Source organism: Citrobacter sp. RHBSTW-00671, assembly GCF_014103415.1.
Taxonomy (GTDB): Bacteria; Pseudomonadota; Gammaproteobacteria; order Enterobacterales; family Enterobacteriaceae; genus Citrobacter.
Genome location: NZ_JABXPR010000001.1, coordinates 4,719,823 through 4,777,493 on the forward strand (window position 1 = coordinate 4,719,823; position 57,671 = coordinate 4,777,493).

The window sequence follows — 57,671 nt, forward strand, 5'->3', positions numbered from 1 at the left end:
TCCTGAGTGCCGGAAGCGCGCCATACGCCGAATAATTTGTCACACGCATTCGGCTGGCTTTTGCCGGTTAACCACAGCTCTTTTGCACCCTGCCAGGCCTCATCGGTTTGTCCGGTGCTCCATTTCGCATAGTAGTAGTTACATTGCGCCTCGGTAGTGCCAGGCTTATCCGGGCTGAACGCCAGCAGCCCACGCCAGTCTTCGCGGCGCGCCAGTTCATTCACGAAACGCGATTGCAGCGTACGCGCTGGAGGCAGCGTCGGGTTGGCGCGCACAAAATTGGTGACGGTAATCGTCGGCTGATTCATCAGATCGTCAGTGATCTGGCGATATTCCAGATAGGGATACAGAGGATAGTTCTTCAGACCGGGCATCATCTGCTCTACGACGTCCATTTGTCGGTTATCCCAGGCCTGCTTAATTTGCGCATAGCGATTGCGCTGCTCATCCAGGGAATCGGCTCGCGCCACTTGACTGACCGTCAGCAGACATACGCTGGCCGCCAGCAGGCGCCAGGTAAATTGTTTGGCTTTGTCCACAAGCTCTTCCTCTTGTCATTTACGTCTGTGCAGCATCGTGCCGCTTAATTCATTCATGCTAACCAGACATTGCAGAATGCGCCACGTTACGGACACTTTTTTACTTTTGTTGCGAGTGAGATCTGCTGGCTGGGATTGGGCAATGAAAAAGGCTACACTTCGCCTTTGAAAACTCTATTCATCACTATAAAAGAGGCGAAGTCCACGTGGCTCAATTCGTTTATACCATGCATCGTGTCGGCAAAGTCGTACCGCCGAAACGTCATATTCTTAAAAACATCTCTCTGAGCTTCTTCCCTGGCGCCAAAATTGGGGTGCTCGGTCTGAACGGTGCGGGTAAATCTACCCTGCTGCGCATCATGGCCGGCATTGATACCGATATCGAGGGTGAAGCACGTCCGCAGCCGGGTATCAAGATCGGTTACCTGCCACAGGAACCGAAGCTGAACCCGGAACACACTGTTCGTGAATCCGTTGAAGAAGCGGTTGCCGAAGTGGTTAACGCACTGAAAGGCCTGGATGAAGTGTACGCCAAGTACGCCGAGCCGGATGCCGACTTCGATAAACTTGCTGCACAACAGGGTAAGTTCGAAGAAATCATTCAGGCACATGACGGTCATAATCTGAATGTACAGCTCGAACGTGCCGCCGATGCCCTGCGTCTGCCGGACTGGGATGCCAAAATTGAGAAGCTCTCCGGTGGTGAACGTCGCCGCGTCGCACTGTGCCGCCTGCTGCTGGAAAAACCAGACATGCTGCTGCTCGACGAACCGACGAACCACCTGGACGCCGAATCCGTCGCGTGGCTGGAACGCTTCCTGCACGACTTTGAAGGCACCGTGGTGGCGATTACCCACGACCGTTACTTCCTCGATAACGTAGCCGGTTGGATTCTGGAGCTTGACCGTGGTGAAGGTATTCCGTGGGAAGGTAACTACTCCTCATGGCTGGAACAGAAAGATCAGCGTCTGGCTCAGGAAGCCTCTCAGGAAGCCGCTCGTCGTAAATCCATTGAGAAAGAGCTGGAGTGGGTACGTCAGGGGGCGAAAGGCCGTCAGTCTAAGGGCAAAGCCCGTCTGGCACGCTTTGAAGAACTCAACAATACCGAATACCAGAAACGTAACGAAACCAACGAACTGTTTATTCCACCAGGACCGCGTCTGGGCGATAAAGTCGTTGAAGTGACCAATCTGCGTAAATCCTACGGCGATCGCGTACTGATTGACGATTTGAGCTTCTCAGTACCGAAAGGGGCCATTGTCGGTATCATCGGCCCGAACGGTGCAGGTAAATCCACTCTGTTCCGCATGATGTCCGGTCAGGAACAGCCTGACAGCGGCACCATTGAACTGGGTGAAACCGTGAAGCTGGCATCTGTTGACCAGTTCCGTGATGCCATGGACAACAGCAAAACCGTGTGGGAAGAAGTCTCCGGCGGGCTGGATATTATGCGTATCGGCAACACCGAAATGCCAAGCCGTGCCTACGTAGGCCGCTTCAACTTTAAAGGTGTTGATCAGGGTAAACGCGTAGGCGAACTGTCCGGCGGTGAGCGTGGTCGTCTGCACCTGGCAAAACTGTTGCAGGTTGGCGGTAATATGCTGCTGCTCGATGAACCGACCAACGACCTGGATATCGAAACCCTGCGCGCGCTGGAAAACGCCTTGCTGGAGTTCCCTGGCTGTGCAATGGTTATCTCGCACGACCGTTGGTTCCTTGACCGTATCGCCACCCACATTCTGGATTACCAGGATGAAGGTAAAGTCGAATTCTTTGAAGGTAACTTTACCGAATACGAAGAGTACAAGAAACGCACGCTGGGCGCTGATGCGCTGGAGCCGAAGCGTATTAAGTACAAGCGTATTGCTAAGTAATTACCGTTAAGCGCCGGATGGCGGCGTTACGCCTTATCCGGCCAACGAGGTTAGTGCGACTTGTAGGCCGGATAAGCGCAGCGCCATCCGGCATTAAAACCTACCTCTGCTCACCCATCAGTTCTTTCACCAACTCCACACAGCGCAGGAACCGGCCATCATAGTCAGGCTCTTCCACGTGGACAAAATCGATGTTGTTTTCCTGTAGCATCTCCACCAGCAGGGACTGAAATGCCTTACGGTCAACCGAACTCCCAAGGCTGCGTAATCCATCCGCCACCCACGGGGTGTTGTTTTCCAGCAGGATCACCAGGTCAAAGCGGTATTCGTCAATCAATGCCTGCACAAACGGATGCTCACGCCCTTCGTACTTTTTACAGAATGCCTGAGTGGTCACAAAGTCAGTGTCGATAAATGCCACCTTATTGGCATATTTCACCGCAAAATCAATGTACTGCGCCTGTCCCAACGCAATCTTATCGTAGTCCGAGTACTGCAACGCCATCTCATCGCCCCCCAAATGGGAAAAGACGTAATCACGGCCATATTCCCACGCACTGGTGGTGTTAAAGATGTTGGCGAGCTTATTCACCAGCGTCGATTTGCCGCTCGACTCTCCACCGAGGATCGCCACGGTGCGCACGAAAAACGGTTTCACTTCAGTCGGGATATATTCCCAGTAGCGGAATGGGTTTTCTCGAATTTGTCCGCCGCTGATGCTCATAAATGTCCGTTTGGGATCAACCAGTACCGTTTCAATACCCAGATGTTCAAGATACTGCGGGGCATCTGACTCTTCAGAGGTGTAGATCCAGTTAGGCTGAATCCCCTTCTCCTGCATAAACGTTTTGATCCCGTTGCTCCACACGTCCCAGCCGTGCGGGTACGGCTCCATGCCCTCTTCATTGAAGGCATGAATACGGATATTTTTCTGATATTTGAAGGTCTGCAACAGCCAGCGCAGACGATCGGAGACCGTTGGCTGTTGTGACATGGCGCTGTCTTCAAACAGACTGCGGTCGCGCGTGTCGTCATAGCCCATGATGATATGCAGTTCATCTACCTGGCTACAGGCGCGCTGAATAAGATAGATATGACCGGTATGCAGCGGATAAAACTTACCGAATACCACACCGATATTCTTCTGCTGGCGAGGAAATTCGAGTCCGAGAAAACGGTGCAGCGCCTCCAGTTTTTGCGCGCTGGGGCTTTTGATTTTGGCATTCAACAACTGGCTGAGATAGCCCTTGGTCATGCCACTGGCATCCGCCACTTGTTGCAGGGTACAGCCCTTTTGCTTAATGGCGGTTTTCAGATAATCAAATGACACAAGAGCCTCCTGCTGGAAAAATCGCGTAACACTACCTGATGGCGCTTCGCTTATCAGGCCTACAACATCAATCCGTAGGCCGGATAAGACGCATTGCGTCGCCATCCGGCAAATTATACAACATCAGTGCATACAGAGAATTATAAGTCGTCAAACACGTTTAACGCATCTGCAAGCTTTTTAACGCCAAAAACCTGCATCCCTTCCGGCACTTTTTTCGGTACGTTGGCGGCAGGCACAATCGCCCGACGGAAGCCGTGCTTCGCGGCTTCCGAAATACGCTCCTGACCGCTGGGAACCGGGCGAATTTCACCTGCCAGCCCCACTTCGCCAAAGACCACGAGATCGTGTGGTAACGGCCTGTCGCGCAGGCTGGAAACCATTGCCAACAGCAGCGCCAGGTCGGCACTGGTTTCGGTGACTTTGACGCCGCCAACCACGTTGACGAACACGTCCTGGTCAGACATTTGCAGGCCGCCATGGCGGTGCAGCACCGCCAGTAAAATCGCCAGGCGGTTTTGTTCCAGCCCGACCGCTACGCGCCGAGGATTCGCCATCATCGAGTGATCGACCAGTGCCTGGATCTCCACCAGTAACGGGCGTGTCCCTTCCCAGACCACCATCACCGAACTGCCGGAGGTGACTTCATCACCGCGGCTTAAAAAGATAGCTGAAGGGTTGCTGACTTCGCGCAGTCCCTGTTCGGTCATCGCGAAGACGCCCAGCTCATTCACCGCGCCAAAGCGGTTTTTATGGCTACGCAGGGTACGGAAACGAGAATCTGCGTCACCGTCGAGCAGCACCGAGCAGTCAATACAGTGCTCCAACACCTTTGGCCCGGCCAGCGACCCGTCTTTGGTGACATGGCCGACCATCACAATCGCTACACCACGCGTTTTAGCAAAGCGCGTCAGGTAAGCGGCGGTTTCCCGCACCTGCGCCACGCTGCCTGGCGAAGACTGAATATCCGCCATATGCATCACCTGAATGGAGTCGATAACCATCAGCTTCGGTTGTTCTTCTTCCGCAATCAGGCAAATTTGCTCAATGCTGGTTTCCGACAGCATATTCAGATTCGCCGTCGGCAGACCCAGTCGGTGTGCACGCATCGCGACCTGCTGCAAAGATTCTTCCCCGGTGACGTACAAGGTTTTCATCTGCTCGGCAAGCTTACACAACGTTTGTAGCAGCAGCGTCGACTTCCCCGCGCCGGGGTTGCCGCCAATCAGAATGGCGCTACCCGGCACCACACCGCCGCCCAGTACGCGATCGAACTCTTTAAAACCGGTCGAAAAACGCGGCAGCTCCTCAAGGCTGATATCAGACAGCTTCTGCACCTTTGCGACACCCGCATTCCCGGCGTAGCCGCTGAGCCGCTCGTTACGCGCCACTGTCGGCGATGCCGCAAGGCGTACCTCGGTAATGGTGTTCCAGGCCTGGCAGGCGCTACATTGCCCCTGCCAGCGTGGGTAATCGGCCCCACATTCATTACAAACAAAGGCGCGTTTTGGAGCTTTTGCCACGTTTAACCTCTTTTGTTAACACTTTTGCCGGATGGCGCTGGCGCTTATCCGGCCTACAGTCATATTTCCGTAGGTCGGATAAGGCGTAGCCGCCATCCGACATCAAAACTATTTCTGGTTCATGCTGCCGGAGAGAATGCAGAACACGCCCATCAGATCAGCGTGACGGATAGTGATCTCCGTCTTTTCATTCACTTTGGGTTTTGCATGGTAGGCGATCCCCAGTCCTGCCGTTTTGATCATCGGCAGATCGTTGGCACCGTCGCCGATCGCTACCGTCTGCGCCATCGGGATTTCATACTCTTGCGCCAGACGGGTCAGGGTATTGGCTTTGTACTGCGCATCAACGATATCGCCAATCACATTGCCGGTAAATTTACCGTCCATGATTTCCAGCTCATTCGCCACCACGGCAGTCAGCCGCAGTTTTTCACGCAGGTATTCCGCAAAGAAGGTAAAACCACCGGAGGCAATAGCCACTTTCCAGCCGAGCGTTTCCAGCTTCAACACCAGTTGCGTCAGGCCAGGCATCAGCGGTAAGTTTTCGCGCACCTGTTGCAGAATGTTGGCATCGGCGCCTTTCAGGGTGGCAACGCGGCTGCGCAGGCTGGCGGTAAAATCCAGTTCGCCGCGCATCGCGCGTTCGGTCACTTCCGCAACCATTTCGCCCGTTCCGGCCAGTTTGGCGATTTCGTCGATACATTCGATCTGGATAGCCGTAGAGTCCATATCCATCACCAGTAGCCCTGGCGTACGCAGATGGGGGATTTTACCTAATGGCGCAACATCCAGTTTGGCGTCATGCGCCAGTTTTGTCGCGCGCGGTGTTAACGACCCCGCGAGGCGAATCACCTGATAATCCTCGACGCACCAGGCCGCAACGATCACCATCGCCGCACCCAGTTTGCTCTGGTATTGCGTTAAACGCTGTTTATCCAGCCCACGACCATACAGCAGCCAGCCACTGCGGCCCGCGTGGTAGTCCAGCGGCATGACTTCATCACCGCTTAATGAAAGGGGCAGACCTGGCCACAGAGAGACATCTTCGGGTAGATCGCACCAGGTAATGTTAGGCATTAAAGCTCCTGTAAAATCGTTCGGGTCGGAATCATCCAGCGGAAAATAACGCATGAGGCTACCCTGTAACCAGCGCTTCTGGCAACATTAAGCCTCAAATTTTCAGCAGGTGGAATATGGCTCGCGCAAAACTGAAATTCCGACTTCATCGTGCAGTGATTGTATTGTCCTGTCTCGCGTTGCTTGTCGCCCTGATGCAGGGTGCATCCTGGTTTAGTCAAAGCCACCAGCAGCAACGTAATCCGCAGCTGGAAGAACTGGCGCGTACACTGGCCCGCCAGGTCACCTTAAACGTCGCGCCGCTGATGCGTACCGAAACACCGGATGAAAAACGCATCAAAGCCGTACTCACGCAGTTAACGGAGAGTAGCCGCATTCTGGATGCCGGGGTGTACGATGAACAGGGCGATCTGATTACCCGCACCGGTGAGAGCGTCAACGTCCGTGACCGACTGGCGCTCGATGGCAAAAAAGCCGGGGGCTATTTTAATCAGCAAATCGTTGAGCCCATTCAGGGGAGAAACGGCCCACTGGGTTATCTGCGCCTGACACTCGACACCCACACGCTTGCCACCGAAGCGAAGCAGGTAGACAACACCACCAACATCTTACGCCTGATGCTGCTCCTGTCACTGGCTATTGGCGTAGTCCTCACACGTACATTATTGCAAGGCAAGCGTACCCGCTGGCAGCAATCCCCTTTCCTGCTGACCGCGAACAAACCGGTACAGGAAGAAGACAACGAGAAAAAAGAGTAATTCAAAGAAAGGAAATCGACCATGACCACACTACGCCTGCTTATCTCTGACTCTCACGATCCTTGGTTTAACCTGGCCGTTGAAGAGTGCATTTTCCGCCAGATGCCCGCCACGCAGCGCGTCCTGTTTTTATGGCGTAACGCCGATACGGTGGTTATTGGCCGTGCGCAAAACCCATGGAAAGAGTGTAACACCCGCCGAATGGAAGAGGACAACGTGCGGTTGGCACGTCGCAGCAGCGGCGGCGGCGCGGTATTTCACGATCTCGGGAATACCTGCTTTACCTTTATGGCCGGCAAACCGGAGTATGACAAAACCATCTCCACGGCTATCGTACTGAATGCGTTGAATTCGCTGGGTGTAAACGCCGATGCCTCCGGGCGTAACGATCTGGTGGTTAAAACCGCCGAGGGCGATCGCAAAGTCTCTGGTTCCGCATATCGGGAAACCAAGGATCGCGGATTTCACCACGGCACGCTGCTGTTGAATGCCGATCTCAGTCGACTGGCCAACTACCTGAACCCCGATAAAAAGAAACTTGCCGCAAAAGGGATTACCTCTGTGCGCTCGCGAGTTGCCAATTTGACTGAGCTGTTACCGGGCATTACCCACGAACAGGTGTGTAAGGCTGTTACAGAAGCCTTTTTTGAACACTACGGCGAACGCGTAGATGCCGAAATTATCTCTCCCGATAAAATGCCGGATCTGCCGAATTTTGCCGAAACCTTTGCCCGCCAGAGCAGTTGGGAGTGGAACTTTGGCCAAGCTCCAGCGTTTTCACATCTGCTGGACGAACGCTTCACCTGGGGCGGCGTAGAGCTGCATTTTGACGTTGAGAAGGGGCACATTACCCGTGCACAGGTGTTTACCGACAGCCTCAACCCCACACCGTTAGAAGCGCTGGCGGGTCGTCTGCAAGGGTGTTTGTATCGGGCGGATAGGCTGCAACAGGAGTGCGAGGCGCTGCTGGTTGATTTCCCACAGCAGGAGAAAGAGTTACGCGAGCTGTCGGCATGGATTGCCGGGGCGGTGCGTTAAGCACTGGCCAGAAAAATGCCGGATGGCGGCGATGCCTTATCCGGCCTACGAGAAGAATGGCAGGCCCGGTAAGCAAAGCGCCACCGGGCATCACAACGCTTACTCTTTATCGCCCAGCAGAACGGATTCCAGTGCGATTTTGATCATGTCGTTGAAGGTCGTCTGACGTTCAGCGGCAGTGGTCTGCTCGTGAGTACGGATATGGTCGGACACGGTACAGATGGTCAGCGCTTTCGCACCAAACTCAGCCGCAACACCATAGATACCCGCCGCTTCCATTTCCACGCCCAGTACGCCGTACTTTTCCATCACGTCGAACATTTCACCGTCCGGTGAGTAGAACAGGTCAGCGGAGAACAGGTTGCCCACGCGCGCGTCAACGCCCAGCGCTTTTGCCGCATCAACTGCGTTGCGCACCATGTCGAAATCAGCGATAGCGGCAAAGTCATGATCTTTAAAGCGGATACGGTTAACTTTGGAGTCAGTGCAAGCACCCATACCGATAACCACATCACGCAGTTTGACGTCCATACGCACAGCGCCACAGGAGCCTACGCGAATGATTTTCTTCACGCCGAAATCAGTGATCAGCTCTTTGGTGTAGATGGAGCAGGACGGGATACCCATACCGTGACCCATCACGGAGATCTTACGGCCTTTGTAAGTCCCGGTGAAACCTAACATGCCGCGAACGTTGTTCACTTCACGGACATCTTCGAGGAAAGTTTCAGCAATGTGCTTAGCACGCAGCGGGTCGCCCGGCATCAAAACTACGTCAGCGAAATCGCCCATTTCTGCATTAATATGTGGGGTAGCCATCTTTTATCCTTATCTTGTTGTTATTGCCTGATGGCGGCTACGCCTTATCAGGCCTACAAAACGTATTCAAATACCCTAAGGATTTCGCGATGTAGAAAGGCGACGAATTCGTGAATCCCCGGGAGCATAGATTCACTATGTGACCGGGGTGAGCGAATGAAGTCAACGCATCGACAGCGCGAAAGACAACGGGTATCACAGCATGTTTTTACCGTAGTCCATCGGCGACGTACCAAAGTAGCTCGCCAGCGTCTGACCGATATCCGCGAAGGTTTCACGGTGGCCTAAAGAACCCGGTTTCACTTTCGGGCCGTAAATCAGCACCGGAATGTGTTCACGGGTATGGTCGGTACCGGTCCAGCTCGGGTCACAGCCGTGGTCAGCGGTCAGGATCAGAATGTCATCTTCACCTACCAGCTCCATCAGCTCTGGCAGACGGCGGTCGAACAACTCCAGACCGGCAGCATAGCCAGCGATATCGCGACGGTGGCCCCAGGAAGAGTCAAAATCAACAAAGTTAGTGAAGACGATTGTCTCATCACCCGCTTCTTTCATCTCTTTGATGGTGGCGTCGAACAGCGCGTCCAGACCGGTCGCTTTCACTTTTTTAGTGATACCGCAGTTCGCGTAGATGTCCGCAATCTTACCCACGGACACGACATGACCTTTTTTCTCATCGACCAGTTTCTGCAGTACCGTCGGCGCTGGCGGCTCAACGGCCAGGTCGTGACGGTTACCGGTACGCTGGAAGTTACCGGCCTTGTCACCGATAAACGGACGCGCGATAACACGGCCAATGTTGTAGCCGCCTTCGGTCAGTTCTTCACGAGCGATTTCACACAGCTCGTAGAGTTTATCCAGGCCAAAGGTTTCTTCGTGGCAGGCAATCTGGAATACGGAGTCAGCGGAGGTATAGAAAATCGGCTTGCCGGTTTTCATATGTTCTTCGCCCAGTTGATCCAGAATCACGGTACCGGAAGAGTGGCAGTTGCCGAGGTAGCCCGGCAGGTTGGCACGTTTTACCAGTTTATCCAGCAGTTCCTGCGGGAAACTGTTTTCATGATCGGAGAAATAACCCCAGTCAAACAGAACCGGAACACCTGCGATTTCCCAGTGGCCAGACGGCGTGTCTTTGCCGGAAGAAAGTTCATGCGCCCATGCGTAGGCACCAATCACTTCCGCGTTGCCGTCCATACCCGCAGCAATTTTACCGGTAGAACCTTCGTGAGCTTTCACCAGGCCCAGACGGGTCAGGTTAGGCAGATTCAGTGGGCCTTTGCGACCATTGTCAGCTTCGCCTTTCGCACAGGCTTCTGCAATATGTCCCATAGTGTCTGAGCCTACGTCGCCAAAGCGATCCGCATCTTCAGTCGCACCAATACCAAAGGAGTCCAGCACCATAATAAATGCACGTTTCATCTTGTTCTCCATACATCTGCGCCGCAAAAAAGCGATCAGATCAGTATACAGTTAATCGGTTATACGACGATAGACTGTCGGTGTAATTTCTGGCGCTTTGTCGTCAAGGCTGATTGCCGCTTTGACCGCTTTCGCCGCTTCCTGCCAGCTGGCTTCGTCTTTGGCGTGAATTACCGCCAGCGGACGCTGACCATCAACACTGTCGCCCAGACGCGCCATGTCGGTGAAACCGACGCTGTAATCAATGGTGTCCGAAGCCTGACGACGACCGCCGCCCATGGAAACGACCGCCATCCCCAGCGCCCGGGTATCCATTGCGCTGACAAAACCTTCGGTATCAGCATATACCGCTTTGCTGAGCATTGCCGTCGGCAGGTACTTCGCATAGTTTTCGACGAAGTCGGTTGGGCCTTTCTGCGCCGCAACCATGCGGCCAAAAATTTCTGCCGCTTTACCGTTATCCAGTACGGCCTGCAATTTCGCACGGGCTTCGGCGTCATCTTTCGCCAGTTTACCGGAAATCAGCATTTCCACGCACAGCGCCATCGTGACGTCGAACAAGCGTGGATTACGGTATTCACCGGTCAGGAACTGCACCGCTTCACGGACTTCAACCGCGTTACCCGCACTGGAGGCCAGTACCTGATTCATATCGGTTAACAACGCGGTGGTACGAACCCCCGCACCGTTTGCCACGCCAACAATCGCTTCGGCAAGGGCTTCAGAGAGCTCGTAGGTCGGCATAAAGGCGCCACTACCTACTTTGACGTCCATCACCAGCGCATCCAGTCCTTCCGCCAGCTTTTTAGCCAGAATGGAACCCGTGATGAGTGGAATGGAATCCACCGTCGCGGTGATATCGCGGGTGGCATAAAAACGTTTGTCCGCCGGTGCGAGCGAGCTGGTTTGCCCAATAATCGCCACACCCACGTCTTTAATAATTTCACGGAAACGCGTATCGTCCGGGAAGATATCAAATCCCGGGATCGCTTCCAGTTTATCGAGCGTACCGCCGGTATGCCCCAGACCGCGCCCGGAGATCATCGGGATAAAGCCGCCGCAGGCTGCAACCATCGGGCCTAACATCAGTGACGTCACGTCACCCACGCCGCCGGTAGAGTGTTTATCCACAATCGGGCCGTTCAGCTGCAAACTTTTCCAGTCCAGCACGGTTCCTGAATCACGCATTGCCATGGTCAGCGAAACACGCTCAGGCATTGTCATATCGTGGAAGAAAATGGTCATCGCCAGGGCGGCGATTTGCCCTTCAGAGATGGTGTTGTCGCGAATACCGTTAATAAAGAAACGAATTTCTTCATCACTCAGCGCATGACCATCACGTTTTTTACGAATAATTTCTTGTGCGAGAAACAAGGGAACCTCCCGATTATGGGCCGGGTAAGCAATGCGCCACCCGGCAAGTCGTATTCATGCCGGATGGCGGCTTGCGCCTTATCCGGCCTACGATGGGCAATAAAACTTAGTAGCTACTTGCGCTCTTACCGTCACCATGTCCCAGTGCTTTCAGCAGGCTCGCCAGCAGGCTGGATGCACCAAAACGGTAATGGCGGGAATCGGCCCAGTCAGCGCCAAACAGTTCGTCGGCAATGGCCAGGAACTGCTGCGCATCTTCAGCGGTACGCACGCCACCAGCCGGTTTGAAACCAACCGTTTTAGAAACACCCATATCGCGGATCACTTCCATCATGATGCGTGCGCTTTCCGGCGTCGCATTTACCGGAACTTTACCGGTAGAGGTTTTGATGAAATCAGCACCGGCTTTGATGGAGATTTCAGACGCTTTGCGAATCAGCGCTTCTTCTTTCAGTTCACCGGTTTCAATGATCACTTTCAGCAGCACATTGGCCGCTGCGCACGCGTCTTTACAGGCTTTAACCAGATCAAAACCAATCTGCTCATTACCAGCGATCAGTGCACGATACGGGAACACCACATCAACTTCGTCGGCGCCGTAGGCAATCGCCGCGCGGGTTTCCGCCAGCGCGATCTCGATATCGTCGTTGCCATGCGGGAAGTTAGTCACGGTGGCAATACGGATGTCCGGTGTGCCCTGCTCTTTCAGAGTTTTACGCGCAATAGGGATGAAACGCGGATAGATGCAGATTGCGGCAGTGTTGCCAACCGGGGTCTTCGCCTGATGACACAGCGCGATCACTTTCTCATTCGTGTCGTCGTCATTCAGGGTGGTCAGGTCCATCAGTTTCAGTGCACGCAGGCTGCTTGCTGTTAAATCGGTCATAACATTCTCCAACGGCATCGCCGTATAAAATTTCACCTTGCGAGTTTGTTAGTATTCTAACATCCGCTCGCTATTACACTTCGATATACATCACAGTTAATGAAAACCACATACAGATTTGCATTACTCTAATGAGATCTACTTCAAATAAATGACCTTTGCTGGCGACATGCGGTGACATCAGGCGCATCCGGATCAAAGGTTGGCGCTGCGTTGCTTCCTACAATGACGCTTAACCTTCAGTACATAAAGGAATCAACGATGCCCACGTCAAGCGAACTCGCGCTGCAACAACGCTGCCAACAAATCGTGACCAGTCCAGTGCTCAGCCCTGAGCAGAAACGCCATTTTCTGGCGCTGGAGGCTGAAAACGCGCTGCCGTATCCGCAACTGCCTGCACAAGCACGCCAGGCGCTGGATGACGGGGTTATCTGCGATATGTACGAAGGTCATGCTCCGTTCAAACCGCGCTACGTATTACCCGATTACGCGCGTTTTCTGGCCAACGGTTCATCATGGCTGGAACTGGAAGGCGCAAAGGATCTCGATGACGCATTATCCTTACTCACCATTCTTTACCACCACGTTCCGTCAGTGACGTCGATGCCGGTGTACCTCGGTCAACTCGATGCGTTGCTGCAACCGTATGTTAGAATTCTAACACAAGACGAGATCGATATTCGAATAAAACGTTTCTGGCGTTATCTCGACAGAACGCTGCCTGATGCGTTTATGCACGCCAATATCGGCCCTGCCGACACGCCTGTAACGCGGGCAATTTTACGCGCAGATGCAGAGCTAAAGCAGGTTTCTCCCAATCTGACATTTATTTATGATCCGCAAATTACCCCTGACGATCTGCTGCTCAACGTCGCGCAAAATATTTGCGAATGCAGTAAACCGCACATTTCTAACGGCCCTGAAAATGATAAAATTTTCACAAAAGGCCACTATGGCGTCGTCAGTTGTTACAACTCACTGCCACTTGCGGGCGGCGGAAGTACGCTGGTCAGACTCAATCTGAAAGCCATTGCAGAGCGCAGTACCTCTGTCGATGACTTCTTTACGCGCACCCTACCGCATTACTGCCAACAGCAAATCGCCATCATTGATTCACGATGTGAATTCCTCTACGAGAAATCACATTTCTTTGAGAATAGCTTCCTGGTGCAGGAAGGGTTGATCGATCCCGAACGTTTTGTGCCTATGTTTGGCATGTACGGCCTGGCAGAAGCCGTAAACCTGCTGTGCGATAAGGCGGGGGAGAACGCTCGCTACGGCAAAGATGAGTACGCTAATCAACTTGGTTATCGTATTAGCGCCCAGCTCGCTGACTTTGTGGCCAACACACCGGTGAAATATGGCTGGAAGCAGCGCGCGATGCTGCATGCGCAGTCGGGTATCAGTTCTGATATCGGCACCACGCCGGGCGCTCGCCTGCCTTATGGTGATGAACCCGATCCCATCACCCATCTGCAAACCGTCGCGCCGCATCATGCGTATTATCACGCCGGGATCAGCGATATTCTCACGCTGGACGAAACCATCAAACGTAACCCGCAGGCGCTGGTACAGCTTTGCCTCGGCGCGTTTAAAGCCGGTATGCGCGAGTTTACCGCCAACGTCAGCGGCAACGATCTGGTCCGTGTGACCGGCTACATGGTGCGCCTGTCGGATCTGGAAAAATATCGCACCGAAGGATCTCGCACCAACACCACCTGGCTGGGTGAAGAAGCCGCGCGCAATACGCGTATTCTGCAACGACAACCCCGAGTGATCAGCCATGAACAGCAGATGCGCTTTAGTCAGTAAGCTGATTCCCTTCTCCTGCGTCGACGGGCCGGGGAGTCGCCTGGCCCTGTTCCTGCAGGGGTGCAATTTGCGCTGTAAGAATTGCCACAACCCGTGGACGATGGGACGTTGCAACGATTGCGGGGAATGTGTGCTGCATTGCCCGCATGAAGCGTTGAGTCTGAGCGCGGGAAAAGTATGGTGGCAATCTGATATTTGCCAGCAATGCGATACCTGCCTGCATATGTGTCCTCAGCAGGCCACGCCGATGACGCTGACCATGAGCGTGGATGAGGTGCTGCAGCATGTTCGTAAAGCCTCGCCGTTTATTGAAGGAATGACGGTCAGCGGCGGCGAAGCAACCACCCAGTTGCCGTTTATCGTGGCGCTGTTTAGCGCGATCAAAAGCGATCCGCATCTGCGGCATCTCACCTGCCTGGTGGACAGCAACGGCATGCTGAGCGAAACCGGCTGGCAAAAGCTGCTACCGGTTTGCGACGGTGCAATGCTCGATCTAAAAGCCTGGGATAGCGCCTGTCATCTGCAACTGACAGGGCGTGATAATGCTCTGATTAAAAACAGTATTATTTTTCTGGCAGACCAGGGAAAACTCGCGGAATTACGCCTGCTGGTGATCCCCGGTCAGGTAGACTATCTGCAACACATCGACCCGCTGTCTGCGTTTATTCATCGCTTAGGTAACGTGCCTGTGCGGCTTAATGCCTTTCATGCGCATGGGGTGTATGGCGAAGCGCAATCCTGGTCGAGTGCCACGCCGGGAGATGTGGAACAACTGGCAAATGCGTTACGCAAGCGCGGCGTGGATAATGTGATCTTCCCGGCGCTGTACCTGTGAAATGCTGGATGGCGGCTATGCCTTATCCGGCCTACACAGAGGTCAATCCGTAGGCCGGATAAGACGCTTTTGCGTCGCATCCGGCACTCAACAATCACACATCAAACAACGCCGTCGTATTGCGATACAGCGCCTCAGCAATCACATCCGTGGGTTCAGCGCGCAGTTCGCATAATGCGGTAAAAACTCTGACCACCTGCTCAGGACGATTAGGCTGGCCCTGAAAACCGTTAAGCGGCATATCCGGCGCATCGGTTTCCAACAGCAGCGATTCCAGCGGCAACGTCGCCATCACCTCACGCGTTTTGCTGGCGCGTGGATAGGTGATGGTCCCACCGACACCGATCTTGTACCCCAGTTGTACAAAACGCGTTGCCTGTTGCAGGCTTCCGGAAAAGCCATGCACCACACCGGTTCGCGGGAGATCATGGCGTTTAAGATGCATAGCCAGCTTGTCATGGGTACGGCGCGAATGGAGGATCACCGGAAGATCGTAACGCTTCGCCAGCTTAAGCTGTGCTTCCAGCACCCTTTCCTGCTTATCAAACTGCGGATCGTCACGCCAGAGATCCAGCCCGATCTCACCAACCGCCACCAGCTTCTGCGGTCGTTGCTCCAATGCCTGTTGCAACCTGTCCAGACTGTCATCATCGTGATCTTCAATAACAATGGGGTGCAGGCCCAGCGCGGCATACAACGAAGGATAATTTTCCGCTAACGCCAGTACGCGTGAAAAGTTCATCGCCTGCGTTGCCGGAACAATAATATGGTGCACACCGACGTCAGCCGCACGCTGAATACTGGCTGGCTCATCGCCGGTAAATGGGGGAAAGTCAAAATGACAATGCGTATCGATAAACCGGGGACTCACGCCAGATCCTCATTATTAAACGTCGTATCATTGGCCTGGGGCGCACTGCTCGCAACGGATGCATGGGCATCGTTGGCAACGGGAGCAGGTGGAACCACCACCGGGCTGGGCACCACAATCTTCGGCGTCTGACGAGGCAACGGCGCGTTTTTCGCCAACAGTTTACCAATCGTTGCCAAAAAATAGCGCCCGCACAGGCGTCCGGTTTTGTAGTCTTCACGCAATGCCGGAATGCGGCTCCCCAGCGCCATACTATGGAGTGGCTTTGGTGGGTAGATCTCAAAGATACGCAGCTTGCCCGGCGGTTTTTCGATAAAGCGCTGAATAGCGCGGTAGCTGGCTTCATGATGTTGAACCAGATTCACCAGCGGCTGCAGACTGCTCTCCCCCAGCCAGCGCTCCATACGTTTGAACCATTGTGGGGTGTAGTACATTTGCGAAGGCACGGTGCGGATAACCACCAGCGTTTTCGCCCCTTGCTTTGCCGCCTCCTGAACGGGTATGGCATCACTGACTCCACCATCCAGATAGTTCACGCCATCCAACACAACCCCTGAACGATAAAATCCCGGAATCGCACTGGATGCGCGAATGAGATCCAGCCAATTGTGCCGGTTCGGCGAAAAATAGCCCGGCGTGTAGTCATCTCCCCGACAGGCGCACATATAAAACGCTTTACCTGCCTCAAACAGGCGCTCTGCGTTATCCAGCGCCAGCGGCATCTGCGCAGCGGTGGAGTCCACCAGCCAGTCGAGATCGATGAGATTTCCCCCGCGTACGAATCGTACCGGGTCAAAAAACTCACGTCGGGTGGTATAGCGCATGATCACTTTGCGCCCGTAGCCGGGTTGGTTACAGAGATAGGCCGACAGATTTTGCGCGCCAGCAGATGTCCCGTAGAAGAGATCGAAAGGATTAAATTGCGCACGCATGAACTCATCCAGTACGCCAGCGGTAAAGATCCCTCGTTGTCCCCCGCCTTCGCACACCAGCGCCATACTGCCTGGTTGAAATGGACGTAACGATAACGGCGCTATATTACCGAGCGTGACGGGTATTCTCTGCCCCACCTCTGCCTTCCTGTTTTTTGTAATAGAGCAACAAGGTAACGCAAATTGCCCGGCGCTAAAACCGTAAAAGCCAGTCCAATGGACTGGCTTAGTAGCAATTTTTCTTTACAGCTAATCCCCAACATAATTCGAGTTACAGGAAGGCGGCAAGGGCGTGAGTCCCGATGAGCTTACTCTGGTAAGTGATTCGGGTAAGCGCGCGTAGCCAACGCACCTGCAACTTGAAGAATAAAGGGGATACGCTAGGGCCGTTTACGCCCGGTAAACAAGCTGACCAGAAACAGGATGATCCCCACCACAAAAACAATTTTTGCAGCGCCTGCTGCAGTACCCGCCAGTCCACCAAATCCCAGAGCGGCGGCAATTAACGCGATAACCAGAAATATGATGCCCCATCGAAACATATGCTTCTCCTTTACCATAGTTAATGTCGACCGCTTGATATGAGCGCTCAGGCAGCTCATCGGCGATATTTTTAGTGTGGTGCACAATACGCCTCCCGACAAACGTCAGGAGGATGAATTAAGTCGAATTACTGAGTTTTGAGGTCGTTTTTGACGCTTTTCACGCCATCAATTGCTTTAGCAATACTCTCAGCACGCTCACTTTGCGCCTGTGAATCGACGGTTCCTGAAAGCTGGACCACACCGTCGGTCGTCTCTACTTTCACTTTACGAGAAGGGACAATGTCATCGGCCAGCAGCTTGGCTTTCACTTCGCTGGTGATGGCCGTATCACCGGCATAGCCTTTTACGGAGGTGCTTTTGCTGTCACGCACGTGCAGTTTGTCGCTAACGGAGGTCACTCCCTCAACGCCTTTCGCGACTTTAACGGCCTCTTCGGCCTGAGCCTGGCTTTCAACGAAGCCACTTAACGTCACCACTTTCTGGTCCGTTTTGACGGAGATATCGGTGCTCTTAATGCTTTCGTGGTCCACCAGCGCGGCTTTTACTTTGGCGGTGAGGGTGCTGTCATCCATGAAATTACCGACTTTGTTCATAGAGCTATCGACTTTCTGCCCCGCACTTTCGAGCCCGGATTGCGCTTTATCCATTGTAGCGTTTTCTGCATAAGCAGAACCCGTTGCGACAGCGGAAGTCAGCATCACGGCTAGTAGCGTTTTAGAAATCTTAAGTCCTGTCATTGTCATCGATGTATTCCTGTTTGTTGTGCTTATAGCGATGTTCTGCCGCTTAGCGGTCAGAACCAGCAACGAATCTCGTGACTGAAATAAATATCAGCTAAAGGGACTGAAAAATGCCTAATGAAGAGCATTAAAAGCCGATATTTATGTCATCACATTGTAAATATAGTCCACGATTTCGCGGTTGATGCCTGAATTGATTAAAAAACAAACAAGAACAGAGGATTTAAGAACATTCCGCAAGGGATTTAAAAGACAGGGAAAGTTGCAGGGCACGGTGAATACCGCGCCCTGGAAGGCCGATTAGTGTTCGCGCGTTTTGCGGAACTGAACGTCAGGGTAACGTTCCTGGGTGAGATTCAGGTTAACCATGGTCGGCGCGATATAGGTGAGGTTATCGCCGCCATCCAGCGCCAGCTGAATTTCGTTTTTACGCTTAAATTCTTCGAATTTTTTCACGTCAGAACACTCTACCCAGCGCGCAGTCGCCACGTTGACCGACTCATAAATTGCTTCAACGTTGTATTCGCTCTTCAAACGAGAAACTACCACGTCGAACTGCAGCACACCGACGGCGCCAACGATCAGATCGTTGTTGGCAATCGGACGGAAAACCTGTACTGCGCCCTCTTCTGACAACTGAACCAGCCCTTTCAGTAACTGCTTCTGCTTCAACGGATCTTTCAGACGGATACGGCGGAACAGTTCCGGTGCGAAGTTCGGAATACCGGTGAACTTCATCATCTCGCCCTGAGTAAAGGTATCGCCGATCTGGATCGTGCCGTGGTTATGCAGACCAAGAATATCGCCAGGATACGCCTCTTCCACATGAGAACGGTCACCGGCCATAAAGGTCAGCGCATCGGAGATCACCACGTCTTTACCAATACGTACCTGGCGCATTTTCATGCCTTTCTCGTACTTGCCGGAAACCACACGCATGAAAGCGACACGGTCGCGGTGTTTCGGGTCCATGTTGGCCTGAATTTTAAAGACGAAACCGGTGAACTTCTCTTCTGAAGCTTCCACAACGCGGGTGTCGGTTTTACGCGGCATCGGCGCAGGCGCCCACTCCACTAAGCCATCCAGCATATGGTCAACGCCGAAGTTACCCAGCGCAGTACCGAAGAAGACTGGGGTGATTTCACCGGCAAGGAACAGCTCATGATCGAACTCGTTAGACGCGCCCTGCACCAGCTCCAGCTCGTCACGCAGTTGCTGCGCCAGATCTTCACCTACGGCAGCGTCAAGTTCAGGGTTGTTCAGCCCTTTAACAATGCGTACTTCCTGAATCGTATGGCCTTTACCGGTCTGGTAAAGATACGTTTCATCTTTGTACAGGTGATAGACGCCCTTGAACAACTTACCGCAGCCAATCGGCCAGGTGATCGGCGCACAGCCGATTTTCAGTTCGTTCTCGACTTCATCCAGCAGCTCCATCGGATCGCGGATGTCACGGTCGAGTTTGTTCATAAAGGTCAGGATCGGCGTATCGCGCAGACGGGTAACTTCCATCAGTTTACGGGTCCTGTCCTCAACGCCTTTCGCGGCGTCGATGACCATCAGGCAGCAGTCCACCGCCGTCAGAGTACGGTAGGTATCTTCGGAGAAGTCTTCGTGCCCTGGGGTGTCCAGCAGGTTGACCAGGCAGTCATGATACGGAAACTGCATGACAGAGGTGGTAATTGAGATACCACGCTGCTTTTCCATTTCCATCCAGTCAGATTTTGCATGCTGGCTGGAGCCACGGCCTTTTACCGTACCGGCGGTCTGAATCGCCTGTCCGAATAACAGCACCTTTTCAGTAATTGTCGTTTTACCGGCATCCGGGTGAGAAATAATGGCAAAAGTGCGGCGTTTGGCCACCTCTTGCAAATAAGGAGACAACGTCATAGTCAAATCTTCTTAGGTAAGCACGGCAACGGACCGTGCAAGTTGAATACGAAAAATTGCGGCTATTTTACCCATCAATGGGGGGGAGGCAATCAGTGTTTACACAGGAGCTGCTCCAGTTCGCTTAACGACACGACAGTCCAGGTCGGCTGAATGCCCGCTGGCTGCTCGCGGCGGTGCGTATTTAGCCAGCAGGTGGATAGCCCGGCGTTAATACCACCAAGAATATCGGACTCTGCGGTGTCGCCCACCATCAGCACGCGGGAACGGTCAGGGTTGCCCGCCTGCGCCAGCGCATGGTCAAAAATACGGGGATCGGGTTTTGCCACCCCCACCTGCTCAGAAATCACCAGCAGGTCGAAATAGTCGCGCAGGCCCGTACGCTCAAGGCGGATTTGCTGTAATGCAGTAAAACCGTTGGTAATGATGCCAATCTTTGTTTTACCACGAATCGCATTAAGCAGCGACACGGCCCCCGGTAACGGCGAACAGATTTCCGCCATGGCATTAATAAACGCATCGTTTAGCTGGCCTGGCTCGACCTTCAGGCGTTCAGCCCAGCTCTGAAAACGAGCATGCTGCAGCTGTAATGAGGTAATTGCGCCGTTTTGATAATCCACCCACAGCGGTTTATTCACGGCCTGGTAGTCCTGAAAATCTTCAGCGGTAAAGGTGATGCTATAATCGAGAAACATCCGCTGTAAGCCGGTAAACGAGTCAAACGTAAACAGCGTTTCGTCGGCATCAAAGAAAATCCAGTCCCACTTCATCATCATTACACCTTGTCTTACATGCTGATTGGCAATGCCATTATGATGGCATCTTCGTGACCATCGGCTGTCGGATAGTAATTGCGCCGAATCGTCGCCTCGTTAAAACCAAGGCTTTCATACAATGCGATTGCTGCAGCATTCGAGGCGCGAACCTCAAGCCACAGCGTCAGAATACCGCGCTTTTCCAGCTCATCGATCAGGTGCTCCAGCAGCTCACGCCCAAGGCCCCGGCGCTGAAAATCAGGATCGACGGCGATATTGAACAGCGTCGCTTCATCCAGCACGACCTGCGTAATCGCAAAGGCTGCCATCGTGCCGTCAACGGTCAATTGAAAGTTGAGATAACGATCGCCCTGGTTGCTGGCGAATGTTTTTTCACTCCACGGAAAGGCGTGGGCACGTTTTTCAATCTGAAATGCTGCAGGTAAATCAGTCGGTTCGAGGGAAGAAATCGTGTTCATATGCGCAGATTTGTTGCCATAACGCGGCGCGTGCCGCTGGGTTATCCCGTAATTCATTAAACGCAGGACTCTCAACCTGAGCGCCCTCCAGCAGCAGCGGCTCTTCGGTTCCCAGCCGCCAGCTATTACAGCGGCTACCTTGCGGCAGCATGGCGACGCGGTCAGGCGTCAGTTGTAAAACCTGATCCGGGCTAACGGTCAATGCGTGTAAAATATCGCTCATTAACGGTTCGGTTAGCGCGGGTAACTGTGCAGCAACCATCACTAAACGGACATGCGCAGGAATTGAAATCGCGATCTCGCCCCGCAGCGCGCCAGGACGGCGCAGCGACCACTGCGTAATGCCCAGTTGCTGTAACTGCCAGTCTCGTCGGGATGTCATAGCGAAACACTCCTGTAATCAGGGGCGCAAATATAGCAAATTTGTCGAATCCGCGCCATCAAACAACTATAATCCCCCGCTGTACAATTTAAGGAGCACTCCATGTCTGCTTTTACCCCGGCAAGTGAAGTCTTGCTGCGCCACAGTGATGATTTCGAACAAAGCCGTATTCTGTTTGCCGGTGATTTGCAGGATGACCTGCCAGCCCAATTCGCAAGCGCCGCCAGCCGTGCGCATACTCAGCAGTTGCACCATTGGCAGGTACTGAACCGCCAGATGGGTGATAACGTCCGCTTTAGCCTCGTCGCACAAGCCGATGATGTTGCTGACAGCGATACGCTGATCTATTACTGGCCGAAGAATAAGCCGGAAGCCCAGTTCCAGCTGATGAATATTCTGTCGCTGTTACCCGTCGGCACCGATATTTTTGTTGTCGGTGAGAACCGCAGCGGTGTACGCAGCGCAGAGCAGATGCTGGCCGAATACGCGCCGCTGAATAAAGTCGACAGCGCCCGTCGCTGTGGCCTTTATCATGGCCGTCTGGAAAAACAGCCCGTTTTTGATGCAGAAAAATATTGGGATGAATACACCGTCGACAATCTGACCATCAAAACCTTACCTGGCGTATTCAGCCGTGACGGCCTGGATGTCGGCAGCCAGCTGCTGCTCTCAACGCTGACGCCGCACACTAAAGGCAAGGTTCTGGATGTCGGTTGCGGCGCAGGCGTGCTCTCCGTTGCATTAGCCAGTCACTCGCCGAAAGTTCGTCTGACCCTGTGCGATGTCAGCGCATCCGCGGTTGAAGCCAGTCGCGCAACGCTTGCGGCCAACGGTATTGAAGGTGACGTAATTGCCAGTAACGTCTTTTCTGACGTGGCGGGCCGCTTCGATATGATCATCTCTAACCCACCGTTCCACGATGGCATGCAGACCAGCCTTGATGCCGCGCAAACGCTGATTCGCGGGGCGGTTCGTCACCTGAACAGCGGCGGTGAACTGCGTATCGTGGCCAACGCCTTCCTGCCGTATCCGAAGGTGCTGGATGAGGTGTTTGGCTTCCATGAGGTTATCGCGCAGACCGGTCGTTTCAAGGTTTATCGTACCATCATGACGCGTCAGGCGAAAAAAGCCTAACGGATGTACGCCGGATAAGGCGTTTATGCCGCCATCCGGCGTGACACCGAGCAACGCCGGCTAGCGCCCATTTTTACATCAATTAAATGCGTCCTGGGCAATTAACTATTGACGAAAAGATGAAAACAACTAGAATGCGCCTCCGTGGTAACGATACTTTTTGAGTGTCGATGGTATGCGAAGGTGGCGGAATTGGTAGACGCGCTAGCTTCAGGTGTTAGTGTCCTTTCGGACGTGGGGGTTCAAGTCCCCCCCCTCGCACCATAATCCACGTTGATATTGCTCGCACTGTGCGAAGGTGGCGGAATTGGTAGACGCGCTAGCTTCAGGTGTTAGTGTCCTTAGGATGTGGGGGTTCGAGTCCCCCCCCTCGCACCAACGAGGCAATATCAAAAAAGTAAGATGACTGTGCGAAGGTGGCGGAATTGGTAGACGCGCTAGCTTCAGGTGTTAGTGTCCTTTCGGACGTGGGGGTTCAAGTCCCCCCCCTCGCACCAATTATCTTATTTTCCTTTCGGTTTTCTTCTCTGTGTTACTCATCCCTGATTCACGTTCATCATCACCAGAACAATACCGCCGATCAGTGCTGCACATGAAGGCAACAAAACGAAATGCCGTAAACGTTTGTGGTACAGCATTAGCGAAGTCAGCAGCAGTCCTAATACAATCATCGCCTTCCATGCGTCGAGTGACAGGTCAGTAAATGCCAGCCCGGCAATCACTATTCCCGGCAGCAAAACCCCCCATCCACTGCCCAGCGCACGTTGCAACATGGTTTCACCTATGACATTGATAATGATAACCAATATCATATGATAAATTTTCTCATTTGTCAGCCAGGAAAGGCTATCAATTCTATGAGTTTTACTTAACGATTGATGACATAAATAGTTTAAGGTGATAAATTGCTCGCCGGTTAGCTTTTCATCAAAAAACAATAACGACCTGAACGAATGATTTTTCGCTCATCATTTTTTCCTTACAAACACACCTTCGTATATTGCAGATAAATAACAATATTTACCTATGACAGTACAATCCTGGCGAACTCTGCGCACTAAGAAATATCAACTTTCTTTACGTCTGTTTCTGCTTCTCAATGCAGTCTCCGCGCTGTTTACGCTTGTTTTCCCACTTTTTGCCGTCAAAGCCGTATCTGTCCCAGCGTTGCTCATCCTGGCCGCCAGTACATTACTGTTGGCATGGCATGGGAAATATACGAATAAAAGAATTAATCTTCCTTTTATTTCAATCATTTTCGGCTTGTTGTGGGCAGCTCATATTGTGCTGAAATTCACAACACTGGATAATAATGATTATTATTTTCTGTTGATTGCACTTCTCAGCGTGCTGTTTATTGGCTCTATCGCTTTTGCCAACAATATCATCGCCTTTACGCTACATTCGTTACCCTCAGTCGTCGTCTGTTTATGGCTTAACGGTAGCGAGCATGGTCTGCGAATTTTCTATTTTATGGCGTTGCCTATGGCCGGGATTGCCATTCAACACGTGATCCAAAAGCGCTACGACGGCTTCGCCCAACAGCTGATGTACAAACTGCTGGAAGAGCGAGAAACCCTGAACGGCCTCAGCATGCTCGATCCGCTGACGGGGCTGTATAACCGTCGTGGGCTGCAACACCGGCTCGATACGTTACTGGCACTGAGCAACGCGAAGCATTACGTCTTATTGCTGGATATCGATCATTTCAAAGCCTATAACGACCATTACGGACACATGATGGGCGATCAGGCGCTGATTCGCGTTTCTGCCGCGATTCGTGATTCCGTGCGCTCCCGGGATGTGGTCGCGCGTTTTGGTGGCGAAGAATTTATGGTGTTACTGACCGCCGTCGATCCACAGCAGGCACAGGCCGCAGCCGAGCGTATCCGCCAGAAAGTATACGACCTTAAGATTCCTCATATGTTTAATGAGAGCGTAGCAACCAATGTGACGGTCAGCATCGGTATTGCGCCTTTAATGGATCAGGATATTGACTCCGCGATTACCAGAGCAGACAAAGCACTTTATGAGGCCAAGAATCTCGGTCGAAACAACACCCTGGTCAGCGATGAGCTGCGGATAAACTGCACCTCTTCCTGAGTTATCCGTGCGGAACTGCCCGCTATTGCGACAAAGGTCTTGCCATCGTTCACCCTCACCTATAGGATTGGAAATCATTATCATTTAGATTAACATCCTTATATCGCCATGGCTTACCGTTCCGCACCCATCGTTGAAGATGTCATCTGGCACAGCCATCTCCCTGCAGAGATGCCCTCGCTGGCGGCTTCCGTGCGTGCGACCATCGCCCAAACCCGCGAACACTTGCTGGATTTCATTCGCCTTGACGAAACCCCGCCTCAAGGGGCAATGACATTACATGAATGGACGCAACCGACAACGCTATGTTCGCTTCTGGCCGTTTATTCAGACCACATCTACCGCAACCAGCCCACGTTAGTACGCGAAAATAAACCGCTGATCTCCCTCTGGGCGCAATGGTATATCGGCCTGATGATGCCCCCGCTTATGGTGGCTCTGCTGACGCAAAATGAAGCCATTGATGTCGCGCCGGAACATATGCATGTGGAGTTTCACGAAACCGGGCGTGCCGCATGTTTCTGGATAGATGTACATCAGGATCACCAGACCACGGCACTCTCACCGCAGCAACGTATGGAAACGCTGATTTTGTCAGCCCTGACACCGGTTGTTCAGGCGCTGGAATCAACGGGTGAGATCAACGCGAAACTTATCTGGAGCAATACCGGGTATCTCATCCACTGGTATTTAACGGAAATGAAACCGCTATTAGGCGAAGAACTGCTGACAACATTGCGCCAAACCTGCTTCTTTGAGAAACAGCTATCCTGTGGCCAGGATAATCCGTTGTGGCGTACCGTCGTTCCACGTGAGGGACTGTTAGTACGCAGAACCTGCTGTCAACGCTATCGCTTGCCCGATGTTCAGCAATGCGGTGACTGCACGTTAAAGTAAACGAGGAGCCACAGCCCCTCGCCTGCACGATTACGCTACCTGCTGATTTTCCTCTTCTATCCGCTGAGCTTCTTCTTTTTCCTGCGCCAACAGTTGCTTCTCATAGACCTTGAAGAATGGGAAGTAGATGATGGCAGAAACCAGCGCCAACACGATCACCAGGATCGCCGCACGATAATCCCAGCCTAATGCCCATGCAGCCCCCACCGGGGCCGGTGCGGTCCAGGGAACCACGGAAATGACACGACCAATCAAATCCAGCTTCATCGCCGCCCAGGCCAGTACGGCATTCACCATCGGCGCAAGCAGGAATGGAATAAAGAACACCGGATTCATTACTATCGGCGTGCCGAAAATCACCGGTTCATTGATATTAAAAATGCTTGGGACGACGCTGAGGCGTCCAATCGAGCGTAAATGGGCAGAACGGCTGCGCAGATAGCAAATCACCAGCCCCATCGTTGCCCCCGATCCCCCCACGACGATGAAGAACGTCCAGAACGCTTCCATAAATATATGCGGTAAGGGCGCGCCCTGCGCCAGCGCCGACTGGTTCATCCCAAGATTGGTGAGCCAGAACATTTGCAGCATCCCTGACACAATCGCCGCCCCGTGAATCCCAGCAAACCACAGCAAGTGGCCTATCAATACCGCCAGCAATATCGCCGGAAGAGAATCGGCAGCAGACACCAGCGGTTTAAAGATGGCCATAATGGCCTGAGGGATCAGCATATCAAACTGCGACTGTATCGCCAGGCTCAGCGGGTACAGCGTCAGCACCACAACCAGTACTGGGATCAGGAGATCAAATGAGTTTTTGATCATCGGCGGCACTTGATCGGGCAAGCGGATCCCGATGTTGTGCGCCTTCAGGAAGCGCATCATTTCAACGCAATAAATTGCCACGAGGATCGCGGTGAAAATCCCCGTCCCTCCCAGGCTATCAACCGGCATCGTACCCTTGGTTTTCGGTGCGGCAATCAGCAAAAACGCCATGATGGACAGCATCGCGCACATAAATGGATCTAGCTGATGCGACTTCACATAGTGTTTACCCAGGTTATAAGCAATGGCGGCACATATATAGACCGACATGATCCCCATCGTCATATCAAACGGCGTGAGTATCTGGCCTTCAAATTGTTTTGCCAGATCCAGCCATGCGCGGGCAAATCCCCAGGTGGTATCCGGCGAAAAAGGAGGATAGGCAAAAACCAGCAGAAAAGATCCTACAATCATAAACGGCATCGCCGAAATGAAACCATCACGTATTGCCATCACATGGCGTTGTGAAGAAATGCGCCCGGCGACAGGGCTAACGTAGTTTTCAACAAAGCGGAAAATCACATTAAACACAGCATGGTTAGTAGACATAGCCGCTCTCCTGTTGTGCGAAACCCTGTACATGTGCTGGTATCAACACCACCACGTAAGGCCCATTACCCCTTTTCGCAACCGTGCCGGGAGGAACGCCCGCGCTACCGCTATTAAAGTTAAGTTTCATAGATGGCTCTTATTATGTGATACAGAGGAAGTGACAGCTTCAGTATTAATCGCCATTTCAGCATTCTGCAACCGGTTACTGTAACCGGTTTCTTTGATTGTGAAGGTGATCGAAAAACTGCCAATGTTGCTATGTTGTTACAATAAAATATTTACAGTAACGCTGCCCCTATGACAAATTACGCCAGGCGGTTTTCTGCTATACAGGGCTGCGGATAAGCGAGAGGGAGAAAAGAGTGAGTTTGCAATCAGTGCGGCAGTTTTTAGCGCAACATGCGCCAGATATTGAAATCATCGAATTAGATCAAAGCACCGCCACCGTCGATCTGGCCGCAAAAGCCCATAACGTCGAACCAGGGCAGATAGCAAAAACGCTGTCACTCAAGGTGAAAAACGACATTATCCTGGTCGTCGCCAGAGGAGATGCTCGCCTCGATAATAAAAAACTGAAAAATACGTTTGGTGCCAAAGCGCGCATGCTGAGTAGCGATGAAGTGGTCAACGCAACAGGTCATCCCGTAGGAGGCGTATGTCCTTTCGGGTTGGAGACACCCATATCGGTGTACTGTGATGTCTCGTTGAAACACTACACTGAAGTGCTCCCTGCGGCTGGAGCCACTCACAGCGCGGTTCGCATCACGCCAGAGAGAATAGCAGAACTGACTGCGGCAACCTGGGTTGATGTGTGCCAGTGATCGATTTATCTTTCCATGCCAATAACTACGCCTCTTCTCAAGCGCGCCATAACGGGGCAGTACGACGAAGAGATGACGGTTCTGCAGAGCGTACATGCAGCAGAATATCGGCAGCATCCAGTAATCCGGCATCCGAACTAACGCCCAGTTTGGACATTACATTAAATTTATGCGCGCGAATCGTTTTAATGTTTCGCTCAAGCTCAATTGCGATCTGCAGCATCGAATAGCCATTCGACATATAACGCAGAATTTCGCGCTCGGTTGGGCTAAGCATACGGCATTGATTGATATACCAGAGTTTCTTCGTGTCTTCTGTTTCCCCTCTGACACAATCCAGTGCTGCAAATAATTCTTCCTGTAACATACTTAGCGTGGATGCTTTGCTAATCACGGCATCCAGTGGTGATGGTGACAGCGAGCCAATTAGCCGCGCCTCATCATCATCATCGGCAATGACTACCCGCTTGATGCGAGGGTGTTTCACCGCCAGCTCCGTCAGGTAAGCCAGTCCGGCGCGGCGATCGGTTCTTTTCGCAGAAAGTGAAAAAAAAACCGCGGAAAATGACGTCTGTGACATCGCCTGGCTGAAGGCTGGCTGCCGTGAAAAGAGATGAAGTTGGTATTGGTTGTTCGGTCTGGCATTAAATAAATTATAAATACCCACGCTGCTCATTACGCACTTTTCTACCAGTGCGACATTTCTTTTGATACTTCTGTCTTCCATTCCGTGGTCTCTCCATAAACTGAAGGTAGATTCAATTCTCGTGATCCTTGAGAACTATTTATCCAGGCATACATCTCCGCATTGCTGTGTATTGACAGACGACGCATCGCACTATTTTTCTGAGCGCTGATGGTCTTATTACTTTTTTTAAGTAATGTGGCAATCTGATTAATCCCCCAGCCCTTTCCCAGAAGCCGTAGCACTTTCCGTTCAGATAGCGTCAGAATAATTGAATGCACTCCATGATCCAGTCTTTCAGGTGTCATTACCGGAGAGAACAGTACCGGACTAATTCTGTCGGCATAAACATTCCCTGCATCAATAGCATTTACTAAGCTATCAATTGGTTCGGCATCGGATAACAGCGTACTGATTGGACACATCAGCAACTCAACGGCTACAGGATAATAATTTCGGGAAACGAGAAAGACCCAGTGAATATCGCGGTATTGAGGTAACAAAGAATAATATTGTTCGCAGGTCGTGCGCGGATGACTACAGTCTCCGGTTAAATCAGCGATAACCAGATCTGAACGTCGCAGTTGCAGCAATGTCAGTTCTTCTACGGCGCGGCAGTAGGTCAGTTTGTAATCGGAGAAATGCGCTTGCATTACCCCTTTAAGCCCAGTTTGTATGATAGGTAATTTACTAATAATAATTGCGTTCTTGCAGCGTCCTGGCAACATAACTCCTCCATATTCACATGTCTTCAATCTTGCGTGCGCAAATATCACCTACAATCAAATAAAATAATCAATAAATAGACATGCGTTAAACAATAGACAGGATGAATTATTTATCTCTATTTATAATAGAGAATGGTGATGCTACATTCCCAATGGCATCACACTATAAATTTATCATGACATAATCACGCACAAGTACATTCATTGTACAATTAAAATAACTACATTAAATTATTAGCATTCCTTACGTAATTACTGTTCACCTCAGAAAATTTAGCCATGGTTTAAGCGTGGGTCCACGATACGATTCCCTGCAACCTCCGAGTGACCTGTTTTTTTCAACACAAAGATTGATCTTATCCAGAGCCAACGGACTCACGCTTCATGATAAAAAGAAGATATTCTTCATTAAGAGAGCATCTTTTAGTCAGAGCGAGCTATGCAAACAGAGCAGTCGTCACAAAGAACGGTTACACGGTTATGTATACAATGCGGGCTTTTTTTACTGCAACATGGCGCAGAAAGTGCGTTAGTCGATGAACTTTCCACCCGCCTGGGTCTGGCGCTGGGGATGGACAGTGTAGAAAGTGCCATATCATCGAATGCCATCGTGCTGACGACGATCAAAGACGGACAATGCCTGACATCGACCCGAAAAAATCAGGATCGTGGCATCAATATGCACGTCGTGACGGAAGTGCAACACATCGTTATTTTGGCAGAACATAATCTGCTGGATGAAAAAGGGGTAGAGAAACGGTTTAACCAAATCAAACCGCTGCGCTATCCCAGATGGCTGGTTGCGTTCATGGTCGGATTGTCCTGTGCCTGCTTTTGTAAGCTCAATAACGGCGGCTGGGATGGCGCGATGATCACCTTCTTCGCCAGCATGATCGCCATGTACATTCGCCAGATCCTGGCTTCCCGGCATTTGCATCCACAAATCAACTTTTGTATCACCGCTTTTGTCGCAACCACCATCTCCGGCCTGCTGCTTACGCTCCCGACGTTTAATCACACGCCTACTGTAGCCATGGCTGCCAGCGTGCTGTTACTGGTTCCCGGTTTTCCGTTGATCAATTCGGTTGCGGATATGTTTAAAGGACACATTAACACCGGCCTCGCTCGCTGGGCGATTGCCAGTCTGCTTACGCTGGCAACCTGCATTGGCGTGGTGATGTCGATGACCTTATGGGGGCTTCGCGGATGGGCGTGATCGATTTTATTTTTGCACTCATACAGGACATGATCCTTTCTGCCATCCCGGCAGTAGGATTTGCCATGGTCTTTAATGTGCCACATCGGGCGCTTCCCTGGTGTGCGTTGTTAGGCGCCCTGGGACACGGTTCCCGAATGGTTATGATGACCGCTGGATTTAACATCGAGTGGTCCACCTTTATGGCCTCATTGCTGGTAGGCTGCATTGGGATCCAGTGGTCACGATGGTATCTGGCGCATCCGAAAGTCTTCACCGTTGCGGCAGTGATCCCTATGTTCCCTGGGATCTCCGCTTACACCGCCATGATATCCGCCGTAAAGATCGGTCATTTCGGCTATAGCGAAGCGCTGATGATTACCCTGCTGACCAACTTCCTGAAAGCATCATCGATTGTGGGCGCACTCTCAATTGGGCTTTCCGTGCCAGGGCTATGGCTGTATCGCAAACGCCCGCGCGTGTAACGAGTGAACCTGTTTACCCCTTCGCAGATGGGGGAACCTTCCCTCATCTGCTGCTCTCCTCTTTCTCTGTGTTACTATAAAAGCAGTCCCTTCTCGGTTGTTGTTCAGTATTGAGAAACATTATGTCCTGCAAAATTTTGACTCCGGACGTCATCAGTATTGACGCCTTATTACACGATCACAACGCGGTGCTGGCGAAGTCGGCGGCTGGCGCTGTGGCTGTTTTTGCCAATAATGCGCCTGCTTTTTACGCCGTAACCCCGGCACGGCTGGCAGAGTTACTGGCGCTTGAAGAGAAGCTGTCACGCCCGGGAAGCGATGTAACCTTAGATGCCCAGTTCTATGAAGAGCCGCAAGCGGCACCAGTTGCCGTGCCAATGGGTAAATTTGCGATGTACGCTGACTGGCAGCCAGACGCTGACTTCCAGCGTCAGGCGGCGTTATGGGGCGTGGCGCTAAGAGAGCCGGTCACCGCTGAAGAACTGGCTTCATTTGTTGCCTACTGGCAAGCCGAAGGCAAAGTCTTTCACCATATCCAGTGGCAGCAAAAACTGGCGCGCAGTATCCAAATAGGCCGGGCCAGCAATGGCGGAATGCCGAAGCGCGATGTGAACAGTGTCAGCGAACCTGACAGCCATATTCCACCAGGTTTTAGGGGATAACGATGAAAAACGTTGGCGACCTGATGAAACGTTTGCAAAAAATGATGCCACCCAATGTTGAGCCAGCCTTCAAAACAGGCGAGGAACTACTGGCCTGGCAAAAGGAGCAAGGTGAAATTCGTGCCGCTGCATTGGCGCGTGAAAATCGGGCCATGAAAATGCAAAGGACCTTCAACCGTTCCGGTATCCGTCCACTACACCAGAACTGCTCGTTCGAGAATTATCGCGTCGAGTGCGAAGGTCAGATGAACGCCCTGAGCAAAGCCCGCCAATACGTTGAAGAGTTTGACGGCAACATCGCCAGTTTTATCTTCTCTGGCAAACCCGGCACCGGCAAAAACCATCTTGCCGCCGCCATTTGCAACGAACTGCTGCTGCGCGGCAAGTCGGTACTGATTATTACCGTCGCCGATATCATGTCGGCGATGAAAGAGACATTCAGCAATCGTGAGACCAGTGAAGAACAGCTGCTCAACGATCTCAGCAATGTAGATCTGCTGGTGATCGACGAGATCGGCATGCAGACCGAATCGCGCTATGAAAAAGTGATCATCAACCAGATTGTCGATCGCCGTTCGTCGTCTAAACGCCCAACCGGCATGTTAACCAACAGCAATATGGATGAAATGAACAAACTGCTCGGCGAGCGGGTGATGGACCGTATGCGGCTTGGCAACAGCCTGTGGGTCATTTTTAACTGGGAAAGCTACCGGAGTCGGGTCACCGGTAAAGAGTATTAACGTATTAGGACCACTCCTAAGACTGCCAGCGCTATACTGCGCTGAAAATGCATAACACGAGTTACACATAATGATGAAAACTACCCAACGTCTGCTGTGCTGCGCGGTTGCCACCAGCACGCTCATCTCCACCAGTGTTTTCGCCGCCTCCTGGCAGGATTCGCTCTCCAGCGCGGCCAGTGAGCTAAGCAAACAAAGCTCCGGCTCGCAAAGCAGCTCGTCGCTCTCTTCCCTGACCAGCCTGCTGAATGGCAGCAATCAGTCGTTGACCTCCAGCAGCATGAATAACGCCGCCGGTATCCTGGAATACTGCGCGAAACAGAAACTGGCTTCGGTCACTGATGCGCAAAACGTCAAAAACCAGGTGCTGGATAAACTGGGGCTCAGCGCGCCAGAACAGAAACAAGATACCAACTATATGGACGGGATTCAGGGTCTGCTCAACGCCAAAGATGGTCAGCAGCTTGACCTGAACACGATTGGCAACAGCTCGCTGGCGAAGCAGGTCAAAACCAAGGCCTGCGATCTGGTATTAAAACAGGGTATGAACTTCATTTCCTGATACAACAAATGCCGCGCCCGACCATTTCACCATCGGCGCGGCAGCAATCAATCCCACGATGATATTTACCTACCAAATGAGGTGTGATTGCCCGCAAACACCCGCATATCTAAACCAATTCTGAATAACAATCTCATTTAATGTCACTACAATTGCAGCAATATAACAACGCTATTACATTGTACTCTCAAAAAAATGATTAGCCTGCCAGGCAATTGCCCGGTGTTACTGAGGATAGACCGTTGTCAGAATTGCTCTCCATCACTCTGTTTCTCGCTTCGGTACTGATTTATGCCTGGAAAGCGGGTCGCAACACCTGGTGGTTCGCCGCCACGTTAACGGTGCTGGGGATCTTTATTGTCTTAAACATCACGCTGTATGCCAGTGACTATTTCACAGGTGACGGCATCAACGATGCGGTCCTGTACACCCTGACCAACAGTCTGACTGGCGCGGGGATCGGAAAATATATCCTGCCGGGCGTTGGGATAGCCCTGGCGCTGACCACCGTTTTTGTCACGCTGGGTTGGATACTGCGTCGCCGTCGCCATCATCCGCATCATGTCGGTTACAGTCTGCTGGCCCTGCTGCTGGCGCTGGCTTCCGTTGATGCCAGCCCGGCGTTCCACCAGATAACTGAACTGGTCAAATCCCAGTCACGCGATGGCGATCCCGATTTTGCGGCCTATTACAAAGAGCCATCAAAAACGATCCCCAATCCGAAGCTGAATCTGGTTTATATCTACGGCGAAAGTCTGGAGCGTACTTATTTTAACGACGGCGCCTTCCCGGATCTGACTCCGGAACTCGGCGCGTTGAAAAATGAAGGCCTGGATTTCAGCAACACCATGCAGCTGCCGGGTACCGATTACACCATCGCCGGCATGGTCGCCTCCCAGTGCGGTATTCCGCTGTTTGCGCCATTTGAAGGCAACGCCTCGGCATCGGTTTCCAGTTTCTTCCCCAACAACATCTGTCTGGGCGATATCCTGAAGAACTCCGGTTATCAGAACTATTTTGTGCAAGGCGCAAACCTGCGCTTTGCCGGGAAAGATGTATTCCTGAAATCCCACGGATTTGATCATCTGTACGGCGCTGAAGAGTTAAAGGGCGTCGTTGCAGATCCTGCGTATCGTAACGACTGGGGCTTTTATGATGACACCGTACTGGATGAAGCATGGAAAAAATTCGAAGAGCTGTCACGCTCAGGGCAGCGTTTTTCACTGTTTACCCTGACCGTTGATACTCATCACCCGGACGGTTTCATCTCACGCAGCTGTAACCGTAAGCGTTATGATATTGACGGTAAAACCAACCAGTCCTTCAGTGCGGTCAGTTGCAGCCAGGAAAATATCGCCGAGTTTATTCATAAAATTAAAGCCTCACCGTGGTTTAAAGATACCGTGATCGTCGTCTCTTCCGATCATCTGGCGATGAATAACACCGCATGGAAGTATCTCAACAAGCAAGATCGTAACAACCTGTTCTTCGTGCTACGCGGCGATCAACCCCAGCAGGAGACGCTGGCGGTGAAGCGGAATACCATGGATAACGGCGCGACCGTACTGGATATTCTGGGCGGCGATAATTTTATCGGCCTTGGACGCAGCAGCTTGTCCAGCGAATCCGTATCGGAAGTGTTCCTGAACATCAAAGAGAAAATGCTGGCGTGGAAGCCCAACATCATCCGTTTGTGGAATTTCCCGAAAGAGATGAAAGCATTCACTATCGATCGGGAGAAAGAGATGATCGCTTTCTCCGGGAGCCATTTCCGTCTGCCGCTGCTGCTCCGGGTCTCGGATCAACGCGTCGAACCGCTGCCGGAAAGTGAATATTCAGCCCCGCTGCGCTTCCAGCTGGCTGATTTCGCCCCGCGCGACAACTTTGTCTGGATAGACCGCTGTTACAAAATGGCGCAGCTGTGGGCACCGGAACTGGCACTCTCTACCGACTGGTGCGTATCACAGGGGCAACTGGGCGGGCAGCAGATCGTGCAGCATGTCGATAAAGCCAACTGGAAAGGGAAGACGACGTTTAAAGATACGGTCATCGACATCGAACGCTATAAAGGTAACGTCGATACGCTAAAAATTGTCGATAACGATATTCGCTACAAAGCTGACAGCTTTATTTTCAACGTAGCGGGCGCGCCGGAAGAAGTGAAACAGTTTAGCGGAATTTCACGCCCTGAATCCTGGGGACGCTGGTCTAACGCCCAGCTGAGCGAAGAAGTGAAAATCGAATACAAGGCTCCGTTGCCGAAGAAATTCGATCTGGTTATCACCGCGAAAGCCTTTGGTGACAACGCGAATCGCCCTATTCCCGTACGCGTCGGCAACCAGGAACAAACGCTGGTCTTAAGTCAGGAAGTCAGCACCACCACCTTGCATTTTGATAACCCGACATCCGCCGACACGCTGGTGATTATCCCACCCGATCCGGTCGCCACCAACGAGGGCAACATTCTGGGTCACTCGCCGCGTAAGCTGGGGATCGGGATGGTTGAAATCAAAGTGCTGGCAGCTCAGGGTTAAAAAAAACAGCGCCCAACACGACTCCGGGCGCTGCATGGCAACTGTCTCAGAACGTAATCACCCCTTTGATCAGCTCACGGTTGTTGATCACATCCCGTTCATAGATCTCTGCCAACGTGTCAAACGCATAGCGGTGCGTGAGCATCATGTCAGCCGTCAGTTTGCCTTCCGACATCAGACGCCCCACTTTGGCGAAATCTTCCGGCGTGGCGTTACGGCTGCCCATCATGGTGGTTTCTTTCTTATGGAACTCCGGATCGGAGAACTGCAAATCACCTTTGAACAGCCCGACAAAAACGATGCTGCCGCCGTGGCGAATCAAATTCACCGTGTTGTTCATCGCGTGCTGATTCCCCGTAGCATCAATGACTTTTTGCGCCAGCGAGCCGCCAAACTGCGCACGCAACTGCGCGTCGAAATCGTCAGCGGACGGATCGATAACCGGGAGCCCTAATCGGGAAACCACATGCTCTCTGCGTGCCGGGCTGGTATCCGCAACAACCACCTGTGCACCGTCCGCTTTGGCTATCGCCGCGGCACCGAGGCCAATCGGGCCGGCACCGACAACGAGAACATGCTCGCCAGGTACCACCGCCGCCCGACGCACCGCATGGGCGCTGATGGCATAAGGTTCGATCAATGCCGCGGCATGTGGATCTATCCCTTGCGCATCCAGCAGGTTGCTCACCGGTACAGACAGGTATTCGCTGAAACCACCATCCTGATGCACGCCAATCACCGAGATCTTTTCACAGCAATTAGTGCGCCCACTCAGGCACGCCGGACATTGCTGACACGCCACGTAAGGAATAACCGCAACCTGCTGACCAGTTTTCATATTTTGTATATTTTTACCCAGCCGAACAATCTCCCCACATATTTCATGGCCTAATACACGTGGATAGCTGAAAAAAGGTTGATTCCCGCCCCAGGCATGAATATCAGTACCACAAATCCCCACAGATTTAATTTTAATTAGTGCTTCGTTATCACCCGGAATAGGTATTTCACGCTCTTTCCAGACTAATTTTTTGGGTTCCTGGCAAATCAGCGTATTCATCGTAGACATGATTCTGCTCTCCTGTTTTTTGTTGCCTCAGATATCGACGAATTTAAAAATGCCGGAGAAAACAGAAACGCAATCTGTGAATTCCAACGCATAAAAATGTTTTAAATCGGGTTTTAATGGATAAAAAGGAGACGTAATGAGCCGTTCACAGAACCTACGCCACAATGTGATTAACCAGATAATCGATGATATGGCGCGTGGGCATATCCCTTCCCCACTGCCTTCGCAAAGCGCACTGGCAGAAATGTACAACATCAGCCGCACCACCGTGCGCCACATGCTGAGCCATTTAGGTGAATGCGGCGTACTGGCGCAGGTCGGTAGTCACTACGTTATCGTCCGTAAGCCCGATCATGATGACGGTTTTTCGTGTACCACGGCGTCCATGACCGAGCAAAGCCGAATTTTCGAGCAGGCGTTTTTCACCATGATTAACCAGCGCCAACTGCGTGCGGGTGAAAGCTTCTCTGAGCTGCAACTGGCCAGAGCTGCGGGCGTCAGCCCGGTAGTGGTACGGGAATATCTTTTAAAATTCGAACGTTACAACCTGATAAAAAACGAAAAGCGCGGACAGTGGGGCATGAAACAGTTCGACCAGGCCTACGCCGAGCAGTTGTTCGAACTGAGAGAAATGCTGGAGACTCACTCTCTGCAGCATTTCCTCAACCTGCCTGACGATGATCCGCGCTGGCTGCAGGCCAAAACGCTGCTGGAACGCCACCGGATACTGCGTGACAGCATCGGCAGTAGCTTTCGCATGTTCTCGCAGTTAGACCGCGAGTTCCACGCCCTGCTGCTTTCCGCTGCTGACAATATCTTTTTTAATCAGTCGCTTGAAATAATCTCTGTGATTTTCCACTTCCACTATCAGTGGGACGAAAGCGACCTCAAGCAACGCAACATCATTGCCATCGATGAACATATGACCATCCTCAGCGCGCTGATTTGCCGTAGTGACCTGGATGCAATCCTCGCTCTGCGCAACCACCTTGAAACGGCAAAACAGTCAATGCTGCGCTCTATCCAGCAAAACAGCCGAAAAAATTAAAAGCAGATTAAAAACACAAAATTGCAAAATACCCCACAATCTTATTATCAACTCATATTGAGTAATTAACTCCCTCTTACACTCGGGGTGTCTGCTAAACAAACTTTTCTATTTTATTAGCAAAAGAACATCACAACAGGAGTCAATATGGCGATTACAATCAAGGATATAAGCGTAAAAGATATCCGTTTTCCTACCTCCAGGAACCTGGATGGTTCTGATGCAATGAATGCAATATCCGACTACTCCGCGACTTATGTCACATTAATTACCGACCACACAGAAAATTTAAAAGGGTATGGTCTGACTTTTACTATTGGTCGCGGCAACGATTTATGTGTAAGCGCAGTAAAATCTTTAGCCGAGCTATTTGTTATTGGCCGTACGCTGGAAGACATTACGGCTAACTTTGGCCAATTCTGGCATGAACTTGTTTCTGGTGATTGTCAGTTGCGCTGGGTTGGCCCAGAAAAAGGTGTTATTCATCTGGCTACCGCAGCAATTATTAACGCATTGTGGGATCTCTGGGCGCGTTCGCAGAATAAAACCGTATGGAAAATGCTGGTCGACATGTCGCCAGAAGAGCTGGTTCGCTGCATTGACTTTACCTACATCCAGGATGTTCTGACGCCTGAGGAAGCCATCACATTATTACGCAGAGTTGAAACAGGTAAAGCGCAGCGTGAAAGAGAAATGCTGGAAACGGGCTTCCCTGGTTACACAACGGCCGCAGGCTGGCTGGGGTATTCAGAAGAAAAAATGCGTCAGCTTGCCCGTCAGGCCGTGGCTGACGGCTGGACACATCTGAAGCAGAAAGTCGGTGCCAATCTCGAGCAGGACATTCGCCGGGCGACGATCCTACGCGAAGAGCTGGGTTGGGAACGCAAACTGATGATGGATGCCAACCAAATATGGGGCGTTGATGAAGCCATTACGGCGATGCGCAAACTCGCTAAGTTTGATCCGCTCTGGATCGAAGAGCCCACCAGCCCTGACGATATTCTCGGTCACGCGGCAATAAAAGCGCGAATTGGCGACATTGGCATTGCCACCGGTGAACATGCCCATAACCGGGTAATGTTTAAACAATTCTTCCAGTCAGGTGCAATGGATTTTTGCCAGTTAGACCCTGCCCGTTTGGGCGGTTTAAACGAAGTGCTGGCTGTCGTACTCATGGCGGCGAAGTTTGGCGTCCCGGTATGCCCACATGGCGGAGGCGTCGGTCTGTGTCAGTATTCATTGAATATTGTTTTATTTGACTATATCGCCGTATCCGCATCACTGGAAAACAGGGTGTTAGAATATGTTGATCATTTACACGAGAATTTCGAAGAGCCGTTGGTGATAAAACGTGGAAGATATTATCCACTGCTGCAACCAGGCTATGGTGTAAAAATGAAACCAGACACTCTAACACGTTATTCATGGCCCGATGGCCAGGAATGGTTGAGTTAACATACAGACTAAACAGGTATTTCACTAAATACCTGTTTAAAGGTTCTTCCATTATATTGTCTACTCGCTTTCATCATTTTCATGATGAGAGATGACAGTAGCTCCCCATCATTTTATTGGAAGCATATTTATGAGTCAAAGTGATAATGAAAAGATTGTCAATTCGGCGGTTAAAAAGTCAATTATACGGCTTTTACCCTTTTTGGCACTCATGTATGTCATGGCTTATCTGGATCGCGCCAACATTGGTTTTGCAAAAGAGGCATTCCAGGTTGATACGGGACTGAGTAATGCGGCATATGCGTTTGGCGCCGGGGTCTTTTTTATTGGGTATGCACTATTTGAAGTTCCCAGCAATATATTTTTATATAAAGTGGGGGCGCGCTTATGGCTTTCCCGCATCATGGTAACGTGGGGGCTTATTTCAGCTGCAATGATGTTTGCCCATGATGAGAAAACATTTATTATTTTGCGTTTTCTTCTCGGTGCCTCTGAGGCCGGATTCATGCCCGGCGTAATGTTATATCTGACGTTCTGGTTCCCGCTTAATACCAGGGCAAAAGTGGCAGGTTATTTTTGGTTTGGGCCGCCGATCGCGTTTATTCTCGGAGGGCCAGTATCCGGTGGATTATTAACTATCCATGATTTATGGGGATTACATAACTGGCAATTAATGTTCCTGGTTGAAGGATTACTCGCCGCACTTGTTGGGGTGGTCGCATTTTTCTATCTCGATGATAAACCATCAGATAAACGCTGCACATTTCTGACTGCGGAAGAAAAAATGGCGCTTAGCGCCATTATGGAAAAGGAAGAGCACACCAAAACAAGCCATGGCCCACAGGGGATCCTGAAAGCACTGTGCGATCCCAGAGTGCTGTATCTGTGTTTGATCTGCTTTACCATTCAGGTTGGCTCTTACGGTATTGCTTTCTTCCTGCCTTCTCAGGTCGCGGCATTATCAGGGCAAGGCGTTGGCTTCATCGTTGGGGTTTTATCCGGTATTCCGTGGTTATGTGCACTTTTTGCCGCGTGGTATATCCCGCATCTTTCCACAAAGCTGAAAGAACGTCGCTGGATAAGTACAATTACACTGCTCTTCGGTGGGCTTGGTGTTGCATTATCTGGAATGCTTGCAGGTTCGCCGTTCTGGGCTTTTATCGCACTTTGCATTGGCTGCGCAGGCTTGCTGGCCGTCCAACCTATTTACTGGACGTTCCCAACCAGCTATCTCGGTGGTGCCGCAGCTGCATCGGGTATCGCGCTCATTAACTCGCTAGGCAATCTTGGCGGATTCGTGGCCCCCAACATTCGCGTATGGGCTGAGAATGCGTTTGATTCGAATATTGCCGGGCTTTACCTGCTGGGTGGCATTGCGATTATCGGCGCTATTATGCTGGCAGGGATATTCCGCATTGGTATACGGCGTGATTTGGACAGCCCTGCGCCAGAAAAGAGCCACGCTACGGGCTCCTCAGGCTCTGCAACGACGGCAACATCCGCTTCTGTCGACTGATACACATTCTGTTGCTCATCGCATAAAAAGCGCCCTCAAAATGAGGGCGCAATTATTTAGAACGTTTCCCAGTTCTCACCCGCATCCGTCGCCACGGCTTTACGCGGCTGGGTGGTTGTCGATGCCGGTTTTACGGCAGCAACATCACGCGGACGCTGTTGATCATGCTGAATACGGAACACCGCAACGGCCTGAGTCAGACGGCTGGCCTGTTCTTCCAACGCCGCAGCAGCAGCAGCGGATTCTTCCACCAGCGAGGCGTTCTGTTGGGTTACACGATCCATCTCGGCAACGGCCAGACCGACCTGATCGATACCACGGCTTTGCTCGTCAGATGCGGAGGCGATTTCCCCCATGATATCGGTCACACGGGTCACCGCATTAACGATCTCATCCATGGTTTCACCGGCGCTTTCTACCAGTGTTGAACCCACATCGACACGACTGACCGAATCTTCAATCAGACTTTTGATTTCACGGGCAGCCTGCGCACTGCGCTGGGCCAGGTTACGGACTTCACCCGCCACCACCGCAAACCCACGCCCCTGCTCACCTGCACGCGCAGCTTCTACTGCCGCGTTCAACGCCAGGATGTTGGTCTGGAAGGCAATGCCGTCGATCACGCTGATAATATCAGCAATTTTCTGCGAACTGGAAGCGATATCACGCATGGTTTGCACCACGTTATCCACCACTTTTCCGCCTTTTTGCGCCGTTTCTGAGGCACTCAGCGCAAGATGGCTGGCCTGACGGGCGTTTTCGGCGTTCTGTTTCACGGTCGCCGTCAGCTGTTCCATGCTGGCCGCGGTTTCTTCCAGCGAAGCCGCCTGTTGCTCAGTACGTGAAGAGAGATCGTTGTTACCCATCGCAATCTCGCTGGCGCCGCTATAGATAGCGTTAGCGCCATTACGCACATCACCCACGGTGTTCATCAGCTCACCCTGCATGTGACGCAGGCTTTCTGCCAGTTGCCCAATCTCGTTGGACCCTTCTACATCAATGCGCTTTACCAGATCGCCGCTGGCGATATGGCGAATGCTGTCAATCAGACGGTTCATCGGAGAGATAAGAGAAAGTTTAATACCGAACCAGACCGCGACAATCGCCGCCAGCACGGTAATCAGCACGCACGCCAGTACCCACATCGCCTGGCTGTAAGAGCTGTTGTTATCTTCAACCGCAATGTCATACAGGCGGTCATTCTGCTGCATGTAATTGACATATTGCTTCTCAAAACCATCCTGATAGCTTTGCGTCGGTTGATCAAAGAATGCGTTGATCTTCCCTTCACCCAACAGTTGGATCAGCTCCGCCAGCGCACCATGGTAGATGTCATAGGTGCGGTTGATCTCCTGGAAAGCGGCTTCACTTTGACGCGGGTCACGCGGGAGAGACTCATAGACCGCCCAGTTTTTTTCCGTCAGTTTCAGCGCCGTGCTCGCTACCTGCATCAGTTCAGCAACTGTCGCACCGCTGCCGATATTGTTCTGATCCATCATGTAGCGAATACCCGCCCGGTTCAGGGTGTTTCGCGTTTGCAGCAGTTCAACCCAGGTGGCATTCAGCGCAGACTGCTGCTGGCGAATGGTTTGCAGAACGGTAAAGTTCTCTTTGTCATTCTTAAGTGAGTTAAAGAACAACCCGCCCGAGGCCAGTTGTAAAACGCCAAATAGCGCCAATACCAGCAGTAAGCTGGTAACAATCTTCATTCGTTTTAACATGTTTTCTCTTTCCGCTAGACAGATGTCAGAATTTTCGGCCTGGAAAGGGAAAACTTTATGGAATTCGTGCTAACTGAATCGATCTCAGCATCGACGATTCGTCGATCCCCGCAGTCAACCCAGGATCTAAAGGCGTTTCTCAGTGATCTCAATCACATAATTATCCCCGCTCACCGGCACCAGGAACCGCTCACTGACACTTGGGACCGCTTAAGCTGACATACAACCACTCACTTATTTACCTTACTTTACGCGCGTAACTCTCTGGCAAGATCCTCCCAACATAGCAGTCAACTTATCTCCTCAAACACACGATCAACCCCCCAGCGGCCTCGGCCAATTATTAGGTTTTACTATGGATACGAAAAAGATATTCAAGCACATACCCTGGGTCATTCTCGGCATCATCGGTGCATTCTGCCTCTCGGTAGTGGCATTACGTCGGGGTGAACACATCAGCGCCCTGTGGATCGTGGTCGCCTCAGTTTCTGTTTATCTGGTGGCCTATCGTTACTACAGTCTGTATATCGCCCAGAAAGTGATGAAACTTGACCCCACGCGTGCCACGCCAGCGGTCATCAACAACGACGGTCTGAACTACGTCCCGACCAACCGTAACGTCCTGTTTGGTCACCACTTTGCCGCTATCGCCGGGGCAGGTCCGCTGGTTGGACCGGTGCTGGCCGCGCAAATGGGCTACCTGCCCGGTACGCTGTGGCTGCTGGCGGGTGTGGTGCTGGCCGGTGCGGTGCAGGACTTCATGGTGCTGTTTATCTCTTCACGCCGTAACGGCGCCTCTCTGGGTGAGATGATCAAAGAAGAGATGGGCCCGGTACCGGGAACCATCGCGCTGTTCGGCTGCTTCTTAATCATGATCATCATCCTCGCGGTACTGGCGTTGATCGTGGTAAAAGCGCTGGCTGAAAGCCCGTGGGGTGTGTTCACCGTCTGCTCAACCGTACCTATCGCGCTGTTCATGGGGATCTACATGCGATTCCTGCGCCCAGGACGTGTGGGTGAAGTGTCGGTGATTGGTATTGTGCTGTTGGTTGCCTCCATCTACTTCGGCGGCGTGATTGCGCACGACCCGTACTGGGGCCCGGCGCTGACCTTTAAAGACACCACCATTACCTTCACCCTGATCGGTTACGCGTTTATCTCCGCGCTGCTGCCGGTATGGCTGATCCTTGCGCCACGTGATTACCTGGCAACCTTCCTGAAAATCGGCGTTATCGTTGGTCTGGCTGTCGGTATCGTTATCCTTAACCCAGAGCTGAAAATGCCGGCGATGACCCAGTACGTTGACGGTACCGGTCCGCTGTGGAAAGGGGCGCTGTTCCCATTCCTGTTCATCACCATCGCCTGTGGCGCGGTGTCTGGCTTCCACGCGCTGATTGCTTCTGGTACCACACCGAAGCTGCTGGCCTGTGAAACCGACGCGCGCTTTATCGGTTATGGCGCGATGCTGATGGAATCCTTCGTCGCAATTATGGCGCTGGTTGCTGCTTCCATCATCGAACCGGGTCTGTACTTCGCAATGAACACCCCGCCTGCGGGCCTTGGCATCACCATGCCGAACCTGCATGAAATGGGCGGCGAGAACGCACCGCTGATTATGGCGCAACTGAAAGATGTCACCGCACATGCAGCAGCGACCGTCAGCTCCTGGGGCTTCGTGATTTCGCCTGAGCAGATCCTGCAAACCGCGAAAGACATCGGTGAACCGTCCGTTCTGAACCGTGCAGGTGGCGCACCGACGCTGGCTGTGGGTATTGCTCACGTGTTCCACAAAGTGCTGCCGATGGCTGACATGGGCTTCTGGTACCACTTCGGTATTCTGTTTGAAGCGCTGTTCATCCTGACCGCACTGGATGCCGGTACCCGTTCTGGCCGCTTTATGCTGCAGGATTTACTGGGTAACTTCGTGCCGTTCCTGAAGAAAACCGACTCCCTGGTTGCCGGTGTTGTGGGTACTGCGGGCTGCGTAGGCCTGTGGGGTTACCTGCTGTATCAAGGCGTTGTTGACCCGCTGGGCGGCGTTAAGAGCCTGTGGCCGCTGTTCGGTATCTCTAACCAGATGCTGGCTGCCGTGGCACTGGTGCTGGGCACCGTGGTGCTGGTTAAAATGCAGCGCACCAAATACATCTGGGTGACCGTGGTTCCGGCAGTATGGCTGCTTATCTGCACCACCTGGGCGTTGGGTCTGAAACTGTTCAGCACCAACCCGCAGATGGAAGGCTTCTTCTTCATGGCGAATCAGTACAAAGAGAAGATTGCCAACGGTGGCGAACTGACCGCACAGCAGATTGCCAACATGAACCATATCGTCATCAACAACTACACCAACGCCGGCCTGAGTATTCTGTTCCTGGTGGTAGTGTACAGCATCATTTTCTACGGGTTCCGTACCTGGCAGAAAGCCCGCACTATCAACGGTCGCTCTGATAAAGAGACGCCGTATGTACCGGTGCCGGAAGGCGGCGTGAAGACCTCTTCACACCACTAACCTGAAGCCGGGCGGCGCACAGCGCTCCCGGCCTCGATCACTTAGTGCCGCAGGCGTAATTGGCGCAGTCAGTTTGACTGCGGACAGCGCGCAGCAACCGGAGCGTACACGCAGTACGTGAGGATTGCGAGCACTGCCCGCGGTCAAAATGGCAAGTGAAATAGCCTGCATCTACGAGCTCAACATATATCCGGGGCGTTTTATGTTTGGTACTTTAGGTCAGGCAAAAAAGTATCTCGGTCAGGCGGCGAAGATGCTGATTGGCATTCCGGACTACGACAACTACGTCGAGCACATGAAGACCAACCATCCCGATAAGCCGTACATGACCTACGAAGAATTCTTCCGCGAGCGCCAGGAAGCCCGCTACGGTAGCGGCGGAAGCAGTTGCTGTTAGAAGGAGAAGTGAATGACCCCGATTGCAGTTACCCTACTCACTGGTTTTCTCGGCGCGGGTAAAACCACCCTGCTGCGCCACATTCTCAACGAGCAGCACGGCTACAAAATTGCCGTTATCGAAAACGAATTCGGCGAAGTCTCGGTAGACGATCAGCTGATTGGTGACCGCGCCACGCAGATCAAAACCCTGACCAACGGCTGCATCTGCTGCACCCGCTCCAGTGAACTGGAAGACGCCTTGTTAGACCTGCTCGACAACCTCGACAAGGGGGCGATCGATTTTGACCGTCTGGTGATTGAGTGCACCGGCATGGCCGATCCCGGCCCGATTATTCAGACCTTTTTCTCCCATGAAGTGATTTGCGAACGCTACCTGCTGGACGGCGTGATCGCGCTGGTTGACGCGGTGCACGCCGATGAACAGATGAACCAGTTCACTATCGCCCAGTCGCAGGTTGGCTACGCTGACCGCATCCTGCTGACCAAAACCGATGTGGCGGGTGTTAGCGAGAAACTGCGTGAGCGCCTGGCGCGTATCAACGCCCGCGCCCCGGTGTATACCGTTACCCATGGCGACATCGACCTCTCGCAGCTGTTCGACACCAACGGCTTTATGCTGGAGGAGAACGTGGTCAGCGCCAAGCCGCGCTTCCACTTTATCGCCGACAAGCAAAACGATATCTCCTCGATCGTCGTCGAACTGGATTACCCGGTGAATATCAGTGACGTGTCGCGAGTGATGGAAAACCTGCTGCTGGAATCCGCCGAGAAGCTGCTGCGCTACAAAGGCATGCTGTGGATTGAAGGCGAGCCCAACCGCCTGCTGTTCCAGGGCGTTCAGCGCCTGTACAGCGCCGACTGGGACCGCCCATGGGGCGACGAACAGCCGCATAGCACGCTTGTGTTTATCGGCATTAATTTGCCGGAAGATGAGATCCGAGCCGCGTTTGCGGGATTGAAGAAGTAAACAACCGCTCCCTTTTATTTGTGAAAGGGAGCAAATATCTCCGAAGCAAATATCTCGCATCACGCTTTCTGTTTGTAATATTGTCTGTTAATGTCATTAACCATGATGAATTCATGTTTTTATTAATATCCATCAGAATATTAATTTAGCATATGTATATAATTTTCATGAATTGGTAGGCGTAACATGGCAATCATTATTCCCACAATAAGCAGTTGTAGCGAGAAAATTACTGCCGGCGAGAAAAGACTGGCAAGACTTCTGGAAGGGGGACTCAGCGAACAGTGTACCTGCTGGTATGACACCCGAATGGGGGACAAACAAGAGCATCCGGATTTTGTCATTCTAACCCCCGAAAAAGGTTTGTTATTTATAGAAGTGAAAGACTGGTTTATTACAAAAATTAAATCCGCCAACAAATCACATATTCATTATGAAACTAAAGACGGCATTCAACCGTTCAAAAACCCGCTCGAACAGGTTCGTCAATATACCTTTCACACTATCGATAGCCTAAAAAAAGATCCGCTGCTTCGCCAGCAGCAAGGAGATTATGAAGGGCACTTTATTATGCCGTATGGATTCGGTGTTTATTTGAGCAATATCACCCGAACACAGCTAGAAAAGAGTTTCACTCCCGAAGCGCTAAATGAACTATTCCCAGCCAGTCAGGTTATTTGCAAAGACGAGCTCAGCGAGTTTATGACCAGGGAACAAATCTCTGCCCGGCTCGAATCCCTTCTCAGACATAACTTCGCTCATCACACAACACCACAGCAACTCGACCGTATCCGATGGCATCTATATCCCGATGTACGCATTAACGCATCCGTTACGCAGGTTGCTCTGGACAATTTTACGTTCCACACCCCTGATGTGGTTTGCATGATGGACAGGAACCAGGAACAACTCGCCAGAAGCATGGGTGCAGGACACCGCGTTATTCATGGCGTGGCAGGATCCGGTAAAACGCTCATTTTGCACCACCGTTGTATTGAGCTTGCCAACAATATTGAAAACACCAAGCCGATCCTGGTAATTTGCTACAACATCACACTGGCCAAAAAACTCAAATCACAGCTTGAGCAGCACACTTTAAGACTTCCCGTCGAAGTCATCCATTTTCATGCCTGGTGTTATCAGCAGTTAAATGCACATCATTGTCTTCCGCCGAAAAGCAAAAACTTTATTGAGCTGATGGAAAATGCGCTGACGGTGGCATTTGAAGAGGGGATTATAAAACCGGAGCAATACAGCGCAGTCCTGATAGATGAGGGACACGATTTCAAACCGGAGTGGCTGAGAATACTCGCACGTATGCCGGACAACAAAGATAACTCACTTCTTTTCCTCTACGATGACGCCCAGTCTATCTACCAGAAAAAGAAAGCCCTCGATTTCACACTCTCTAGTGTCAATATTAAGGCCCTCGGCCGCACTACGATCCTGAATACCAACTATCGTAATACCCGGCAAATACTCCATTTCGCCAGCAGCATGGCGTTTAACTACCTCAATAATCACATTGAAGCCGCGCTCAAATACCAACAGCCCGATGCGGGTGGATTGTCCGGAAATTACCCGGCACTGGCCAGCTTTGATAATCAGGACGAGGAGATTACCCACGTTCTCGACTGGGTTACAGAGCAGCGGCAGCAAGGGGTTGCATGGTCAGAGATCGCCATACTTTGCCCTTCAACCTACAGCATTTCGGGGATGCTGGGGCCACGTCTCGCGGCACGTAGCATCCCCTACCAAATGATTGTGACCAGCGATGACAAAAAACACTGGTCGCCGCAAAATGACTTCCTTTGTGTAATGCCTTTACCAAGCAGTAAGGGGCTTGAATTTCACTCAGTGGCTATTATGGATGCCGCAAAGGAAAGGGATGAGGAAGATCTGAGTGATGACATCAAGCGGCTGTATGTCGGATTTACCCGCGCGCGCCAGAATCTTTTGGTGACAATGCACGGGACAGGGAACTTGCACGACCATCTTATCAACACCTACGAAAATAGCGCAAAGGTGATTTAACGCAGCCACGCCAGGAATCCGTAAACATTCCCCTCTCCCTACAGCGGAGAGGGATGAATTCTATTTTTACCCCTCCAACTGCGTTACAACCCACTGTTCACTGCCTGACTCCGGCTTCTTCAATGCCTTCACGCTGATGAAGGTGGTAACCGGTTTGTCATCCCGGCATGATGCCCGGTGGCGCTACGCTTACCGGGCCTGGAAATTCCGCTCCTTGTAGGCCGGATAAGGCGTAGCCGCCATCCGGCACTCAATGCCCCAGTATAGGCTATTTCTTGTTTTGCTCGCGCAGCATCGCCTCGCGCAAAATGGCATTGAGTCGCGTCTGATACCCTTTTCCTGGGCGTTTCAACCACTCCATCACATCGGCATCAATGCGCACCGAAGCCTGCGTTTTCAACGGACGGAAAAACTTACCGCGATTAGCCTCTGACCACTGCTCATCTTCGGTCACGGGAATGTCGCTGTAATCAATATCATCGTCCGGTTTATTCGCCAGCGCCTTCAGTTCAGCCTCATGCTGAGCACTCAGCGCGGATACATTGCCGCGTTTATGTTTAACCATGCTCATAACGATTCCCCGTCTTAATTTGTGCCTTGTTTGCATCCCACTCAAACTCCATTGGCATGTATTTCATCCCTGATTGTATATACAAAAATGTATCTACAATTATCCTGCGTTTATGCCTGGATTGTTGGAAATAGCTTCACCATTTGACGATCAGGGATTGAATTTTGTAGGCCGGATCAGGCGCAGCCGCATCCGGCACTGGCAGTTTTCATCCCGATAAGTGATTCATCCCATGGAATTTTTCACCTGGTGTGGCAAGCTATTGCCATTGCACTCGTTAAGGGACCAACGTGAAAAATTACAAAGTAATTACCCCGCTTTTTCCGACCTATGCCCAGGTAAAAGCGATGATGAAAGCCGTTTCAGGCTATTCCCTGAAAGCAGTGCGCGATATGATTACCGCCATTCACGAGCAAACCAGTACACCGCAACAACCCGTTGACTGGTCCGAACCAGATCTGTGGATCAGCGAACGCTTGTCAGGTGAAGATGCCGAAATCGCCCGCCGTATCTGGGATACCGATAACCATATTCTGAACCCACGCCACAGCTACGGCTGCTATTTGTTCCTCAACTACCCGCAATTTGACCTGATGAAAAGCACGCCAGATGATACCTGGCAACCGACTCCCCGTGGGCAACAATTTCTGCATGATGACGAAAAGACATTGCGTTCGCTTGACGATCAGGAAGGCATCCTGCAGCTTCTGGAACTGCTGGCTGGTCGGGAAATGTCGCGTCGCGCGGATTTACTTCCCGAATGGCAGGCCTTTTTGCACCAGCACTCCAAATTTGCATCTGCCAGTTCAGTAAAAAGCACACTCTACTCTCGCCTCAATAACCTGATCGATCGCGAAATGGTGAACCGCGAAGGCATGAGCTATCGCATCACCGATGCCGGGCGAGCCTGGCTTGGTAAAGCGCTGCCGGCGCGAAAAAGCGATCCGCGTAAAGAGCTTTTGGACGCCGTGAAGCGCTATAACGAACAGCAAAAAGAACTGCTGCGCGAGCAAATCAGCACCATGAATCCGTACAAGTTTGAACATCTGGTCGGGCAATTACTGGAAGCGATGGGCTACGAACAGGTTGAAGTGACCAAAGCCTCCGGCGATAAAGGCGTGGATGTGATTGGTCAGGTTCAGGTGGGCATCACCACCATCACCGAAGTCGTACAGGTGAAGCGGATGCAAAATACCATTACCCGTCCGTACATCGATCAGCTGCGCGGCGCGCTTCCCTATCACAAAGCCATTCGCGGCACGCTGATCACCACTGGCAAGTTTGCCGCCAAATGCGCAGAAGCAGCGCTGTTTCCTGGAGCCGCCCCTATCACGTTGATTGACGGCGATCGCCTGCTTGAAATGTTGATTGAAAATAACGTTGGGATTCGCCGCAGCAATGCGGTCGAGCTGCTGGATGTCGATTTACAGCTGTTTGATGAGTTGGAGATTGAGTAACGTGCAAAACGCGGTAGCAAAGCCATTTCTGTTCATGGCTTGCATAACAATAATGTGTAAAATCAGAGCAATCCCATTATCGGTAGAGAACGGACATGGCTGACCTGAACCTGAGTACCCTGACGGAAGCAGACATCATCACCAAACGCGTTATGCCCGCCATCCTTGATGCTGGCTGGAACGACACAACGCAAATCAGACAAGAGGTCAAACTCCGGGACGGTAAGGTCATCGTGCGCGGCAAAGTCGCGGCGCGTAGAACGGTGAAATCCGCCGATATCGTGCTGTATCACAAGCCGGGGATTCCGCTGGCGGTGATTGAAGCCAAAGCCAACAAGCATGAAATCGGCAAAGGGATGCAGCAAGGGATCGAGTACGCGCGCCTGTTGGACGTTCCTTTCGTCTTCGCCACTAACGGCGACGGTTTTATTTTCCGCGATGCCACGGCAGCCGAAGGCGAGTTGCTCGAAAAAAGTATTACCCTCGACGAGTTTCCATCCCCAGCCGAACTCTGGCACAAGCTCTGCGTCTGGAAAGGCTACACCGCAGCTCAGCTGCCGGTAATTACCCAGGACTACTACGACGACGGCAGCGGCAAAGCGCCGCGTTATTACCAGCTACAGGCCATCAACAAAACCATTGAAGCCGTTTCCGCCGGGCAGAACCGCGTTCTGCTGGTGATGGCAACCGGAACAGGGAAAACCTACACCGCCTTCCAGATTATCTGGCGCTTATGGAAAGCGAAAAGTAAGAAGCGGATCCTGTTCCTCGCCGATCGCAACATTCTGGTTGATCAGACCAAAAACAACGATTTCCTGCCGTTTGGCACGGCGATGACCAAGGTCACCGGGCGCACCATCGATCCGGCATTTGAAATCCATCTCGCACTGTACCAGGTCATCACCGGCCCGGAAGAAGATCAAAAAGCCTTTAAACAGGTGGCCCCGGATTTCTTTGACCTGATTGTGATCGACGAATGCCATCGCGGCAGCGCCTCGGAAGACAGCGCCTGGCGCGAAATCCTCGACTATTTCAGCGCCGCCACGCAGATAGGCTTAACCGCCACGCCGAAAGAGACCCATGAAGTCTCCAGCACCGATTACTTCGGCGACCCGGTGTATATCTACTCGCTCAAAGAGGGCATCGAAGACGGCTTCCTCGCCCCTTATAAAGTGGTGCGCGTCGATATCGACGTCGATCTTCAGGGCTGGCGCCCGACCAAAGGCCAGACGGATAAAAACGGCGAGCTAATCGACGACCGCATCTACAACCAGAAAGATTTTGATCGCACGATGGTGATTGATGAGCGCACCGAACTGGTGGCGAAAACCATTACCGATTACCTCAAACGCACCAACCCGATGGATAAAACCATCATCTTCTGTAACGACATCGATCACGCTGAGCGGATGCGCCGTGCGCTGGTCAATCTCAACCCGGAACAGGTCAAAAAGAACGACAAGTACGTGATGAAAATCACCGGCGATGACGACATTGGCAAAGCCCAACTGGATAACTTTATTAACCCGAAAAAAGCCTATCCGGTTATCGCCACCACCTCCGAGCTGATGACCACCGGCGTGGATGCCAAAACCTGCAAACTGGTGGTGCTGGACCAAAACATTCAGTCGATGACCAAATTCAAGCAGATCATCGGTCGCGGCACCCGCATCGATGAACGCTACGGCAAGCTATGGTTCACCATCCTCGATTTCAAAAAGGCTACCGAACTGTTCGCCGACGAACGCTTCGACGGCATCCCGGAAAAGGTGATGGACACCACGCCGGAAGACATCGCCAACCCGGACTCTGATTTTGAAGAGCAGTTCGACGAGCACGAAGAAGAGGCCGAAGACGACATCACCGGGGCCGATGAAGATCCCGCGCCGTATACCGTCACCAGCTCAGACGATGTCGGCCCACTGCCAGAAGACGACGAAAACAAAGTGCGCAAGTTCCACGTCAACGGCGTCGCCGTCGGCGTGATCGCCCAGCGCGTGCAGTATTACGATGCCGACGGCAAACTGGTCACCGAATCCTTCAAAGACTACACCCGCAAAACGTTGCTCAAAGAGTACGCCTCGCTGGATGATTTCACCCGCAAATGGCAGGACGCCGAACGCAAAGAGGCCATCATCAAGGAACTGGAGCAGCAGGGGATTATCTGGGAAGTGCTGGCGGAAGAGGTCGGTAAAGAGCTCGACCCGTTCGACATGCTGTGCCACGTGGTGTATGGTCAGCCGCCGTTAACCCGCAAAGAGCGGGCGGAGAACGTGCGCAAGCGCAACTACTTCACCAAATACTCCGACGCCGCGCAGGCGGTGCTGAATACGCTGCTGGATAAATACGCCGACGCGGGCGTGCAGGAAATAGAGAGTATTCAGGTGCTGAAGCTCAAGCCGTTCGACAGCATGGGTACGCTGCCGGAGATCATTAAAAGCGGATTCGGCGACCGTAACGGGTATAATCAGGCCATCAGCGAGCTGGAGAGCGAAATCTACCACTTACCGCCCCGCTCCGCGTAACCACTCCCCTTTTGCGCCTTCTGCTGCCACCGCGTAGCAGAAGGCCTTATTGTTAATGAAACATGGAATACATCATGTCAATCAGCTCAGTGATCAAATCATTACAGGACATTATGCGCAAAGACGCCGGCGTGGACGGCGATGCGCAGCGTCTCGGCCAGCTCTCCTGGCTGCTGTTTCTGAAAATCTTTGACGCCCAGGAAGAGGCGCTGGAACTGGAGCAGGATAACTATCAGTACCCGATCCCGCAGCGCTACCTGTGGCGCACCTGGGCGGCGAACGCCGAAGGCATTACCGGCGATTCCCTGCTGGAATTCGTCAACGATGACCTGTTCCCGGCGCTGAAAAACCTCACCGCGCCCATTGATAAAAACCCGCGCGGCTTTGTGGTCAGACAGGCGTTCAGCGACGCCTATAACTACATGAAAAACGGCACCCTGCTGCGTCAGGTGATCAACAAGCTCAACGAAATTGACTTCACCAGCGCCAGCGAACGCCACCTGTTCGGCGACATTTACGAACAGATCCTCAAAGATCTGCAATCGGCGGGTAATGCCGGTGAATTTTATACCCCGCGCGCCGTCACTCGCTTTATGGTCGATCGCGTGGATCCGAAGCTCGGCGAGTCGATTATGGACCCGGCCTGCGGCACCGGCGGCTTCCTCGCCTGCGCGTTCGATCACGTAAAAAACAAATATGTGCAGAGCGTGGCCGATCACCAGACGCTGCAACAGCAAATCCACGGCGTGGAGAAAAAGCAGCTCCCGCACCTGCTGGCGACCACCAATATGCTGCTGCACGGCATCGAAGTGCCGGTGCAAATTCGTCACGACAACACCCTTAACAAGCCGCTGTCGTCGTGGGATGAACAGCTGGATGTCATCGTCACCAACCCGCCGTTCGGCGGCACCGAAGAAGACGGCATCGAGAAGAACTTCCCGGCAGAGATGCAGACCCGCGAAACGGCGGATCTGTTCCTGCAATTGATTATTGAAGTGCTGGCGAAAAACGGCCGCGCGGCGGTGGTGCTGCCGGACGGCACGCTGTTTGGCGAAGGCGTGAAAACCAAGATCAAAAAGCTGCTCACCGAGGAGTGCAACCTGCACACCATCGTGCGTCTGCCGAACGGCGTGTTTAACCCGTACACCGGGATCAAAACCAACCTGCTGTTCTTTACCAAAGGCCAGCCGACGAAAGAAATCTGGTTTTACGAGCACCCGTACCCGGCGGGCGTGAAGAACTACAGCAAAACCAAACCGATGAAGTTTGAAGAGTTCCAGGCCGAGATCGACTGGTGGGGCAACGAGGCCGACGGCTTCGCCAGCCGCGTCGAGAACGAGCAGGCGTGGAAGGTCAGCATCGACGAGGTGATTGCCCGCAACTTTAACCTCGATATCAAGAACCCGCACCAGGCGGAAACCGTCAGCCACGATCCGGACGAACTGCTCACACAGTATGCGAAACAGCAGGAAGCGATCCAGACCCTGCGCCACCAGCTGCGCGATATCCTCGGCGCGGCGCTCTCCGGTAAGGAGGCCAACTGATGGCGGTGGAAAAACTGATTGTCGACCATATCGACACCTGGACCACTGCGCTGCAAACCCGCTCTACGGCCGGGCGCGGCCGCTCGGGCAAGATCGATCTGTACGGGATCAAGAAGCTGCGCGAACTGATTCTTGAGCTGGCGGTGCGCGGCAAGCTGGTGCCGCAGGATCCGAACGACGAACCGGCGTCGGAATTGCTGAAACGTATTGCGGCGGAAAAAGCCGAGCTGGTGAAGCAGGGGAAAATTAAAAGGCCCAAGCCGCTGCCGGAGATTAGCGAGGAAGAGAAACCGTTTGAGCTGCCGGTGGGATGGGAGTGGGTGCAGTTTGGTAGCATCTATGAAATGGAATATGGTAATAATTTACCTCAAGAAAAAAGATCTAATTCTGGCGAATATAATGTATATGGCTCCAACGGAATTGTAGGTACACACAACGAAGCATGCGTTAAATCACCATGTATTGTTATCGGCAGAAAAGGTTCAGCAGGGGCATTAAACCTCTCAGATCAGTCTGCCTGCTGGGTGACAGATGTTGCTTACAGTACTATCCCCCCAAGTGCGATGAATCTAGAGTTTGTCTTTATACAATTTCATACCTTGGGCCTCGATACTTTGGGAAAAGGAATTAAGCCCGGCTTAAATCGTAACGATGCTTATAATTTAACAATAGCGATTCCACCTCAAAGCGAACAGAAAGCCATCGTATCAAAAGTAAATGAATTGATGATCCTATGCGACCAACTGGAACAACACTCCCTGACCAGTCTGGACGCCCACCAACAACTTGTTGAAACCCTGCTAACCACGCTAACCGACAGCCAGAACGCCGATGAACTGGTCGAAAACTGGGCGCGTATCAGCGAGCATTTCGACACGCTGTTTACCACCGAAGCCAGCATTGACGCCTTAAAACAGACCATTCTGCAACTGGCGGTGATGGGCAAAATAACGACGCCGAAAATATCTTCCTCTACAAAGAACAAAAATACAACCGCAGAAAATAACTCTACTTTCAGTGATCTAATGCAATATATTCCAGCACATTGGAATCTTTGTACTTTGGATCAGATATCAGCAGCTATCATAGATTGTCCACATTCGACTCCTAAATGGACAGAACAAGGTTTTATTTGTGTAAGGACAAATCAATTTAAACCAGGATATCTAGATTTAAATAATTCAAGATACGTCAGCGAACAAACTTATATTGAACGAACCCAACGCTTAGAACCTTCGCCTGGTGACATACTTTATAGCAGGGAAGGTGGAATATTAGGGGTTGCATGCCGAGTTCCCGAAAAAGTCAAGATTTGTCTGGGGCAAAGGATGATGCTAATTAGACCCATGGAAAATATTTCTGCTGAGTATCTTGAGATTGTATTAAACAGCCCTTTAATTACCTCTTTGGCTCAACAAATGACCACTGGAGGAGCTGCTCCAAGAATTAATGTTTCAACTGTAAAAGGGTATCCCATTCCTTGCCCTCCAATTGAAGAGCAGAATCAGATAATTGAAAAAATCAATGAACTGAATGGAGTTTGTGAGCAATTAAGATCACGCATCCAATCCGTCCAACAAACCCAGCTCCACCTGGCCGACGCCCTCACCGACGCCGCCATCAATTAACCCGCCCCCATAAACCAATAAAGCGGCTAAATAGCCGCTTTATTCCCATCACCAGAAATAATCCTTCCCTTTATCCCCGCCGTTATTTTCATTCATTTTCAGCTGGACTTTCCTTCTATTCCCTGATGATATATCCAGGTATTTTTCGCAAGACGCCCGTGCTGCAACACGAGCGCCCCGCTAATCACAATCACTATTTAACGAGAATAGCCATTATGACTACCCCGCATTCTATTGCAGAATTCACCGATCCAGAAGTCTCCCCGGCAAATAATCGTCTGGGCACCGTCAGCTATGCGAGCCGTTATCCGGATTACACGCATGTCCCGGCGATTATAATGAAAGGCCAGTGGCTGGAAGCCGCCGGTTTTACCACCGGCACCCCATTTGATATCAAAGTGATGCCCGGCTGCATTGTATTAACGGCAAAGCTGCCGGAGCCGGAAGAACCCGCGTTATTGCAGTCGCTGCGTCGGGTGTGCAAGCTGTCTGCGCGTAAGCAACAGCAGGTGCAGGAGTTTATCGACGTGATTTCGGCGAAGCCGCGCAGGCAGGGATAACTTCTAAGATGCCAGACGGCGCTCAGGAGTATAAGCGTCATGTATTGATTGCATTACGGCTCAGGGTGACATCATTTTATCCAGAGCCATTTACTCAAGACCCTAAGCGATAATCCCAATCATCAGAGTGGACTATATTCCCATCATGATAGTGCCAGGTAATCTTCTTGTAGCGGAACTGGGCAAGTTCAAGATGGGTCTGTTTTTCGTAATAAGGATCTTTAACATCGTGCATTAGTGAAAAAATCGTAACGATTTTCACATCTTCCAGGGTTATCGTGAAATAGACCTCTTCCTGACCAGCATCATTTATTCGATAGAGATCAATAGCCGCTTTCCTTAATATTTCTCCGGTACTTAATGCTTTATACAAAAACACACTAGAAGCATCAATTTCCTTTTCAATTAAAAATGGACGATGTTGACGTTTACTCAACACCCTTCCATTATGCAAGTCAGAGTTGTAACTCACATTATGATACAAACCTAAAACCTCGATCTGATTTTCACGGTCTTTTACCATCACACTACCTTTGATAACATTACCAGCATCATCGATTAGTGACATATATCCAGGGATAGCCATTTATAAATCCTTATTAAAGGGAACAGAATTTTCGACAGTATTGATCATAACCGCAATACACTGCTTCCCTTCTGCCGTTTTGACCTTATACATTTCTCTGATGGAATTAACAAATAGCTTATTCATTTCTTCTTCTGACTCAGGGAAAGAGGCAAATGCACATATCTGCTCAATAGTCAGCAATGGTCTGTTATCGCTGAGAATAGCCAGAACACCGACTGGGTTATGTGGAATGGCTTCAGAAACCGCCCCCTGCAAATCCTCCGCAGTACTGGCATCTACTC

General features: G+C 51.9%; 52 protein-coding genes and 3 tRNA genes (2 of these 55 only partly in view). 30 read left to right on the plus strand and 25 right to left on the minus strand.

Annotated elements, in window-relative coordinates; all coding sequences use genetic code 11:
- Positions 1–539, minus strand: partial view of a murein transglycosylase gene (sltY, locus tag HV261_RS22590; RefSeq protein ID WP_202039570.1) — the beginning only. The gene continues 1,399 nt to the left of window position 1, outside the view; the window shows 539 of its 1,938 coding nt (coding positions 1–539); it begins with the start codon at positions 537–539; its stop codon lies off the left edge, out of view.
- Between the two features lie 206 nt (positions 540–745).
- Between sltY and ettA the strand changes: the two genes are divergently transcribed.
- Positions 746–2,413 (plus strand): energy-dependent translational throttle protein EttA, encoded by a 1,668-nt coding sequence (gene ettA / locus HV261_RS22595; RefSeq protein WP_202039571.1) that lies wholly within the window; start codon positions 746–748, stop codon positions 2,411–2,413.
- Between the two features lie 100 nt (positions 2,414–2,513).
- On the opposite strand, the gene nadR is transcribed toward ettA, so the two are convergent.
- From nadR to serB, 3 genes are all read right to left on the minus strand, one after another.
- Positions 2,514–3,743, minus strand: a complete 1,230-nt coding sequence (nadR, locus tag HV261_RS22600) for a multifunctional transcriptional regulator/nicotinamide-nucleotide adenylyltransferase/ribosylnicotinamide kinase NadR (RefSeq protein ID WP_411961646.1) — start codon at positions 3,741–3,743, stop codon at positions 2,514–2,516.
- A gap of 140 nt (positions 3,744–3,883) precedes the next feature.
- Entirely contained in the window at positions 3,884–5,266 is a 1,383-nt protein-coding gene (gene radA, locus HV261_RS22605) for a DNA repair protein RadA (protein ID WP_182270471.1), read from the minus strand.
- Positions 5,267–5,374: 108 nt separating this feature from the next.
- Complete coding sequence (serB, locus tag HV261_RS22610) at positions 5,375–6,343, minus strand: phosphoserine phosphatase (RefSeq protein ID WP_202039572.1); 969 nt, start codon at positions 6,341–6,343, stop codon at positions 5,375–5,377.
- A 116-nt stretch (positions 6,344–6,459) separates the two neighbouring features.
- Between serB and HV261_RS22615 the strand changes: the two genes are divergently transcribed.
- Both HV261_RS22615 and lplA read left to right on the plus strand, forming a co-directional pair.
- Positions 6,460–7,101 (plus strand): YtjB family periplasmic protein, encoded by a 642-nt coding sequence (locus tag HV261_RS22615; RefSeq protein ID WP_137383800.1) that lies wholly within the window; start codon positions 6,460–6,462, stop codon positions 7,099–7,101.
- Positions 7,102–7,122: 21 nt separating this feature from the next.
- Complete coding sequence (lplA, locus tag HV261_RS22620; RefSeq protein WP_202039573.1) at positions 7,123–8,139, plus strand: lipoate--protein ligase; 1,017 nt, start codon at positions 7,123–7,125, stop codon at positions 8,137–8,139.
- Between the two features lie 99 nt (positions 8,140–8,238).
- Here the strand turns inward: lplA and deoD are convergent, their stop codons facing one another.
- From deoD to deoC, 4 genes are all read right to left on the minus strand, one after another.
- Positions 8,239–8,958: a purine-nucleoside phosphorylase gene (gene deoD, locus HV261_RS22625; protein WP_000224864.1), complete on the minus strand. Its 720-nt coding sequence runs from the start codon at positions 8,956–8,958 to the stop codon at positions 8,239–8,241.
- 195 nt (positions 8,959–9,153) lie between these two features.
- Positions 9,154–10,377: a phosphopentomutase gene (gene deoB / locus HV261_RS22630; protein WP_042312511.1), complete on the minus strand. Its 1,224-nt coding sequence runs from the start codon at positions 10,375–10,377 to the stop codon at positions 9,154–9,156.
- 51 nt (positions 10,378–10,428) lie between these two features.
- Positions 10,429–11,751, minus strand: coding sequence for a thymidine phosphorylase (gene deoA / locus HV261_RS22635; RefSeq protein ID WP_202039574.1), 1,323 nt, complete (start codon positions 11,749–11,751; stop codon positions 10,429–10,431).
- Between the two features lie 106 nt (positions 11,752–11,857).
- Positions 11,858–12,637: a deoxyribose-phosphate aldolase gene (deoC, locus tag HV261_RS22640; protein WP_003019042.1), complete on the minus strand. Its 780-nt coding sequence runs from the start codon at positions 12,635–12,637 to the stop codon at positions 11,858–11,860.
- A gap of 261 nt (positions 12,638–12,898) precedes the next feature.
- Between deoC and HV261_RS22645 the strand changes: the two genes are divergently transcribed.
- Together HV261_RS22645 and HV261_RS22650 are read left to right on the plus strand one after the other, a co-directional pair.
- The gene (locus HV261_RS22645; RefSeq protein ID WP_202039575.1) at positions 12,899–14,449 is read left to right on the plus strand and encodes a YjjI family glycine radical enzyme; all 1,551 of its coding nucleotides are present in this window, start codon (positions 12,899–12,901) and stop codon (positions 14,447–14,449) included.
- A complete protein-coding gene (locus tag HV261_RS22650; RefSeq protein WP_202039576.1) occupies positions 14,421–15,284 on the plus strand; it encodes a YjjW family glycine radical enzyme activase in 864 nt (287 codons plus the stop codon). The genes HV261_RS22645 and HV261_RS22650 overlap by 29 nt, the downstream gene beginning before the upstream one ends.
- A 94-nt stretch (positions 15,285–15,378) precedes the next feature.
- Here HV261_RS22650 and HV261_RS22655 read toward each other — a convergent pair whose 3' ends face one another.
- The 8 genes from HV261_RS22655 to holD all read right to left on the minus strand — a co-directional run bounded on the left by HV261_RS22655 (position 15,379) and on the right by holD (position 21,878).
- The gene (locus tag HV261_RS22655; protein ID WP_202039577.1) at positions 15,379–16,155 is read right to left on the minus strand and encodes a metal-dependent hydrolase; all 777 of its coding nucleotides are present in this window, start codon (positions 16,153–16,155) and stop codon (positions 15,379–15,381) included.
- A complete protein-coding gene (locus tag HV261_RS22660; protein WP_137383806.1) occupies positions 16,152–17,225 on the minus strand; it encodes a patatin-like phospholipase family protein in 1,074 nt (357 codons plus the stop codon). The genes HV261_RS22655 and HV261_RS22660 overlap by 4 nt, the downstream gene beginning before the upstream one ends.
- Before the next feature lie 242 nt (positions 17,226–17,467).
- On the minus strand, positions 17,468–17,629 hold the full coding sequence (locus HV261_RS22665) for a DUF1328 domain-containing protein (RefSeq protein WP_003019081.1): 162 nt from the start codon (positions 17,627–17,629) through the stop codon (positions 17,468–17,470).
- Between the two features lie 128 nt (positions 17,630–17,757).
- The gene (gene osmY / locus HV261_RS22670; protein WP_137383807.1) at positions 17,758–18,375 is read right to left on the minus strand and encodes a molecular chaperone OsmY; all 618 of its coding nucleotides are present in this window, start codon (positions 18,373–18,375) and stop codon (positions 17,758–17,760) included.
- A 297-nt stretch (positions 18,376–18,672) separates the two neighbouring features.
- A complete protein-coding gene (prfC, locus tag HV261_RS22675; RefSeq protein WP_016151601.1) occupies positions 18,673–20,262 on the minus strand; it encodes a peptide chain release factor 3 in 1,590 nt (529 codons plus the stop codon).
- Between the two features lie 92 nt (positions 20,263–20,354).
- Positions 20,355–21,032 carry a pyrimidine 5'-nucleotidase gene (gene yjjG, locus HV261_RS22680; protein ID WP_202039746.1) on the minus strand — a complete coding sequence of 226 codons (678 nt, stop codon included), beginning with the start codon at positions 21,030–21,032 and terminating at the stop codon, positions 20,355–20,357.
- A gap of 17 nt (positions 21,033–21,049) precedes the next feature.
- A complete protein-coding gene (rimI, locus tag HV261_RS22685; protein WP_202039578.1) occupies positions 21,050–21,496 on the minus strand; it encodes a ribosomal protein S18-alanine N-acetyltransferase in 447 nt (148 codons plus the stop codon).
- Positions 21,465–21,878, minus strand: a complete 414-nt coding sequence (gene holD, locus HV261_RS22690; RefSeq protein ID WP_202039579.1) for a DNA polymerase III subunit psi — start codon at positions 21,876–21,878, stop codon at positions 21,465–21,467. Before holD ends, rimI begins: the two co-directional genes overlap by 32 nt.
- A gap of 102 nt (positions 21,879–21,980) precedes the next feature.
- Here holD and rsmC point away from each other — a divergent pair, with 102 nt between their 5' ends.
- The 4 genes from rsmC (at position 21,981) to HV261_RS22710 (ending at position 23,509) form a co-directional block, all read left to right on the plus strand.
- On the plus strand, positions 21,981–23,012 hold the full coding sequence (rsmC, locus tag HV261_RS22695; protein ID WP_137383811.1) for a 16S rRNA (guanine(1207)-N(2))-methyltransferase RsmC: 1,032 nt from the start codon (positions 21,981–21,983) through the stop codon (positions 23,010–23,012).
- 177 nt (positions 23,013–23,189) lie between these two features.
- Positions 23,190–23,276, plus strand: a tRNA-Leu gene (locus HV261_RS22700).
- A 28-nt stretch (positions 23,277–23,304) separates the two neighbouring features.
- Positions 23,305–23,390, plus strand: a tRNA-Leu gene (locus tag HV261_RS22705).
- Between the two features lie 32 nt (positions 23,391–23,422).
- Positions 23,423–23,509: transfer RNA gene (locus HV261_RS22710), tRNA-Leu, on the plus strand.
- A 39-nt stretch (positions 23,510–23,548) separates the two neighbouring features.
- Here the strand turns inward: HV261_RS22710 and HV261_RS22715 are convergent.
- On the minus strand, positions 23,549–23,785 hold the full coding sequence (locus HV261_RS22715; protein WP_137384026.1) for a DUF1435 domain-containing protein: 237 nt from the start codon (positions 23,783–23,785) through the stop codon (positions 23,549–23,551).
- A 253-nt stretch (positions 23,786–24,038) separates the two neighbouring features.
- Here HV261_RS22715 and HV261_RS22720 point away from each other — a divergent pair, with 253 nt between their 5' ends.
- Entirely contained in the window at positions 24,039–25,115 is a 1,077-nt protein-coding gene (locus tag HV261_RS22720; RefSeq protein ID WP_137383812.1) for a GGDEF domain-containing protein, read from the plus strand.
- Positions 25,116–25,223: 108 nt separating this feature from the next.
- Positions 25,224–26,012: a siderophore-iron reductase FhuF gene (fhuF, locus tag HV261_RS22725; protein WP_202039580.1), complete on the plus strand. Its 789-nt coding sequence runs from the start codon at positions 25,224–25,226 to the stop codon at positions 26,010–26,012.
- 30 nt (positions 26,013–26,042) lie between these two features.
- Here fhuF and HV261_RS22730 read toward each other — a convergent pair whose 3' ends face one another.
- A complete protein-coding gene (locus HV261_RS22730; protein WP_137383814.1) occupies positions 26,043–27,386 on the minus strand; it encodes a PTS sugar transporter subunit IIC in 1,344 nt (447 codons plus the stop codon).
- A 365-nt stretch (positions 27,387–27,751) separates the two neighbouring features.
- On the opposite strand from HV261_RS22730, the gene HV261_RS22735 reads away from it, so the two are divergent.
- Positions 27,752–28,210 (plus strand): YbaK/EbsC family protein, encoded by a 459-nt coding sequence (locus HV261_RS22735; protein WP_202039581.1) that lies wholly within the window; start codon positions 27,752–27,754, stop codon positions 28,208–28,210.
- A 37-nt stretch (positions 28,211–28,247) separates the two neighbouring features.
- Here the strand turns inward: HV261_RS22735 and bglJ are convergent, their stop codons facing one another.
- The gene (gene bglJ, locus HV261_RS22740; protein ID WP_202039582.1) at positions 28,248–28,937 is read right to left on the minus strand and encodes a DNA-binding transcriptional activator BglJ; all 690 of its coding nucleotides are present in this window, start codon (positions 28,935–28,937) and stop codon (positions 28,248–28,250) included.
- Positions 28,898–29,623 carry a LuxR C-terminal-related transcriptional regulator gene (locus HV261_RS22745; protein WP_202039583.1) on the minus strand — a complete coding sequence of 242 codons (726 nt, stop codon included), beginning with the start codon at positions 29,621–29,623 and terminating at the stop codon, positions 28,898–28,900. The genes bglJ and HV261_RS22745 overlap by 40 nt, the downstream gene beginning before the upstream one ends.
- Positions 29,624–30,062: 439 nt before the next feature.
- On the opposite strand from HV261_RS22745, the gene HV261_RS22750 reads away from it, so the two are divergent.
- From HV261_RS22750 to opgB, 6 genes are all read left to right on the plus strand, one after another.
- Positions 30,063–30,839 (plus strand): threonine/serine exporter family protein, encoded by a 777-nt coding sequence (locus HV261_RS22750; RefSeq protein WP_101742995.1) that lies wholly within the window; start codon positions 30,063–30,065, stop codon positions 30,837–30,839.
- Positions 30,830–31,303, plus strand: coding sequence for a threonine/serine exporter (locus HV261_RS22755; RefSeq protein ID WP_202039584.1), 474 nt, complete (start codon positions 30,830–30,832; stop codon positions 31,301–31,303). Before HV261_RS22750 ends, HV261_RS22755 begins: the two co-directional genes overlap by 10 nt.
- 122 nt (positions 31,304–31,425) lie before the next feature.
- Positions 31,426–31,965, plus strand: a complete 540-nt coding sequence (gene dnaT / locus HV261_RS22760; RefSeq protein ID WP_202039585.1) for a primosomal protein DnaT — start codon at positions 31,426–31,428, stop codon at positions 31,963–31,965.
- A 2-nt stretch (positions 31,966–31,967) separates the two neighbouring features.
- Positions 31,968–32,705: a replicative helicase loader DnaC gene (gene dnaC / locus HV261_RS22765; RefSeq protein WP_003019133.1), complete on the plus strand. Its 738-nt coding sequence runs from the start codon at positions 31,968–31,970 to the stop codon at positions 32,703–32,705.
- A 70-nt stretch (positions 32,706–32,775) separates the two neighbouring features.
- Positions 32,776–33,267: a YjjA family protein gene (locus tag HV261_RS22770; protein ID WP_202039586.1), complete on the plus strand. Its 492-nt coding sequence runs from the start codon at positions 32,776–32,778 to the stop codon at positions 33,265–33,267.
- A gap of 242 nt (positions 33,268–33,509) precedes the next feature.
- Entirely contained in the window at positions 33,510–35,801 is a 2,292-nt protein-coding gene (gene opgB, locus HV261_RS22775) for a phosphatidylglycerol--membrane-oligosaccharide glycerophosphotransferase (protein WP_202039587.1), read from the plus strand.
- Between the two features lie 46 nt (positions 35,802–35,847).
- On the opposite strand, the gene HV261_RS22780 is transcribed toward opgB, so the two are convergent.
- Positions 35,848–36,870: a zinc-binding alcohol dehydrogenase family protein gene (locus HV261_RS22780; protein ID WP_202039588.1), complete on the minus strand. Its 1,023-nt coding sequence runs from the start codon at positions 36,868–36,870 to the stop codon at positions 35,848–35,850.
- A gap of 136 nt (positions 36,871–37,006) precedes the next feature.
- Here HV261_RS22780 and HV261_RS22785 point away from each other — a divergent pair, with 136 nt between their 5' ends.
- From HV261_RS22785 to HV261_RS22795, 3 genes are all read left to right on the plus strand, one after another.
- Positions 37,007–37,918: a GntR family transcriptional regulator gene (locus tag HV261_RS22785; protein WP_202039589.1), complete on the plus strand. Its 912-nt coding sequence runs from the start codon at positions 37,007–37,009 to the stop codon at positions 37,916–37,918.
- A 147-nt stretch (positions 37,919–38,065) separates the two neighbouring features.
- On the plus strand, positions 38,066–39,373 hold the full coding sequence (locus HV261_RS22790) for an enolase C-terminal domain-like protein (RefSeq protein ID WP_202039590.1): 1,308 nt from the start codon (positions 38,066–38,068) through the stop codon (positions 39,371–39,373).
- 220 nt (positions 39,374–39,593) lie between these two features.
- Positions 39,594–40,889 carry an MFS transporter gene (locus HV261_RS22795; RefSeq protein WP_442781060.1) on the plus strand — a complete coding sequence of 432 codons (1,296 nt, stop codon included), beginning with the start codon at positions 39,594–39,596 and terminating at the stop codon, positions 40,887–40,889.
- Between the two features lie 56 nt (positions 40,890–40,945).
- Here HV261_RS22795 and tsr read toward each other — a convergent pair whose 3' ends face one another.
- Positions 40,946–42,610, minus strand: a complete 1,665-nt coding sequence (tsr, locus tag HV261_RS22800; protein WP_202039592.1) for a methyl-accepting chemotaxis protein — start codon at positions 42,608–42,610, stop codon at positions 40,946–40,948.
- Between the two features lie 355 nt (positions 42,611–42,965).
- On the opposite strand from tsr, the gene btsT reads away from it, so the two are divergent.
- The 4 genes from btsT to HV261_RS22820 all read left to right on the plus strand — a co-directional run bounded on the left by btsT (position 42,966) and on the right by HV261_RS22820 (position 48,516).
- Positions 42,966–45,116, plus strand: coding sequence for a pyruvate/proton symporter BtsT (gene btsT / locus HV261_RS22805; protein ID WP_115601038.1), 2,151 nt, complete (start codon positions 42,966–42,968; stop codon positions 45,114–45,116).
- 202 nt (positions 45,117–45,318) lie between these two features.
- A complete protein-coding gene (locus HV261_RS22810) occupies positions 45,319–45,513 on the plus strand; it encodes a YbdD/YjiX family protein (protein ID WP_003830038.1) in 195 nt (64 codons plus the stop codon).
- Positions 45,514–45,525: 12 nt separating this feature from the next.
- Positions 45,526–46,482, plus strand: coding sequence for a GTPase (gene yjiA, locus HV261_RS22815; protein ID WP_202039593.1), 957 nt, complete (start codon positions 45,526–45,528; stop codon positions 46,480–46,482).
- Between the two features lie 186 nt (positions 46,483–46,668).
- Positions 46,669–48,516 (plus strand): UvrD-helicase domain-containing protein, encoded by a 1,848-nt coding sequence (locus HV261_RS22820; RefSeq protein WP_202039594.1) that lies wholly within the window; start codon positions 46,669–46,671, stop codon positions 48,514–48,516.
- A 268-nt stretch (positions 48,517–48,784) separates the two neighbouring features.
- Here HV261_RS22820 and HV261_RS22825 read toward each other — a convergent pair whose 3' ends face one another.
- On the minus strand, positions 48,785–49,087 hold the full coding sequence (locus tag HV261_RS22825; protein ID WP_202039595.1) for a BrnA antitoxin family protein: 303 nt from the start codon (positions 49,085–49,087) through the stop codon (positions 48,785–48,787).
- 290 nt (positions 49,088–49,377) lie between these two features.
- Between HV261_RS22825 and HV261_RS22830 the strand changes: the two genes are divergently transcribed.
- The 5 genes from HV261_RS22830 to symE all read left to right on the plus strand — a co-directional run bounded on the left by HV261_RS22830 (position 49,378) and on the right by symE (position 56,801).
- Positions 49,378–50,544: a restriction endonuclease gene (locus HV261_RS22830; protein WP_202039596.1), complete on the plus strand. Its 1,167-nt coding sequence runs from the start codon at positions 49,378–49,380 to the stop codon at positions 50,542–50,544.
- Between the two features lie 95 nt (positions 50,545–50,639).
- On the plus strand, positions 50,640–53,069 hold the full coding sequence (gene hsdR / locus HV261_RS22835; protein WP_202039597.1) for an EcoAI/FtnUII family type I restriction enzme subunit R: 2,430 nt from the start codon (positions 50,640–50,642) through the stop codon (positions 53,067–53,069).
- 74 nt (positions 53,070–53,143) lie between these two features.
- The gene (locus HV261_RS22840) at positions 53,144–54,613 is read left to right on the plus strand and encodes an N-6 DNA methylase (RefSeq protein WP_202039598.1); all 1,470 of its coding nucleotides are present in this window, start codon (positions 53,144–53,146) and stop codon (positions 54,611–54,613) included.
- Complete coding sequence (locus HV261_RS22845; protein WP_202039599.1) at positions 54,613–56,241, plus strand: restriction endonuclease subunit S; 1,629 nt, start codon at positions 54,613–54,615, stop codon at positions 56,239–56,241. The genes HV261_RS22840 and HV261_RS22845 overlap by 1 nt, the downstream gene beginning before the upstream one ends.
- Positions 56,242–56,456: 215 nt before the next feature.
- Positions 56,457–56,801: an endoribonuclease SymE gene (gene symE / locus HV261_RS22850; protein ID WP_202039600.1), complete on the plus strand. Its 345-nt coding sequence runs from the start codon at positions 56,457–56,459 to the stop codon at positions 56,799–56,801.
- Between the two features lie 94 nt (positions 56,802–56,895).
- Here the strand turns inward: symE and tssD are convergent, their stop codons facing one another.
- Both tssD and HV261_RS22860 read right to left on the minus strand, forming a co-directional pair.
- Positions 56,896–57,387, minus strand: a complete 492-nt coding sequence (gene tssD / locus HV261_RS22855) for a type VI secretion system tube protein TssD (protein ID WP_202039601.1) — start codon at positions 57,385–57,387, stop codon at positions 56,896–56,898.
- A protein-coding gene (locus HV261_RS22860; protein ID WP_137383834.1) for a hypothetical protein crosses the window boundary here: on the minus strand, positions 57,388–57,671 show its 3' portion. The gene runs 223 nt beyond the window's last position; only the last 284 of its 507 coding nucleotides appear in the window; its start codon lies off the right edge, out of view; it ends in the stop codon at positions 57,388–57,390. It abuts the gene before it with no gap.

What these genes read in the sequence shown, in the direction of transcription:
- serB (WP_202039572.1), bottom strand. Translation starts at nt 6,343, where the DNA reads ATGCCTAACATTACCTGGTGCGATCTACCCGAAGATGTCTCTCTGTGG.
- HV261_RS22615 (WP_137383800.1), top strand. Translation starts at nt 6,460, where the DNA reads ATGGCTCGCGCAAAACTGAAATTCCGACTTCATCGTGCAGTGATTGTA.
- lplA (WP_202039573.1), top strand. Translation starts at nt 7,123, where the DNA reads ATGACCACACTACGCCTGCTTATCTCTGACTCTCACGATCCTTGGTTT.
- deoD (WP_000224864.1), bottom strand. Translation starts at nt 8,958, where the DNA reads ATGGCTACCCCACATATTAATGCAGAAATGGGCGATTTCGCTGACGTA.
- deoB (WP_042312511.1), bottom strand. Translation starts at nt 10,377, where the DNA reads ATGAAACGTGCATTTATTATGGTGCTGGACTCCTTTGGTATTGGTGCG.
- deoC (WP_003019042.1), bottom strand. Translation starts at nt 12,637, where the DNA reads ATGACCGATTTAACAGCAAGCAGCCTGCGTGCACTGAAACTGATGGAC.
- HV261_RS22645 (WP_202039575.1), top strand. Translation starts at nt 12,899, where the DNA reads ATGCCCACGTCAAGCGAACTCGCGCTGCAACAACGCTGCCAACAAATC.
- HV261_RS22650 (WP_202039576.1), top strand. Translation starts at nt 14,421, where the DNA reads ATGAACAGCAGATGCGCTTTAGTCAGTAAGCTGATTCCCTTCTCCTGC.
- HV261_RS22665 (WP_003019081.1), bottom strand. Translation starts at nt 17,629, where the DNA reads ATGTTTCGATGGGGCATCATATTTCTGGTTATCGCGTTAATTGCCGCC.
- osmY (WP_137383807.1), bottom strand. Translation starts at nt 18,375, where the DNA reads ATGACAATGACAGGACTTAAGATTTCTAAAACGCTACTAGCCGTGATG.
- prfC (WP_016151601.1), bottom strand. Translation starts at nt 20,262, where the DNA reads ATGACGTTGTCTCCTTATTTGCAAGAGGTGGCCAAACGCCGCACTTTT.
- yjjG (WP_202039746.1), bottom strand. Translation starts at nt 21,032, where the DNA reads ATGAAGTGGGACTGGATTTTCTTTGATGCCGACGAAACGCTGTTTACG.
- rimI (WP_202039578.1), bottom strand. Translation starts at nt 21,496, where the DNA reads ATGAACACGATTTCTTCCCTCGAACCGACTGATTTACCTGCAGCATTT.
- holD (WP_202039579.1), bottom strand. Translation starts at nt 21,878, where the DNA reads ATGACATCCCGACGAGACTGGCAGTTACAGCAACTGGGCATTACGCAG.
- rsmC (WP_137383811.1), top strand. Translation starts at nt 21,981, where the DNA reads ATGTCTGCTTTTACCCCGGCAAGTGAAGTCTTGCTGCGCCACAGTGAT.
- HV261_RS22715 (WP_137384026.1), bottom strand. Translation starts at nt 23,785, where the DNA reads ATGTTGCAACGTGCGCTGGGCAGTGGATGGGGGGTTTTGCTGCCGGGA.
- HV261_RS22720 (WP_137383812.1), top strand. Translation starts at nt 24,039, where the DNA reads ATGACAGTACAATCCTGGCGAACTCTGCGCACTAAGAAATATCAACTT.
- fhuF (WP_202039580.1), top strand. Translation starts at nt 25,224, where the DNA reads ATGGCTTACCGTTCCGCACCCATCGTTGAAGATGTCATCTGGCACAGC.
- HV261_RS22730 (WP_137383814.1), bottom strand. Translation starts at nt 27,386, where the DNA reads ATGTCTACTAACCATGCTGTGTTTAATGTGATTTTCCGCTTTGTTGAA.
- bglJ (WP_202039582.1), bottom strand. Translation starts at nt 28,937, where the DNA reads ATGGAAGACAGAAGTATCAAAAGAAATGTCGCACTGGTAGAAAAGTGC.
- HV261_RS22745 (WP_202039583.1), bottom strand. Translation starts at nt 29,623, where the DNA reads ATGTTGCCAGGACGCTGCAAGAACGCAATTATTATTAGTAAATTACCT.
- HV261_RS22750 (WP_101742995.1), top strand. Translation starts at nt 30,063, where the DNA reads ATGCAAACAGAGCAGTCGTCACAAAGAACGGTTACACGGTTATGTATA.
- HV261_RS22755 (WP_202039584.1), top strand. Translation starts at nt 30,830, where the DNA reads ATGGGCGTGATCGATTTTATTTTTGCACTCATACAGGACATGATCCTT.
- dnaT (WP_202039585.1), top strand. Translation starts at nt 31,426, where the DNA reads ATGTCCTGCAAAATTTTGACTCCGGACGTCATCAGTATTGACGCCTTA.
- dnaC (WP_003019133.1), top strand. Translation starts at nt 31,968, where the DNA reads ATGAAAAACGTTGGCGACCTGATGAAACGTTTGCAAAAAATGATGCCA.
- HV261_RS22770 (WP_202039586.1), top strand. Translation starts at nt 32,776, where the DNA reads ATGATGAAAACTACCCAACGTCTGCTGTGCTGCGCGGTTGCCACCAGC.
- HV261_RS22780 (WP_202039588.1), bottom strand. Translation starts at nt 36,870, where the DNA reads ATGTCTACGATGAATACGCTGATTTGCCAGGAACCCAAAAAATTAGTC.
- HV261_RS22785 (WP_202039589.1), top strand. Translation starts at nt 37,007, where the DNA reads ATGAGCCGTTCACAGAACCTACGCCACAATGTGATTAACCAGATAATC.
- HV261_RS22790 (WP_202039590.1), top strand. Translation starts at nt 38,066, where the DNA reads ATGGCGATTACAATCAAGGATATAAGCGTAAAAGATATCCGTTTTCCT.
- HV261_RS22795 (WP_442781060.1), top strand. Translation starts at nt 39,594, where the DNA reads ATGGCTTATCTGGATCGCGCCAACATTGGTTTTGCAAAAGAGGCATTC.
- tsr (WP_202039592.1), bottom strand. Translation starts at nt 42,610, where the DNA reads ATGTTAAAACGAATGAAGATTGTTACCAGCTTACTGCTGGTATTGGCG.
- btsT (WP_115601038.1), top strand. Translation starts at nt 42,966, where the DNA reads ATGGATACGAAAAAGATATTCAAGCACATACCCTGGGTCATTCTCGGC.
- HV261_RS22810 (WP_003830038.1), top strand. Translation starts at nt 45,319, where the DNA reads ATGTTTGGTACTTTAGGTCAGGCAAAAAAGTATCTCGGTCAGGCGGCG.
- yjiA (WP_202039593.1), top strand. Translation starts at nt 45,526, where the DNA reads ATGACCCCGATTGCAGTTACCCTACTCACTGGTTTTCTCGGCGCGGGT.
- HV261_RS22820 (WP_202039594.1), top strand. Translation starts at nt 46,669, where the DNA reads ATGGCAATCATTATTCCCACAATAAGCAGTTGTAGCGAGAAAATTACT.
- HV261_RS22825 (WP_202039595.1), bottom strand. Translation starts at nt 49,087, where the DNA reads ATGAGCATGGTTAAACATAAACGCGGCAATGTATCCGCGCTGAGTGCT.
- hsdR (WP_202039597.1), top strand. Translation starts at nt 50,640, where the DNA reads ATGGCTGACCTGAACCTGAGTACCCTGACGGAAGCAGACATCATCACC.
- HV261_RS22840 (WP_202039598.1), top strand. Translation starts at nt 53,144, where the DNA reads ATGTCAATCAGCTCAGTGATCAAATCATTACAGGACATTATGCGCAAA.
- HV261_RS22845 (WP_202039599.1), top strand. Translation starts at nt 54,613, where the DNA reads ATGGCGGTGGAAAAACTGATTGTCGACCATATCGACACCTGGACCACT.
- symE (WP_202039600.1), top strand. Translation starts at nt 56,457, where the DNA reads ATGACTACCCCGCATTCTATTGCAGAATTCACCGATCCAGAAGTCTCC.
- tssD (WP_202039601.1), bottom strand. Translation starts at nt 57,387, where the DNA reads ATGGCTATCCCTGGATATATGTCACTAATCGATGATGCTGGTAATGTT.